Source organism: Kitasatospora sp. NPDC001095 (assembly GCF_053598615.1).
Genome location: NZ_JBSFKQ010000048.1, coordinates 1 through 56,635 on the forward strand (window position 1 = coordinate 1; position 56,635 = coordinate 56,635).

Below are 56,635 nucleotides of genomic sequence, written 5' to 3' on the forward strand. Positions count from 1 at the left end.
TTTTTTTTGTGGTTTTCTTTGTGGTGCCCTGAGGCCGGCCCGCCGTCGGTGTGGGGCGGTCCCCCCGGCCGGGCCCCCCCCCGCTTCCGTGCGCTCCTCAGCGTCCCGGCAGGGAGCAGCTGACCCGCCAGCCCGCGGGCGTGCCCGGGCCGGCGGTCAGCGTTCCGCCGTGGGCGGCGGCGCGGGCGGTGAGTCCGGCCAGGCCGGTGCCACCGGCGCCGGGGCGGCGGCGCAGCAGCGGCTTGCGGGCGGGGCCGCCGTCGTCGGTGACGGTCAGCTCGACGGCACCGTCCTCGCCGAGCGCTACCCGGACGGTGACCTCGGTGGCCTGCGGGGCGTGCCGGCGGATGTTGGTGAGGGCCTCCAGGACGACGGCGTACGCGGTCGCCTCGGCCTCGGCGGAGAGCCGGCCGGCGGTGCCGGGTGCCAGCTCGGCGGTGGCCCGCAGGGCTCCGGTGGCTCCGGTGGCTCCGAAGCGGGCGACCAGCTCGGGGAGGTCGGCCAGGCCCAGCCGGCGCGTGGTCGCCACGGAGGAACGCGCCGCCTGCCCCGGCTCGCCGCCCCGGCCGTCGGGCTCGCGCAGGGCACCGACCATCTCGTCCATCGAGTCCAGTGCCCGCAGCCCGGCCTCCTCCAGTCGGCGCAGCAGCTCGGTGGTCTCCTCCGGTTCCTGGCCGGGGAGTCGGCCGGCCTGGGCCTCCAGCACGATGCCGGTGATCTCGTGCGCGACGAAGTCGTGCAGCCCCCGGGCCACCTCCAGGCGCTGCTCGCGCCGTGCCCGGGCGACGGCACGCTCCCGGCGGGCGTCCAGGACCCGCAGGTAGAGGGCCGCCGCCGCGACACCGAGCAGCGGCAGCAGCGAGAGCAGCACCCCGACCACCGGCCCGGCCGCGCCGCCCTGCGGCGTGCGCAGGGCGAACCGCAGCGGCAGCAGCACGGCCGCGAGCCCGAGCAGCCCGCTGACCGCCCAGACGGATCGGTCGGGCAGCCGGCGGACGGCCCGGAAGAGCAGCCCGAGCAGGGCAAGCCATTCGAAGGGCAGCCAGAACGCGGGCAGCCGGTACGGCCCCGGGTAGACCACGTCGACCAGCAGCGAGGCCCCGGCCACCACCGCGGCGGCCGGACCGAGGGTGATCCGCCCGACCGGCCACGGCAGTAGCGCCGCCACCGCGGCGAGCACCGCCGTCAGGGCGAGCAGCGCGGCCGCTCCCCGGGCACCGGGCTGCGCGAGCAGGACGGGCGGCAGCAGGACGAGCGCGGAGACGGCGGCAAGCGGTCGGCGGATCCCGGCCGGCCGCGACCGCGCGGGGTCGGTGGCCTCGGAGCGGGCGAAGGGAGAGTCGGTGCGCACCCGGCCGAGCCTACGGGCAGCTCTCCGGGGGGAGGCGGGCTCCTCCTCCGGAGGGAGCCGTCCGCCGCCAACTCCCCTCCGCAGCGGGAGGTCCGGCAGGTCGGACGGGAGCAGGATCGGTGGCGTCGGAACAACAGCGCGGGGACCAACCGCGCCGGAACGCCCGCACCGAAGGGGAAACGAACCGCCATGAACCGCCGCCTCGCCACCACCGCCGCCTCGCTGCTCCTCCTGGCTGCGACGGTCGCCACCGCCGCACCGGCCGCCGTCGCCGCGCCGACCCCCGCCGCACCGCCATTGACCGCACAACCGGCCGCCACGGCACCCGACTTCGGGCCGGTCAGCGTGCGCGGCACCGGCAACACCGTCCTCACCGCCTCGTTCCACGGCTTCGAGGGCGACCCGGTGCAGATCTCGGTGGACGCCCGAGCCACCACCAACACCGACCCGCGCAGCACCGCGGGCCACTTCCACGTCCGCCACGTGCACACCGACGGCCGGCTGGTCGCCGACTTCGAGGGCGACATCACCTGCCTGGCCGTCGGCGGTCGGGAGGCGATCGCCACCGGGGTGGTCACCAAGGGCGAGGCTCCGTGGTTCCCGGGCCTGGAGCTGACCGGCCAGAAGGTCGCGCTCTCGGTGGAGGACAACGGACGGCGCGGGGACCGGATGGGCTGGGCCTGGGGCGTGTTCGGCCAGCCGGTCTCGGACTGCCAGGGCACGGTACCGTTCATCCGCACGACCAGTGGCGACTTCTCCGTGCGCGGCTGACACCCGGCCGACCGGGCCTGCCAGGACCTATCGGATCCGACCGGGGCCGACGGGGCCGCGCGCCACCGTCCGAGCACCCGCAGACCTGGAGGCACCGTTGTCCCTCGACCGCCCGACCGCCCCGTCACCCGCGGGAGCGGTTCTCAACGACCGCACAGGGGACGGCCGTTGAGCACCGCTCCCGACCGGCGACCGCCCGAGTACGCCCGACTCGCGGCCGTCGGGCCGTACTTCGCACTGGACACCTCGCCGGACGGACGGCCACCCGAGGGCTTCCGGCCGCTGGCCGAGCTGTACGGTACCGGGCCCGACGCGCCCTTGGCGGCGCGGCTGCCGGTGGTGGCTCGGCGGCTCGGCACGGGCGAACCGCGGGTCGCGGCCTCGATCCTGCACCTGGGGCTGGCCGCCCGCTTCTGGTCGGTGGGGCTGGGCTCGGCCGTGCTGTTGGGAACGGTCCCGACGTTGGAGGACGCCTGGGTACGGATCCCGGACCAGGGCCCGCTCGACCTGTGGATCCCGCCGGAGACCGCCCGGCCCGGCGACGGGCCAGGCAGCGGACCGACCGGCAGACCGGCCGGCGGACCGACCCCCGGGACGCTCGTCGACCAGCTCCACGAGGCCGTTCTTCTCGGCCAGTTGGAGCCGCTGGCGGCGGCCGTCCGGGCCTTCGCCCCGCTCTCCCCGCGCCTGCTGCTCGGCAACGCCGCGTCCGCGCTGGCCGGGACGCTGCGGGTGCTGGACGCCCACGCACCGGTCTCCGCACGGGCGTTGACGGCGGAGCTGCTGGAGCGTCCACCGCTGGCCGGCGCGGGCACCCTGCGCACCGGGCCGCGCGGCACGGCGTTCCGGCGGAACAGCTGCTGCCTCTACTACCGGGTCGGACCGGGCGCCGGGCTCTGCGGGGACTGCTGCTTCAGCACGCCGCCCGGGCGCGGGAAGCGGAACGGCTAATACTTTCACAAATGAAGGTCATATCGGCCCCAGGAGGCCACACCGGTCAGCCCGCACCGGTCGGCACCGGTCGGCACCGGTCGGCACCGGTCGGCACCGGTCAGCCGGTCAGCCGGTTCACCTCAGCCCCGCACCACTGTCCAGTCCACCGCCGCCGACGGCACCGAGGCCCGCTCGGCCGCCGGATCCACCCGCAGCCCGCGCGCCAGCGAACCCACCGGCAGGGCCGGGGTGGTGGCCGCCAGCACCCGTCCCTCGCCGTCGAGCAGCGCGGCCTCACCGGGCAGCGCCCGCAGCGGCGGCACCAGCAGCCGCTCCAGCGCGGCCAGCGGGACGTCCCCGGCCGCCACCCCGACGAAGCCCGCGCCCGGGACGACCACCGGCCGGGCGCAGCACAGCACGTACCGGTCGGCGCAGAGCAGGTCGACCTGCGGCCCGGCCACGGCGGCCCGCCCCTCGTCCCGGGGCCGGGCGAACCAGGGCAGCGCCCGGTAGTCGTAGAACTCGGCGTCCGCCGGGTCGAGCACGAGCCGCAGCCGCCGTTCCCCCGTCCCTCGCGCGCCGCGGTACCACCACTCCACGTGCAGGTCGGCGTCGGCGAGCGCGCCGGGCGCCACGACCGCTCCGCAGCCGAACCAGCGCGATCCTGGACGCGCCAGCAGCTCGCTCACCGCGCCGTGCACCGCGGCGAGTTCGGCGGCCGCGGGCCGGCGCCCCGCGGCGGCCGCCCGGGTCCAGCAGTCGGCCGCGGCCGCCCGCAGGCCGTCCAGTTCGGTGAGTACCGCGTCGACGGCGGCGGCGACCTGCCGGGCGCACCGCCGGACGGCGGCGAGCCCGGCGGCGGGCAGGGTGGTGCTGGACGCGCTGGTCATCGGGGGCTCCGGCGGCGGTGAGGGTTCCGGGACGGCGGTACGGCCCCCGGCTCAGCCGTCGTCCGCCAACTCCAGGTGGCGCCGGACCAGATGGTGCACGCAGGCCACCGCGTGCGCCTCGGCGGCGGCCCGGGCGCCGGCCGCGTCGCCGGCCAGCACGGCGACCAGGATCTCCCGGTGCTGCTCGGCGAACCGCTCCTGGTCCGGCCCGTACGGGGCGGGCAGCCAGAGCAGCGGGCCGAGCTCGGCCTGCAGCCGGACGGCGAGCTGGGTGAGCCGCACCGACTGGGCGGCGACGGCGAGTTCGATGTGGAAGCGGGCGTCGGCCCGGCGCTGCTCGGCAGGCCCGGCGGCGTCCCGCAGGTCGTGCACCAGCCGGGTGAGCCTGGGGCCGAGGTCGGCCGGGGCGCGTTCGGCGGCGAGTCGGGCGGCGGTGCCGAAGACGGCCAGCTCCTCGTCGCCGAGGTCGCGCAGGTCGACGGTGGCGAGGTCGCGCAGCCGGGCGAGCCGGAGGTGCTGGGAGCCCTCGACGGGGGTGCGGACGAAGCTGCCGCCGTTGCGGCCGCGCCGGGTCTCGATCAGTCCGGCCTCGCGGAGCAGCGCGAGGGCCTCGCGGACGGTGCCGTTGGCGACGCCGAGTTGGTCGGCCAGGTCGTTCTCGCTGGGCAGTTGGTCGCCGTCGGCGACCAGCCCGAGGGCGATCGCCTCGGTGATCCGGCGGGCCACCGCGTCGGCGCGCCCGAGGTCGGCGAGCGGCGCGAGGACGGCGCTGAGCAGCGGGGTCGCACTGCCGATGGTCGTCATGCCTGCCCCTCCTCGTTCACCGCCGCCAAGCCGCCGCCAAGCCGCCACCCGGTCGTCCCCGGGCACGTCGCCCGGCTCGCCACCGGGTCGCTGTCGGCTCGCCACCGAGTCGCCGCCGGTTCACCGTCCGACCGGATGTTTCCCGCAGGGTACCTCCCGGTCGAGCGCGCACTCTTGCCGCTAGAAACCCAATCTCGTATGTTTTCCCGCAACCTCGGCCCGCGCAGCACCCCGCACCCCCGCAGCACTCCCCACGCATCACGACACGTTCCCAGGAGCAGGTCATGACCGATGCCCGTGCCCGTGCCACCCTCCACTCCCCCGACCCGGACGCCGAACGGCTGGCCGCCCTCGGCTACACCTCCGAGTTCAAGCGCGACATGAGCCTCTGGGCGAACTTCTCGCTCGGCTTCACCTACCTCTCCCCCGTCGTCGGGGTGTACACACTCTTCGCCTCCTCGCTGCGGACCGCCGGGCCGCCGATGGTCTGGAGCTTCCTGATCGCGGGCCTCGGCCAGCTGCTGGTGGCCCTGGTGTTCAGCGAGGTGGTCGCCCAGTTCCCGGTGGCCGGCGGGGTGTACCCGTGGGCGCGCCGGCTCTGGGGCCGCACCTGGGGCTGGCTGACCGGCTGGGTCTACCTGCTGGCGCTGATGTCCACCATCGCGGCGGTCTCCTACGGCGCCGGCCCCTACGTGGCCGTCCTGCTGGGCGTCGAGCCGAGCACCGCGACGACCGTCTGGTGCGCGCTCGGCCTGCTGGCCCTCGCCACCGTGATCAACCTCAAGGGCACCCGGGTGCTGTCGGCGGCGGCAATGATCGGCTTCGCCGCCGAGCTGCTCGGCGCCCTGGCGGTCGGCGTCTGGCTGCTGCTGACCCACCGCTACCACGGCCTCGGCGTGGTCTTCGACCGCTTCGGCGCGGGCGGCGACGGCGACTACGCCGACGCCTTCCTGGCCGCAGGGCTGATCGCGGTCTTCCTCTTCTTCGGCTTCGAGGCCTGCGGCGACGTCGCCGAGGAGGTGCCCAACCCGGGTCGACAGATCCCCAAGTCGATGCGACGCACCATCTACGTCGGCGGCGCGGCCGCGATCGGCGTCAGCCTGGCCCTGGTGATGTCGATCCGGGACATCGGGGCGGTGGTCTCCGGCGACGACACGGACCCGGTGGCCACGGTGCTGCACGAGGCCTTCGGCGCGGCCGGCGCCCGGGTGGTGATCGGCGTGGTGCTGATCTCCTTCCTGTCCTGCGTGCTGAGCCTCCAGGCGGCGGCGAGCCGGCTCACGTACTCCTTCGCCCGGGACCGGATGATCGTGGGCAGCCGACTGCTGGCCACGGTCTCGGACCGGCTGCGGGTGCCGCCGTACGCGCTGCTGCTCGCCGCGGCGCTGCCGGGCGTGATCATCGTGGGTGCCTCGGCGCTCTCCGAGGGCGCCCTCACGAAGATCATCTCCTTCTCCAGCATCGGCATCTACCTGGCCTTCCAGATGGTGGTGCTGGCCGCCCTGCGGGCCCGGCTGCGCGGCTGGCGCCCGAGCGGGGACTTCCGGCTCGGCCGCTGGGGCCTGGCGGTGAACGTCGGCGCGCTGGTCTACGGCGTCGCCGCGATCGTCAACATCTGCTGGGGCCGCACCCCCGACGCCGCCTGGTACGACAACTACCTGGTGCTGCTCTCGGCGGTGGTGGTGCTCGCGGCCGGCGGCCTCTACCTGCTGCTGGCCCGCCCGCACCTGCGTGGCGACGCCCCCTCGGGCGATGCCACGGCCGCGGACGGCGCGACGGCCACCGCCGGAGCGACCGGGAGCCGGACGTGACCGGGCTCCCGCTGGACGGCGTCCTGGTCGCCGACTTCGGCCGGGTCCTCGCCGCGCCGTACCTGACCATGCTGCTGGCCGACCTCGGCGCCGACGTGGTCAAGGTCGAGCAGCCCGGCACCGGCGACGACACCCGCGCGTGGGGCCCGCCGCACGCCCAGGGCGAGGCCACCTACTTCCTCTCCGTCAACCGCAACAAGCGCTCCCTCGCCCTCGACCTGCGCGACCCGGCCGACCACGCCCGCGCCGTCGAACTCGTCCGCCGCGCCGACGTGCTGGTGGAGAACTTCCGCCCCGGCACGATGGCCCGCCACGGCCTCGGCCCGGAGCGCGCCCAGGCCCTCAACCCGCGCCTGGTCTACTGCTCGATCACCGGCTTCGGCTCCGGCACGGGCGCCGAACTGCCCGGCTACGACCTGCTGGTGCAGGCGGTCGGCGGCCTGATGTCGGTGACCGGGCCGGCCCCCGGCGAGCCGGTGAAGACCGGCGTCGCGATGGTGGACGTGCTGACCGGCCTGCACGCGGCGGTCGGCGTGCTGGCCGCGCTGCGCGAGCGCGAGAGCACCGGCCGGGGCCAGCTGGTGGAGCTGAACCTGCTCTCCACGCTGCTCTCCGGCCTGGTCAACCAGTCCGCCGGCTACACCCTGGCCGGCGCCGTGCCGGGCATCCTCGGCAACCGCCACCCGTCCATCGCCCCGTACGAGGTGTTCACCGCCGCCGACCGCCCGCTGGTCGTCGCGGTCGGCAACGACCGGCAGTTCGCCGCGCTCTGCCAGGGCGTGGGCGCCCCCGAACTGGCCGACGACCCGCGCTTCGCCACCAACTCCGACCGGGTCGCGCACGTGACCGCGCTGGCCCGCGAGCTCACCGCCAGGCTCGAACGCCGCACCGCCGCCGAGTGGTTCGCCGTGCTCACCCCGCTCGGCGTGCCCTGCGGCCCGGTCAACGACCTGGCCGAGGCCTTCGACCTCGCCGACTCACTCGGCCTGCGCCCCCGGGCGCCGCTGCCCGGCCCGGACGGACGGCCGCTGGACCTGGTCGCCAACCCGATCGGCCTCTCCCGCACCCCGCCCCGCTACCAGCTGCCCCCGCCCCGGCTCGGCGAGCACACCGCCGAGCTGACCGCCTGGCTGGACGCCCCGTACGACGGGCCCACGCACGACGGTCCCACGCACAACGAGCCCCCGCACAACGAGCCCCCGCACGACAAGGACCTCGAGGACCGCCCATGAGCACCCCGCACAGCACCGGCACCGCCCTGGCCGACCCGCTCGATCTGATCGACTTCGCCACCCTGTTCACCGACGAGGAGCGCGAGATCCAGGCCACCGTCGCCAGGTTCCTCGCCGACCGGGTCCGCCCGCACCTGCCGGAGTGGTTCGACAACGCCCACTTCGCCCGCGAACTCGCCCCCGAACTGGGCGCGTTGGGCCTGCTCGGGATGCACCTGGAAGGCTACGGCTGCGCCGGCACCAACGCCGTCTCCTACGGCCTGGCCTGCCTCGAACTGGAGGCCGCCGACTCCGGCTTCCGCAGCTTCGTCTCCGTCCAGGGCTCCCTCTCGATGTACTCGATCCACCAGTGGGGCTCGGAGGAGCAGAAGCAGGAGTGGCTGCCCCGGCTCGCCGCCGGCACCGCGATCGGCTGCTTCGGGCTCACCGAGCCGGACTTCGGCAGCAACCCGGCCGGGATGCGGACCCGCGCGGTGCGCGACGGCTCGGACTGGATCCTCGACGGCACCAAGATGTGGATCACCAACGGCGGCATCGCGGACGTCGCCACCGTCTGGGCGAACACCGAGGACGGCGTGCGCGGCTTCCTGGTGCCGCGCGGCACGCCCGGCTTCACCACCCGCGACATCGGGCAGAAGCTGTCGCTGCGGGCCTCCGTCACCTCCGAACTGCACCTGGAGGGCGTCCGACTGCCCGCCGAGGCGCAGCTGCCGGGGGCGAAGGGCCTGCGCGGTCCGCTGTCCTGTCTGAACGAGGCGCGGTTCGGCATCCTGTTCGGCGCGGTCGGCGCGGGCCGGGACTCGCTCCAGGCGGCCCTGCGGTACGCGGACTCGCGGATCCAGTTCGACCGGCCGATCAGCGGCTTCCAGCTGACCCAGCGCAAGTTCGCCGACATGGCGCTCGCGCTCGGCAACTCCGCGCTGCTGGCCGTCCACCTCGGCCGGCTCAAGGACGGCGGGCGGCTGCGGCCCGAGCAGGTCAGCGTCGGCAAGCTCAACAACGTGCGGGAGGCGCTGGCGATCGCCCGCGAGTGCCGGACGGTCCTCGGGGCCAACGGCATCTCGCTGGAGTACTCGCCGATCCGGCACGCCAACAACCTGGAGTCGGTGCTGACCTACGAGGGCACCAGCGAGATCCACACACTGGTGGTCGGCCAGGCGCTCACCGGGCAGGCCGCCTACCGGTAGGACCCGCCCCGCCGGTCGCCGGGTCGGCCGCCCGGTCGACGGGCCCGTCCGGACACGCGCCGAGGCCCGCGTCCGGCTTGTCCAGAGCCGGGCGCGGGCCTTCGATCCCCACCGTCGGTGCCGATGCCCGTGGCACCGGGTGGAGCTCCTCCGAGGAAGCGGGCGCGGTCAGACCGCGACCGCCTCCTCCATCTCCTCCTCGGCCTCCGACGGCGTCTCCACCGGACGGCGCCCGCGGCCCTCGTACATCGCCGCGGCCGCCACGGCCGCCCCGCCGAGCAGCAGCCAGACCAGCAGGGTCACGACGTTCCCGCCGAGGCCCGCGCCGCCGTCGAAGTACAGGACGCTGCGCGCGCCCTCCAGGAAGCCGGCGCCCGTCCAGAAGCCGTGCAGGCCGCCGAAGAACCCGTTCTGCAGCTCGGGCCGGTAGATGCCGCCGGAGGAGGTGAAGTTCAGCATCACGAAGAGCACCATCATGACCAGCGTGGTCCACTTCCGCAGGAAGCTGTGCAGACCGATGCCGATCAGCACGATGCCCGCCGAGTAGAGCCAGCCCAGCGCCCAGACCGCCGCGAGGTCATGGTCGACCACGTGGAAGACCGGCCCGGCGGTGACGATCCCGATCACACTGACCGCCAGCGAGACCGCCAACCCGACCAGCGCCCGGACCTTCATGCTCAGCCCGGCGCCGGCGGCACCGATCACCGCGACGCTGGCGTAGGAGCCTATGCTCAGCGCGACCAGCAGGAAGAACAGGCCCTGTCCGGTCGGGTCGCCCTCGGCCGGGGTGGTCAGGTCGGTGACGTGCAGCGGCACGCCCTGCCGGTCGGTGACGTTGGTGAACACCGCCGTGGCGGCCACCACCGAGGTCTCCGAGTTGCCCTTGGCGACGATCAGTTCGGGGTTCCTGGCGTCCGGCACGAAGGCGCCCACCAGGTCCCGGTCGCGCAGCTGCTGCTCGGCGGCGGCCCGGTCGTCCACGGTGCGGACGTCGAGCGCGTCCCCGGCCTTGCTCTGGATCGCCTGCGCCAGGCCCTGCGCCTGCTGCGTGGTGCCCACCACGGCCACCTCGAGGTGGTGCGGCTCGGGCTGGTGGAAGGCGCCCAGGTAGGCGAGTGCCATGCCCAGGCACATCAGCAGCGGGGTGATCAGGTGGATGGCCAGGTGCTTGAGCGAGTGCCCCAGGGTGGGCGCTGCGGCGGGGTTCCGGGGTGTGCTCATGGCGTTCGTACCGTCCTCCGGTGGTGTCTCTCGATGGCAGAAGGTGGCAAATACAACCAATACAGATGGCCAATGCAACCAACTATCGATGTAGCTTACAACCATCCGGCGGCGATCGGAAGCCGCGCCCCGCACGCCGATCGACGCGGCCCGGCTCCCTCACCCGCACTCAGCCCAGGTCGAACACCCCGTACGAGAACCCGTCCGCCCGCAGCTCGCCGTCCACGAGCCGCACGCCCTGGACGTCCAGCGGCCGGAGGCCCCCCGACCGACCCGACGGGCCCGACAAGCCCGACGGGCCCGACAGCCGCACGGAAGCCGGCTCCCGGCACGGGTTGACCGCCACCAGGTACCGCCCGGCCCGGGTGTACACCAGCGGGTAGCCGGCGTGCCGGACCTCCACCCCGCCGGCCGAGCCCAGCCCCGGGTGCGCCCGGCGCAGCGCGATCAGCCGCCGGACGGTGTGCAGCAGCGAGGTCGGGTCGGCGCGCTGGGAGAGCACGTCCGGGCGGTGCGGGTCCGGGTCCACCGGCAGGTACAGCCGCTCGGGCGGGGCACTGGAGAAGCCGGCGGTGGGGCCGGGCATCCACTGCATCGGGGTGCGTGAGCCGGCCCGGTTGAACCGCGGTCCGAGCACGCTGCCCTCGGTGTCGGGAAGGCCCGGCAGGTAGCGCATGCCGATCTCGTCGCCGTAGTAGACGGCCGGGAGGGTGGGCCAGGTGAGCAGGAACGCGAAGGCGGGAGCGAGTTGCTCCGCGGTGCGCGGGCCGGTGGCCAGGCGGGAGAAGTCGTGGTTGGCGGTGGGCAGCACCACGTGCCCGCTGCCCTCGGTGAGTTCGGCGGCGCAGCGCCAGGCGTCCAGGAAGGGCTGCGGGGTGCCCCGGCCCTCGGCCTCGAAGTAGCAGGCCTCCTGGTGCCAGAACTCCTCGACCGTCCCGCCGTTGTTGTTCCAGAGCGATCGCAGGGGCAGGCCGTCGTCCTCTCCGCCGAAGTGCAGGAAGAAGTCGGCGTGGAAGCCGGCCGCGACGGCGGCGGCCGGGTCGCCCCACTCGGCGAGCAGGACGGCCTGGGGGTGGGCGCGGTCCAGCCAGTCGCGCACCTCGGTCCAGAGCTTGGCGGTCTCGGCCTTGCCCGGGTCGTCCTTGACCAGTGAGTAGGCCATGTCCACCCGGAAGCCGGACACCCCGAGACCGAGCCAGTGCGCCATGATCGCGCGCAACGCCGCCCGGTTGGCGCGCGGGCCGTCCGCGTCCACCGCCTGGCGCCAGGGCTCCTCCGAACTACTGCGCGCGTAGCCGAAGTTGAGCGCGGGCTGGAAGTCGAAGAAGTTCGGCCGGTACCAGCCGGGCCGGCTGCCGGGCGAGGCGACGAAGCCGTCCACCGGGCGGTCGGACCAGATGTACCGGTGGTCGGACGGATCCTCGGCGGAGGCCAGGAACCAGGGGTGGCGGTCGGAGGTGTGCCCGGCCACCAGGTCCAGTAGGACCCGGATGCCCCTGCGGCGGGCGGCCTCGACCAGGGCCGTCAGGTCCTCGCTGCTGCCGTAGCGCGGGGCGGGGGTGAGGTAGTCGGTGACGTCGTACCCGGCGTCGCGGAACGGCGAGGCGAAGCAGGGGTTGAGCCAGACGGTGTCGACGCCGAGCCAGGCGAGGTGGTCCAGGTGCTCGGCGATGCCGGCGAAGTCGCCGATGCCGTCGCCGTCGGAGTCGGCGAAGCTCTGCGGGTAGATCTGGTACAGCACGGCGTCGGCGAGCCAGTCGGGGCCGGGGCGGGTCGAGGTCATGGGCGGTTCCTCCTACCGGGGTCCGGGGGCCCGGGGCCTGGCCGGGCGGGGCTGAGCCGGGACGGGCTCGGCCGGGGCCGAGCCGGGGCGCCCACGATTCTCGTCCAATCCCGGCCGTCCCGACAGCCCGCCTCGCCCCGCCGCAGCCCGCGCCTCGGGGCCCGCACCGCGGCGAGGCCCGCACCGGGCCGTCGCGAGCCCGCCCCCTACGAGAACGCCCCCGCGCAGGCCGCCGTGAACGCCCGGGCCCGCCGGGTGATCTCCGCCCAGTCCCCCGCCGCGACCACGTCCGGCGGCACCACGTCCGTCCCGGCGCAGACCGCGAGCGCGCCGTGCGCCAGGAACTCGGCGGCGTTGCCCGCGTTCACCCCGCCGGAGGCCACCAGCGGCACGTCGGGGTACGGGCCGCGCAGGTCCCTGAAGTAGCCGGGGCCGAACGACCGGGCCGGGAAGATCTTCACGGCGGCGGCGCCGAGGTCCACCGCGTGCGCCACCTCGGTCGGGGTGAGCGCTCCGAGCACCGCCGGCACCCCGGCGACGGCCGCCGCCTCGGCCACCTCGGGGCGGCAGCCCGGGGTGACCAGGAAGGACGCCCCGGCCTCGACCCCGCGCCGGGCCTGCTCGGCGGTCAGCACCGTCCCGACGCCGACCCGCCGGCCCGCCCTCGACGCCCTGAGCAGATGCTCCGTCACATTCGGTGTGGTGTAGGTTAATTCGGTCAGGGTGATGCCGCCTTCGGCGAGGGCGTCGCAGAGGGCGGCGGCGTCCGGGATCCGGGGCGCGCGGACCACCGCGATCACCGGTTCGGCGCGCAGCAGCTCGCGCAGCGACTCGCTCGACGGCTCGCGCAGCGGCGAGGGATCGGTCGGGGCGGAGAGCTCGGTCATATGGCCAGGGTTCCTCGGTCGGTTCGACGCAGGGCGCGCCCCGGCCGGGCGCCGGTGGTGCGACCCTGCCGGACGACGGCGGTGCCGTTGACGTACACGTACTCGATGCCCTCGGCCGGCAGCCGGGGGTGCTCGAAGGTGGCGGCATCCCGGACCCTCCCGGGGTCGAGGAGCACCAGGTCGGCGTGGTGGCCGGGGGCGATCCGGCCGCGCCGGTCCAGCCCCAGCCGGGCGGCGGGGCGTCCGGTCATCCGGACGATCGCCTCCTCCAGTGTCAGTACGCCCAACTCCCGGCTGTAGTGGCCGAGGTAGCGCGGGAAGGTGCCCCAGGCACGCGGGTGCGGCCGGGCGCCGACCAGCAGCCCGTCGCTGCCGACGGTGTGCGCGCGGTGGCGCATGATCGCCCGGACGTTCTCCTCGTGCCCGACGTGCTGGAGGATCGTGGTGGCCAGCTCGTCCCGGCGCAGCAGGTCCAGGAACACCTCGGTGCCGGTCCGCTGCTCCTCCTCGGCCAGTTCGGCGACGGTGCGGCCGACCGCCCCGGCGAGCGAGGCCGCGCGCACGCCGGAGATCTGGATCGTCGTCCAGTCGGTGACCACCCCGTGGCAGCCGTCGCTGCCCTTCTCCTCCACCTCGTACCGGATCTTCGCGCACTGCGCCGGGTCGGTGAGCCGCTCCAGCGTCGCGGCCGGGCCGCCCTCGGTGGCCCAACTCGGCAGCAGCGCGGCCAGGGTGGTGGATCCGGGCAGGTAGGGGTAGCTGTCCAGAGTGAGGTCGACGCCGTCGGCGAGCGCCCGGTCGAGGAGCTCCAGCAGTTCGCCGGCCCGGCCCCGGTTGAGCCCGAAGTTCATCGTGGCGTGGGTCAGGTGCAGCGCGCACCCGCTCTGCCGGGCGATCTCCACCATCTCCGCGTATCCCTCCAACGCCCCTGCACCGTAGGAGCGTTGGTGCGGCGCGTGGAAGCCGCCGTAGGCCGCGACGACGGTGCACAGCTCGACCAGCTCGGCGGTGCCCGCGTACATCCCGGGGGTGTAGCTGAGCCCGCTGGACATGCCGACCGCGCCGTCCAGCAGACTCTTCGCCAACACCTGCCGCATCCGGTCGAGTTCGCCGGAGGTGGGCGGGCGGTTGGCCCAGCCCATGGCGAGCATCCGCAGCGTTCCGTGCGGGACGAGGTAGCAGGCGTTGACGGCGACACCGGTGCGGTCGATCCGGTCCAGGTAGCCGGCGACGTCCCGCCAGTCCCAGTCGAAGCCGTCCGGGTCGCCGTTCCAGCCCGCGAGTTGGCGGCGCAGCGCGGGCAGCGTGGTGTCGTCCGCCGGGGCGTAGGACAGGCCGTCCTGGCCGAGCACCTCGCAGGTGACGCCCTGGGTGACCTTGGCCGGGTGCTCCGGTTCGAGCAGCAGGGCGAGGTCGGAGTGGGCGTGCATGTCGATGAAGCCGGGGGCCAGCACCAGCCCGTCGGCGTCCACCGCCTCGGGGGCGTCGAGGCCCTCGCCGATCTCGGTGATCAGGCCGTCCGCGATCCGGACGTCCGCCCGGTACCGGTCCGCGCCGGTGCCGTCCACGACGGTGGCACCGCGGAAGACCGTCGCTCCCCTGCCGCGCCCCGCGTCCGGGCGGGCCGTTCTCTCCCCGGGCATCAGAAGAACGTCCTGACCAGGCCGGTGACCTTCGGCTCGGCCGCGTCCGCGCAGTCCAGCACCGGAATCGCCGTCCACTTGTCGAAGGCCGTGCACGGGTGGGAGACGCCCAGCCGCAGCACCGCGCCGATCGGCGCGAGGTCGCCCGCGTCGCGGAGGAAGGCGTGCTGGTCGTTGAGCGCGGTGATCCGGGCCGTCGTGCCGGTCAACTCGGCTCCGCCGCGCACCCGTTGCGGCTCGGGCAGACCCTCGTCGAAGGGCAGGTCGCGCTTGCCGGCGTCCAGCAGCGCGAGCTGCGGCTCGGGCCGGGAGACCACCCGGGCCCAGCCGTGCAGCGCGCTGCGGAACGGCGTCCGCCCGCCGCGCCGGGCCAGCGGGGAGATGCCCCGGTAGAAGCCGTCGTCGTGGGCGATGTACGCGCCCGAGCGCAGCACCACGAAGGCCTCGGGCAGCTTCGCCAGCTCCTCGACCACCAGGTCGAAGTAGGCGCTGCCGCCGGCCGAGACCACCGGCCGGGTGTCCTGCGGGTAGGCGTCCGCCAGCCGGCCGTGCAGCTCGCCGAGGTCCCGCAGGTAGCCGCGGACGGTGGCCAGCGCCTCGGCCGAGGCGTCGTGCGCGAGCGCGCCCTCGTACCCCCCGACGCCCGCCAGGCGCAGGGTGCGGGCGCGCAGCACGGCGGCGGCGACCTCGGCGGCGGCGTCCACGCCGCGGGCACCGGTCCGCCCGCCCGGGCCGCCCAGCTCGACCAGCACCTCGACCGGCCGCTCGGCGCCGGCGGCGCGCAGTGCCTCGTCCATCAGCCGCACGCTCTCGGCGGAGTCGACCCAGGAGAGGAGGGCGAAGTCCGGGTCGGCGGCGAGTTCGTCGGCGAGCCAGGCCAGTCCGGCGGGTTCGAGCAGGGCGTTGGCGAGCAGTATGCGCTGCACCCCGAAGGCCCGGGCGATCCGCACCTGGGGCAGGTTGGCGAGGGTGATGCCGTGGCTGCCGGCGTCGAGCTGGGCCTGCCAGAGCGCGGGCGCCATGGTGGTCTTGCCGTGCGGGGCGAGCGCGACGCCCGCGTCGGCGCACCAGTCGGCCATGGTGCGGACGTTGTGGTCGAGGGCGGCGCCGTCGAGGGTGAGCAGCGGGGTGCCGAGCGTGGAGAGGGTGGGGCCGGTGGCGAGCCACTCCCGCGTGGTGCGGCCCCACGACTGCGGCGGAGCGGCTTTGAACCGCCAGTCGAGCGGCTCGTCGGCCAGGGCGGCCACCGCCCCGCGGGCGATGCCCGGCCCGGTGCCGCTGCTTGCGAAGGTCTGCTCCACCGTCTTCCTCCATCCGCCCAAGTTGCAACATGTGCAACGAGGGTTGCACATGCTGGCAACACGGTTCTAGCATCGGCGCCGGATCACGGTCAACGGACCTGACTCCCGGTCAACGGGGTCGACTCACGTCCGGCGCTCACCGACGACACGGCGCCGGCGTGCGACGAGTCGGCCCGGTGGGCCCGCTCTCGACGGAACGGCCGCAGACGAGGAGCCCCGCACATGCCGCGACAGGACACCCAGGGCCCGACCCGCCCCGGTCCTCCCCCGACGGCCGTGTGCGTGGGCGAGTCGATGGCCGTCCTGCTGCCGGACCGCCCGGGCCCACTGGAGTCGGTGGAGAGCTTCCGGCTGTCCGTCGGCGGCGCGGAGTCCAACGTGGCGGGCGCGCTGGCCGCGCACGGCGTGCCGACCGCCTGGATCAGCCGGGTCGGCGACGACGGCTTCGGCCGCCGGCTGCTCGCCGAGGTCGCCGCCCGGGGCGTGGACGTCTCGGCGGTCGCGGTCGACCCGCACCGCCCGACCGGCCTCTACGTCAAGGAGGTCGGCGGCACCACCGGCGACCGCCACGACCTCGGGCCCGGCCGCAGCCGGCTGCACTACCACCGGCGGGGCTCCGCGGCCGCCGCGCTCTCCCCGGACCTGCTCACCGACCCCGCCGCCGCCCCGCTGCTGACCGGCGCCCGACTGCTGCACCTGTCCGGCATCACCGCCGCCCTCTCCGACGGCTGCCTGGCCCTGCTGCGCGGCCTGCTCGCCGAGCGCCGCCCGAACCGGACGGTCAGCTTCGACCTCAACTGGCGTCCCTCGCTCTGGCGCGAGCGCGACCCGGCCGTGCTGCCACCACTGCTGGACGCCGCCGACCTGCTGCTGCTCGGGGCCGACGAGGCCGAGGCCGCCTTCGGCACGGGCGACCCGGCCGCCCTGCGCCGCCGCTTCCCCGGCCCGGCCACCGTCGTGGTCAAGGAGGCCGTCCGGCAGGTGACCGTCCTGGACCGGGACGGGACGGCGGTCACCGAGCCGGCCCTCGCGGTCGAGGTGGTCGAGGCCACCGGCGCGGGCGACGCCTTCGCGGCCGGCTACCTGGCCGGCACCGTCCGGGGCCTGGACCAGCGGCGCCGGCTGCGGCTCGGCCACCTGAGCGCCGCCTGCGCCCTGACCGCCCACGGCGACCAGGCAGAGCTGCCGGACGCCGCCGTGGTGACGGCGCTGCTCGACGCCACCCCCGCCCAGTGGGCCGCCACCCGGGTCACCGCGGCGGGCATCACCGGCCCGGCCCTGCCCACCGGCCACCGGCGCCGGACCGACCGGGCGCCGTCCGCCGAGCGGCCCCAGTCCGCCGACCGGCCCCCGTCCGCCGATCGGGCCCGGGCACAATGAGCAGGAACCCCAGCCCTCGAAGCGGAGCACGATGAGCCAGACCGTCACCCGCGCGCTGCGCATCCTCGCCGAACTCGGCGAGGGCGAGCGCTCCCTCGACCAGCTCGCCGAGGTGCTCGGCGTCCACAAGACGACCGTGCTCCGACTGCTGCAAAGCCTCGAGGAGGAACGATTCGTCTATCGCGACGCGGCCTACCGCTACCACCTGGGCGCCGGCCTCTTCGCGCTCTCCGGTCTGGCCCTGGAGCAGCGCGGCGTGCGCCGGATCGCCGCCCCGCACCTGGCCGAGCTGAACGCCGCCACCGGCCAGACCGTGCACCTGGCCGCGTACGAGGGCGGCGAGGTGGTCTACATCGACAAGTTCGACTCCCGCCACCCGGTCAGGATGTACTCCCGGATCGGCCTGCGCGCCGCCCTGCACAGCGCCGCCGTCTCCAAGGTGCTGCTGGCCGGCCTACCGCTGCCCGAGCGGCGCCGGGTGGTGGCCGGGATCGACTTCACCCCGCACACCGAGCGCACCCTGACCACGCCCGAGGCGCTGCTCGCCGAGCTGGAGAAGGTCGCCGCCCAGGGCTGGGCGCAGGACCACGCCGAGCACGAGGCCTTCATCAACTGCGTGGCCGCGCCCGTCCGGGACGCCAGCGGACGGGTGGTCGCCGCCGCCTCGATCTCCGTCCCGGACATGGTCCTGCCGTACGAGCAGGTGCTGGACCTGCTCCCCCAGCTGCTCGCCACCACCCGCGCCGTCTCGGCCGACTGCGGCCGCCCCGACCACACCTGACGAACCGTCAAGAACAGCAAAGGAACCCGATGTCCTCCGAGCACCCGCAGACCGACGAGCACTCCCGGACCGACGGGAAGGTCGAGATCCGCACCGACGGCGCCCCCGCCCCCGCCTGGATGTTCTCCCAGGGCGTCCGCAAGGGCCCGATCCTCCAGGTCTCCGGCCAGGGCCCGCAGGACCCGACCACCGGCGAGTACCTCCACCACGGCGACGTGAAGGCGCAGACCCGCCGCACGCTGGAGAACGTCAAGGCCATCGTCGAGGCCGGCGGCGCCACCATCGAGGACGTGGTGATGTTCCGCGTGTACCTCACCAAGCGGGCCGACTTCCCGCTGATGAACGAGGTCTACGCCGAGTTCATCGACGAGAACATCAAGCCCGGCGGCGTGAAGCCGTGCCGCACCACCGTCTTCGTCGAGCTTCCGCAGGAGCCGATGCTGGTCGAGATCGACGCCCAGGCCGTGGTCGGCTGACCACCCCCGCCCCCGAAGGGCCCGGACGCCTGCCGCGCGCCCGGGGCCCTTCGACCTGTCCGGCCGACCGCCCACCCGCCACGCCGCCGACCGCCCGCTTGCCACACCTCCAGCCAAATATTAGGTTAGGCTCACCTAACTAACTGGAGGTCCGCCCATGAGCCTGCCCACCGGCGACACCGAGGCCCCCGAGCCCACCACCGCCGAACGGATCCACAGCCTGCTCAGCACGACCTCCTCGCTCACCGTCCGAGCCCTGGGCGAGCAGCACCACCTGGACACCCCGGTCTCCGTCCACGGCTCCCGGCTGCGGCTGCGCACCGCCCTGGACGACCCGCTCACCGCGGCCGCCGCCGGCGCCACCGACGGCCTCGCCGTCGTCCTCGACGTCACCGACGTCTCCCCCGTCGCCGTCCGTGACCGGGTCCGTGCCCGCCTGACCCTGGCCGGCCGACTTCACCTGGCCCACCTCGCCGACGACGGCCTCAGCGTCCACCTGCGGGTGGACGTCGCCCACGCCGTCCTCGCCACCCCGTACGGCACCGGCGCGGTCACCGCCGCGGACCTCGCCGTCGCCGTCCCCGACCCGATGGCCCGGCACGAGGCCGCGATGCTCACCCACCTCGCCGACGACCACGCCGAGGCGCTCGAGGTCCTCACCCGCCTGCTCGACCCGGCCGTGCTGGGCCACGGCCCGGAGGTCCGCCCGCTCGCCCTGGACAGCCACGGCCTGGTGCTGCGCCTGGACCACCCGTACGGCCATCGCGACGTCCGCCTGGTCTTCCCCGAACCCGCCCGGGACACCGAGGAGTTCGGCCACCGGATGCACGAGCTGCTGGCCGCCGCGCAGTACGGCTCGCCGGTCCACCGGCACTGACCCCCCGTCCCGTCACCGCTCGACCGCGTCCTCCAGCACCACCCGCCCGATCCGCACGTACAGTTCCGGCCGCCACCGGCGCACCGCGAGCGCCAGCGCCACCCCGCCCGCGAACACCCCGATCACCAGGTACGGGATCAGCCGGAACAGCAGCGTGTGCGCCGCCGCCCCGGCGGCGGCGTCCTTGTTGAGGACCAGCAGCACCACCACCCCGGCCATCGCCACCCCGCCCACCAGCGGCGCGACCAGCGTCCGGAACCAGTGGGCGGTCTCCGGGTGGCGCCCCCGCACGTGGAAGTACCCGACCACGGCGAAGGAGCAGAGCGTCTGCACGACCAGGATCGCCATCGTCCCGAGCAGCGCCAGCAGCGTGTACAGGTGCGCGTACGGGTCCATCCCGGCCGCCAGGAAGCCCGCCACCAGCCCCACCGCGATCACCGACTGCACCACCGAGGCGACGTGCGGCGAGCCGTGCCGCGGATGGGTGCGGCCGAGCCCCCGGTACAGCAGCCCCTCCCGCCCGATCGCGTACAGGTAGCGGGCCGCGCACTGGTGGAAGGCCATCGCGCAGGCGAACGAGCCGGTGACGACCAGCCATTGGAACACCTTCACCGCCCAGGCCCCCAGGTGCGCACCGAGCGGGTCGAAGAACAGGCTGTTGCCGTCCTTGCCCGGCACCGCGCCGTTCGCCACCGCGATCGCCCGTTCGACCCCGTTGCCGGAGACGATCATCCAGGACACGAAGACGTAGAGCAGCCCGACCCCGATCACCGACACCAGCGTCGCCCGCGGCACCACCCGCTTCGGGTCGCGGGACTCCTCGCCGTACATCGCGGTGGACTCGAACCCCACCCAGGACCAGAACGCGAAGAACAGGCCGAGCCCCGCCGCGGCCGCCGAACTCCCCACCCCCCTCAGCGCGTTCAGCGGGTTCACGGCCGCGAGCACGATCCCGTCCGGGCCGCCGCCGGAGAACAGCACGGCGAACGAGACCGCACTCAGCACCCCGATCTCCAGCACCAGCGCGACGCCGAGCACCTTGGCCGTCAGGTGCAGGTCGAACCAGGCCATCACCCCGATCACCGCCGCCCCGGACAGCGCGTACCAGCCCCAGCCCAGCTCCACCCCCAGCTGCGAACGGACCAGTCCCCGCAGCGAGTACGCGAAGAAGCCGAGGGCCGAGGCCTCGGTGACGACGTACGCGAGCACCGCCAGCAGTCCCGAGGCCATCCCGACCACCCGGCCCAGCCCGTGCGAGACGTAGCCGTAGAACGCGCCGGCCGCGGTGATGTGCCGGGCCATCGCGACGTAGCCGACCGAGAACACCGTCAGCACCACGGTCGCCACGACGTACGCGGCGGGCGCGCCGACGCCGTTGCCCTGCCCGACGATGATCGGCAGGTTGCCCGTCATCGCGGTGATCGGGGCGGCGGTGGCGAGCGCCATGAACACCACGCCGACCAGGCCGACCGAATCGGCCTTCAGCCGGTCGACCCCGTCCTCCCCGGGCCGCTCCCGGCCGGCCGTCCTCCCCGCCACGCCCCCACTGCGGACCGCCATCCGCCCTCCTCGCCTCCGGACCCGCCCGCCCGGCCGGACCGACCGGGCGCTGACCGTTCGCCAGCATGACGTGCCACGGCCACCCGGCGACGCCACCGAACCCCTCCGTGACACCGGAGTTGACGCCGCGTTCGACCCGTCCGAACGAAACCCGGGAACAGCCGGGCGGCACGGAAACGGCAGTGGCCGGCCCGGCCGCACGAGGAGTCCTCGTACGGCCGGGCCGGCCTGGGCGTGTCCCGCGCCCATGTCCGCCGTGCGGCGATCACCCGGTCGAGCGGTCACCCGACATGACCATCCCGGAGGATCGTTTCGCCCCGCAGCGACGGTGGTTCCGGAAACCCTCGGAGCTCAGCCGTGGGTCAGAGCGCGACGCCGTGCGCGCGCAGGTAGGCGACCGGGTTGATGTCCGAGCCGTACTCCGAGCCGTTGCGGACCTCGAAGTGCAGGTGCGGGCCGGTCACGTTGCCAGTGGCACCGGACAGGCCGATCTGCTGGCCGACGGTGACGGCCTGACCGATCCTCACGCCGATCGAGGAGAGGTGCGCGTACTCGGCGTAGTGGCCGTCGGCGAGCTTGATCTCGACCTCGTTGCCGTAGGCGCCGCCGTTGCCGGCCTTGACCACGACACCGTTGGCGATGGCGCGCAGCGGGGTGCCGGTGGAGGCGACGAAGTCCTGGCCGGTGTGGTGGCCGGAGGCCCACATCGAGCCGGCCACACCGTAGGCGGTGCCGAGCCTCGGGTTGGCCAGCGGGGCGACGAAGCCGGAGGTGGCGGCGGCGACCGGAGTGGCGGTCACGGCCTGGGCCGGGGTGGCGACCTGCAGCTGGGTCTGCAGCTGCGTGGCCGGCTTGGCGGCCTCGGTCCGCACCTGGACCCGGTCCTGCGCCTTGGCGGCCTGGGTCGCGGGAGCGACCGACTCGGCCGGGGCGGCGGCCTTCGCCGGAGCGGAGTCGGCCGACGGCGCGACGGCGTGGCCCGGCAGCGCGAGCCGCTGGCCCGCGAAGATCAGGTTCGGGTCGGCACCGACGACCGAGCGGTTCTGCTCGTACAGCGCGTGCCAGCCGCCCTCGACGTTCTTGACCTCGGCGATCTTGGACAGGGTGTCACCGCTGACGACGCGGTAGCTCTCCTGCACTGCCTGGGCGGCCGGAGCAGCGGCCGACTCGGCGCGGGCGGAGGCGGCGGCCTGCGCGACCGGGGCGGCCGGAGCGGTGTGGGCCTGGGCGCTCATCGCGGTGACGAGCGGGAGGGCGAAGGAGACGCCGGTGACGGCGGTGGCGATGCCGATGCGGGCGGCGCGGGGCAGGGCGATACGACGAGCCTGAGCAGGCATGGAAGTTTCCTCTCCGACGCCTGCGAGGTGAGCTGTCGGGTTCGGGCTGGAGTTGCCCGGCCGCATGCGCGGCTTCACCCCTAGCCGGTCCTGGACGCCCGCGCCCTGAGGCGCGAACTCCGGTCCGGCGACTTACCTGTGGGTCCCCCGCTCCTGCCGTACAGAGTTCGTTTCGAACCACCGGGCAGCGGCAGGACTCGGCGTTCCACCCGGCGGATCCGTCCGGACTGGCCGGGCGGTCGCTGAACTAAAACCCATCCGTTCGGGTGAAGCAATGTCGATCTTTGAAAGCGCAACCATTCCCCCTTCCCCGGTGACCCTCCGCAGGCCGGAGCACACGTTCCGTACACAATCCATTCACCCCCCGCCACTGATCCACGACCCTGCGCCGAGATCCGCGACGCTGCGCAGCCGCCCACTCACACCCCGCCCACCGTCAACACACCCACCGGTGACCCTTGTCACGTGCGCCCCGGCAGCGCAGGATTCGCCCGTGGCCACCTCAGAGGCCGGCACCCTGCGCCTGAGCACCGCGCAGGGCCGCTGGGTACTACTGGCGACGGTGCTCGGCTCCAGCATGGCGATGCTCGACGGCACCGTGGTGAACGTCGCCCTGCCCCGGATCGGCGCCGACCTCGGCGCCTCCCTCGCGTCCCTGCAATGGACCCTGAACGCCTATCTGCTCACCCTGGCGGGCCTGATCCTGCTCGGCGGCGCGCTGGGCGACCGGTACGGACGGCGCAAGGTCTTCCTGATCGGCGTGGTCTGGTTCGCCATCGCCTCCGCCGCCTGCGCCGCCGCACCGAACATCCACGTGCTGATCGCCGCCCGCGCCGTCCAGGGCATCGGCGGGGCACTGCTCACCCCCGGCTCGCTCGCCATGCTCCAGGCCGTCTTCCACCCTGACGACCGCTCGGCGGCGGTCGGCCTCTGGTCCGGCCTGGGCGGGGTGTCGGCGGCGGTCGGCCCGTTCCTAGGCGGCTGGCTGGTGGACGGCCCCGGCTGGCGCTGGATCTTCCTGCTGAACCTGCCGCTCGCCGCCGCCGTGATCGCCGTCGCCACCCGGTCGGTGCCGGAGAGCCGGGACAAGGACGCCTCCGGCCGCTTCGACGTGCTCGGCGCCGTGCTCGCCGCCCTCGCCCTCGGCGCGATCACCTACGCGCTGACCGCGGCCGGCGAGGGCCTGTCCCCCGCCGTCTGGGTCAGCGGGGTGATCGGGGTGGTGCTCGGCGTCGCCTTCGTGGCCGTCGAGCGCCGCGCGCCCGAACCGATGCTGCCGCTCGGCCTCTTCTCCTCCCGGCTGTTCACCGCGGTGAACCTGGTCACCCTGTGCGTGTACGCGGCGTTCAGCGGCGTCTTCTTCCTGCTGGTGGTGCAGCTCCAGATCGTGTCCGGGTTCTCGCCGCTGGTCTCGGGCTTCGCCCTGGTGCCGATCACCGTGCTGATGCTGCTGCTGTCCGCCCGTGCCGGACGCCTCGGCAAGCGGATCGGCCCGCGCATCCCGCTCACCGTCGGCCCGATGCTGTGCGCCGCCGGGGTGCTGTTGATGCTGCGCATCGGCCCGGACTCCTCGTACTGGGTGGACGTGCTGCCCGCCGTCACGGTGATGGGCTGCGGCATGACGCTGCTGGTCGCACCGCTGACGGCGACCGTGCTGGCCGCCGTCGAGGTCCGCCACGCGGGCATCGCCAGCGGGGTCAACAACGCCGCCGCCCGCGCGGCCGGCCTGCTCGCGGTGGCCGCCCTGCCGGCGCTGGCCGGGCTGAGCGGCGACGCCTACCGGGTACCCTCCTCGGTCGACGCCGCCTTCCACACCGCCATGCTGATCTGCGCGGGCCTGCTGGTCGCCGGCGGGCTGATCGCCTCCGCGACCGTACGGGGCAACGTGCTCGCCCCCGAGGAGCAGCCGGTGGCCGAGCCGAACTGCGACTGGCCGTGCGGGCCCACCGCCCCGCCGCTCGACCCGGGCCACGTCCCCGTGACGCGCGAGGGCCCCGCCACCGGTCCGGCGGCGGGGCCCTCACCCAAGGGCTGACGCTACGTCAGAAGGCGCTTCCCGTCAGGGAATGCCGCCCGTCAGAGAATGTCGCCGGGCGCGTACTCGGCGGCCTCCGGGTAGGCGGCCGCGACGGCCTCCACCTGGCGGACGACCTCGGCGACCTGGGCGCCGGCCGCGCCGGTGAAGGACAGCTTGTCGGCCAGCAGCGCGTCCAGGGCGGCCCGGTCCAGCGGGATCCGCTCGTCGGCGGCCAGCCGGTCCAGCAGCTCGTTCTCCCGGGCGCCGGCCCGCATCGCCAGCGCGGAGGCGACGGCGTGCTCCTTGATGACCTCGTGCCCGGTCTCCCGGCCGACGCCCGCGCGCACCGCGCCCATCAGCACCTTGGTGGTGGCGAGGAACGGCAGGTAGCGGTCCAGCTCGGCCTCGATCACGGCGGGGAAGGCGCCGAACTCGTCGAGGACGGTCAGGAAGGTCTCCAGCAGGCCATCGAAGGCGAAGAACGCGTCCGGCAGCGCGACCCGGCGCACCACCGAGCAGGAGACGTCGCCCTCGTTCCACTGGTCGCCGGCCAGCTCGCCGGTCATCGAGGCGTAGCCGCGCAGGATGACGGCCAGGCCGTTGACGCGCTCGCAGGAGCGGGTGTTCATCTTGTGGGGCATCGCGGAGGAGCCGACCTGGCCCTCCTTGAAGCCCTCCGTCACCAGCTCGTGGCCGGCCATCAGGCGGATGGTCTTGGCCAGGCTGGACGGCGCGGCGGCCAGCTGGACGAGGGCGGTGAGCACCTCGAAGTCCAGCGAGCGCGGGTAGACCTGGCCGACGCTGGTCAGCACGTGGTCGAAGCCGAGGTGCCCGGCGACCCGGCGCTCCAGCTCGGCGAGCTTCTCGGTGTCCCCACCGAGGAGGTCCAGCATGTCCTGGGCGGTGCCGACCGGGCCCTTGATCCCGCGCAGCGGGTAGCGGGCGATCAGCTCCTCCAGGCGGCGGAAGGCGACCAGCAGCTCGTCGGTGATCGAGGCGAACCGCTTGCCCAGGGTGGTGGCCTGAGCGGCCACGTTGTGCGAGCGGCCGGCCATGACCAGCTCGGAGTGCTGGGCGGACAGCTTGGCCAGACGCACCAGCACGGCCACCGTGCGGTCCCGCACGTGCTCCAGGGACTGGCGGATCTGGAGCTGCTCGACGTTCTCGGTCAGGTCCCGGGACGTCATGCCCTTGTGGATCTGCTCGTGCCCGGCGAGCTCGCTGAACTCCTCGATGCGGGCCTTCACGTCGTGGCGGGTGATCCGCTCACGGGCGGCGATCGAGCCGAGGTCGACCTGGTCGATCACCCGCTCGTAGTCGGCGACGGCCGTCGCCGGCACCTCGACGCCGAGGTCCTGCTGGGCCTTCAGGACGGCCAGCCACAGGTGGCGCTCGAGGACCACCTTGTGCTCGGGGGACCACAGCTGGGCCAGGGTCGCCGAGGCGTACCGGGAGGCCAGGACATTGGGGATCTGGGGCTTCGCGCTCACGCTTCGCAAGGGTAACAGCCGAGGTCACGCCGGACGTCGGCGGATGGGGTAGGCTGGGTCAATTGAGCGCCATTCAGATGACACTCCAAAGCCTCCTCACCGCAAGGATATCACATCGATGAGCCAAGCACCAGCGGCCACGGGGAACCCCGGCGATGCCCTCGCCGCGGCCCTGCGCACCGAGCAGGCCCACCTCACCCGGCTCTACGCCCGGCTGGACGCCGTCCGCGAACGCGCCCGCCGCACCGCCGACGGCGCCCACGACCAGGCCGCACCCGGCGGCACCCACCAGGCCCGACTGGAACGCGAGGTGCGCGCCCGCGGGGCCGCCCGTCACGCCGCCCGGCTGGACGCGGTCGAGCGCGGCCTGTGTTTCGGCCGGCTCGACGAGCGCGACGGCACCGTCCACTACGTCGGCCGCACCGGCCTGACCGACGAGGCGTACGAACCGCTGCTGCTCGACTGGCGAACCCCGGCCGCCCGTCCCTTCTACACCGCGACCCCCGCCCACCCCGGCCCCGTGGTCCGCCGCCGCCACCTGCACACCCGGGGCCGCACCCTCACCGGGCTGGACGACGAGGCGCTCGACCTCGCCGGACTGGACGAATCCGACCGGCGCGGCCTGGTCGGCGAGGCCGCCCTGCTCGCCGCCCTCGACCGCGAACGCACCGGCCGGATGGGCACCGCCGTCGCCACCATCCAGGCCGAGCAGGACCGGGTGATCCGCTCCCCGCTGCCCGGCGCCCTGGTGGTCCAGGGCGGCCCCGGCACCGGCAAGACGCTGGCCGCCCTGCACCGCACCGCCTACCTGCTGTTCACCCACCGCGCCGCGCTGGAGCGCCGCGGCGTGCTGGTGATCGGCCCCAACCCCGGCTTCCTGCGGTACATCGACGAGGTGCTGCCCGCCCTCGGCGAGACCGAGGTGGTGCTGCGCACCGTCGGCGAACTCCTCCCCGGCGTCACCGCCACCGGCACCGACGCCCCCGCCACCGCCTTCGCCAAGGGCGGCCCCTGGATGGCCGGGGTGCTCCGGCGCGCCCTGGCCGCCCACCAGACGGCCCCGGCCGACGGCCTGGACCTCGGCGAGGGGCTGAAGGTCTCCGCCCGGGCCTGCGCCGAGGCCCGCGACGCCGCCCGCGGCCTGCGGCTGCCCCACAACCGGGCCCGCGGCTTCTTCCTCGGCACCCTGCTCGACGCCCTCGCCATCGCCCAGGCGCTCACCCTCGGCCGCCCCTACGACGACGAGGAGGCGCACTACGCCCCGCGCGAGCTGTGGGAGCGGACGGACGTCCGCGCCGCCCTCGACCCGCTCTGGCCCCGGCTCACCCCGCAACAACTCCTCGAAAGGCTTCTCACCGACCGGGAGTTGCTCACCACGGCGGCCCCCGAACACGCGGCCGCCCTGCTCCGTCCGCCCGGCTCCGGGTGGACGGTCGAGGACGTCCCGCTGCTCGACGAGGCCGCCGAACTTCTCGGCACGGCAAGGGAATCCGCCGCTGCCGACCAGGATCCGGACGAACTGGCCTTCGCCCAGGGCGTGTTGACCATCACCGGGCAGACCGGCGACGCCCTGCTGGACTCCGCCGCGCTGGCCGGGCGATTCCGCGACGACGGCCCGTACCGCTCCACCGCCGAACGCGCCGCCGCCGACCGCACCTGGGCCTACGGCCACGTCGTCGTGGACGAGGCCCAGGAGCTGTCCGCGATGGCCTGGCGCGCCGTCCTGCGACGTGTCCCGACCAACTCGCTCACCATCGTCGGCGACCTCGCCCAGACCGGATCGCCCGCCGGCGCCCGCAGTTGGGCCGAGATGCTCGACCCGCACCTGCCCGGCCGCTGGCGCGAGGAGCGGCTGACCGTCAACTACCGTACGCCGCAACCCTTCATGGCCATCGCCTCCGCCGTGCTGCGCGCCGCCGTACCCGGCCACCGGCCGCCCGACTCCATCCGCCCCGGCACCGAGCGGCCCCGCGCCGTCCACGTGCCCGAGGGCGACTTCGCCGCCGCGCTCGCCCGGCTGCCCGCCGGCCCCGGCACCCTGGGCGTGATCGCACCGGACGCCCTGACCGCGGAACTGGACGCGCTCACCGTGGCGGACGCCAAGGGGCTGGAGTTCGACGCGGTCGTGGTGGTCGAGCCGGCCGGACTCGCACCGCGCGACCTCTACGTCGCCCTGACCCGGGCCACCCGCTCGCTCACCCTGCTCCACCACCGGCCGCTGCCGCCGGAGCTCGCCGGGCTGCTCTGACCGGCGCGACCGACGGGCGGCCCGACCGGCACCGGCGGCACGAGTGGCGCGGGCGGCGCGGGGTCCTACTGCGCGCCGCCCGTACGGGCCAGCACCGGCAGCACCTGGGAGCAGATCGAGTGCAGCGCGATCCGCTGCTCGTCGGTCATCGCCTCGAAGGCCTGGTGGGTCCGGGCCATCTCGCCCCGGATGCGGTTCAGGATCTCCCGGCCCTCGGCCGTGATCACCACGATCTTCACCCGGCGGTCACCGGCCGCCGCCTCCCGGTTGGCCAGGCGCAGCGACTCCAGCCGGTCCACGATCCCGGTCACGTTCGACGCGTCGCAGCCCAGCCGCCCGGCCAGCGCCCGCATCGGCACCGGCTCCTGCACCGCGCCCAGCGCCTTGGCCTGCGAGGAGGAGAGGCCGTGCCGGGCGGCGGCCGCCGCGAAGTCCTGGAAGTACGCGGCACCGACGGCGGCCAACACCTCCATCAATTCGGCGTTGGTCGGTACGGTCGTCGTCGCTGTCGAACCCATGGGGTCAGCGTACGACCAGGTGCTTCAGTAACTCAAGCTTTGACCACGGCAACCGTCGGCGAGCCGCCTCACACCGCCCCGGGGTCAGAGCACCAGCTGGTCGAACAGCCGCCGCAGCTCCGCCTCCGGGTCCGCGGTCAGCCCGGTGTGCACGGGCCCCGGCTGGACGATCGCGCTGCGCGGCGCGGTCAGCCAGCGGAACCGCTGCCCGGGGCTGTCCCCCGCCGCCGGACCGGCCTGCGGGCCGCCCTGACAGACCGCCTCGATCCCGTGCAGCGCCCGTCGCACGCCATGGACGTCCGCGACCGGGTCCAGTGCCAGCAGCCGGGCCTGGTCCAGGTGGGTCCGGGCGGCCAGGTGCGAGCTCTGCCTGCAGTACAGCAGCACCCCGACGTTGACGCACTCGCCGCGCTCGACCCTCGGCACCGCGCGGATCACGGCGTACTCGTAGTCGTGCAGCTCTACGGCGACCGGCAGCATGGACAGCACGGGCTCGGTCATGCGGGCACCTCCGGCAGCCAGTCGCGCGGACCGGCCAGTCGTCGGGTCAACTGGGCGCGGTACGCGGCGCGCACCTCGTCGGGCGAGTCGAAGCCGAACTCGTCCGCCAGCCAGACCTCGGGGATCTGCGCCACCGCGCCCTCGATCGCCGCCTCGGCGAGCGGCGCGAGCGCCTTGTCGGCTGCCGCCAGGTCCGGCCGGGCGCGCAGCAGCGCATGGTCGGAGGCGTCGTACGGACGGCGGATCCAGGCGGCGGCGCCGGACCAGTTGTGGTGGAAGATCAGGCTCGCGCCGTGGTCGATCAGCCGCAGCCCGCCGGTCGCCACCAGCAGGTTGGGGTTGCGCCAGGAGCGGTCGACGTTGCCGATCAGCGCGTCGAACCAGAGCACCTGCCCGGCCAGCTCGGGGTCCACCTCGAAGCAGAGCGGGTCGAAGTTGAGCGCGCCGCTGACGAAGGCCATCCCCAGGTTGGTCCCGCCGCTGGCCCGCATCTGGTCCTGGATCTGGTGGTCCGGCTCGCTGCGCGCGAGCACCGGGTCCAGGTCGACCGTCACCAGCTCCGGCACCGGCAGCCCGAGCCGCCGGCCGAGCTCCCCGGCCAGCACCTCCGCGACCAACGCCTTGCGGCCCTGCGCCGCACCGACCCATTTCAGCGCGTACAGCCGCCGATCGTCGGCCTCGACCAGGCCCGGCATCGAGCCGCCTTCTCGCAGTGGCGTCACGTACCGGATCGCCGTCACCTCGGGTAGCACGGCCGACAGCCTATCGGTGTCTGCGCCCCTTCCTCTCCCTTCACCTCCGCACCTCCCCCCGGCATCTCCCTCCCCTCCCCCACGCCCCCGCCCCGGTGGCAGCCCCCGCCTCCCCCCGGCACCACCCTTCCCTCCCCACTCCATAGCCCCGCCCCGGTGGCAGCCCCCGCTGCTCCGTGCGAGTGTGGCGGACAGTAAGTGGGGACCTTCACGGCAAAGGGATGAGCGATGGAACGACCTCGGATCCTGATCGTGGGCGGTGGCTTCGCCGGTCTGGAGTGCGCCCGCCGCCTCGAACACAAGTTGTCACCGTCGGAGGCCGAGATCTCGCTGGTCACGCCGTTCAGCTACCAGCTCTACCTACCCCTGCTCCCCCACGTCGCGGCCGGCGTCCTCACCCCGCAGTCCGTGGCCGTCTCGCTGCGCCGCACGCTGCGCCGCACCCACATCGTCCCGGGCGGCGCCATCGGCGTGGACCCGACCTCCAAGGTGTGCGTCGTCCGCAAGATCACCGACGAGGTGGTCGCGCTGAGGTACGACGTCCTGGTGCTCGCCCCGGGCAGCGTCACCCGCACCTTCGACATCCCCGGCCTCACCGACTACGCCCGCGGCATGAAGACGCTCGCCGAGGCGGCCTACGTCCGCGACCACGTGATCGCCCAACTCGACCTCGCCTCCACCACCCTGGACCAGAAGGAGCGCGAGTCCCGGCTCCAGTTCGTGGTGGTCGGCGGCGGCTACGCGGGCACCGAGACGGCCGCCTGCCTCCAGCGGCTGACCACCGCCGCCGCCCATCGCTACCCGCGCCTGGACGCCCGGCAGATCAAGTGGCACCTGATCGACATCGCCCCGAAGCTGATGCCGGAACTCGGCGACCCGCTCGGCGAGTCCGCCCTGGAGGTGCTGCGCGACCGCGGCATCGAGGTGTCGCTGGGCGTCTCGGTCGCCGAAGTCGGCGCCGAGACCGTCAAGTTCACCGACGGCCGGGTGCTCCCCTGCCGCACCCTGATCTGGACGGCCGGCGTGGCCGCGAGCCCGCTGATCGGCACGCTGGACGCCGAGACGGTCCGCGGCCGGCTCGCCGTGACGGCGGAGATGCGGGTGCCGCAGTTCGAGAGCGTGTTCGCGCTCGGCGACGCCGCCGCCGTCCCCGACCTCGCCAAGGGCGACGGCGCGGTCTGCCCGCCGACCGCCCAGCACTCCGCCCGCCAGGGCCGCGCGGTCGCGAACAACGTGATCGCCTCGCTCCGCAACCAGCCCCTGGAGCCGTACTACCACAAGGACTTGGGCCTGGTGGTCGACCTCGGCGGCAAGGACGCGGTCTCCAAGCCGCTCGGCGTGGAACTCCGCGGCGTGCCCGCGCAGCTGGTGGCGCGCGGCTACCACCTGATGGCGATGCGCACCAACGTGGCCAAGTTCCGGGTGGGCACCAACTGGCTGCTCAACGCGACCGCCGGCGACGAGTTCGTCCGCATCGGATTCCTCGCCCGCCAACCCGCCCGACTGCGGGACTTCGAGTACACCGACGCCTATCTGACGAGGGATCAGGTACGCGCGCACGCCCAGTCGCTGCTCGCCAAGGGCTGAGCACGGCAGACCGACGCAACGGCGCCCCCGCCGGAACCGGCCGCGAGGGCGCCGAACCGCGCCGTCACCGCGATCACCGCGCGGTCAGGTACATCCCGCTCGCGTCCTGCCCGGCCGCGTCGCGGCACGCGTAGTCACCGCTCGGGCGCGCCCACAGCAGCGTCAGGCACGGCCCGACCTCCTGCCGGCCGTAGTGGTCGGGGTGCATCGACTCCCGCAGCGCGCCCTGCGTGGAGTCGAGCCCGCCGTCCAGGAAGCGCGCCCACTCGCCCGTGGTCGCGGACGAGCCGGAGTTCGCGGTCGGCTGCCTGGTAGCCGTCGCGCAGACCTCGCGGCCCTGCAGCATGTCCGACAGGTCCAGGAACTGCGCACCCTTGGCGGCGGCGACGCCCGCCGGCGCCCCGGAGATCTGCGGCACCATCGAGTCTCGGGCCCAGTCGGCGTCCCCCTCCCAGAACGGGCGGCCGCCGGTGTCGGAGCGGGTCCAGCCGCTCTCCGGGGAGCGCATCTCGGCGCTGTGCAGGCCCCGCTCCCGACGCCCGCCCCGGACTCACACCAGCCCCGGACTCACACCAGCCGCGACCCGCCCCCGCCCGCCCCCAGCACCGCCGCCAGGTCCTCCGCCAGCTCCCGCGCCTGCGCCGCCTCCAGCCGCGCCGTGGTGAACCGCAGCCCGGGCGGCGACTGGATCCGGTACCGCGCGCCCGGCGCCGCGACCCAGCCGCGCTGCACCAGCGCCGCCAGCACCGAGGTCTCGTCCGGCACCGGCACCCAGACGTTCAGCCCGCTCCGCCCGTGCGCGGCGATCCCACGGGCCGCCAGCTCGCCCAGCAGGGCGTCCCGCCGGGCCCGGTAGACGGCGGCCACCCGGTCGGCCGGCGCGGCGTCACCGGCCCACAGCTCCGCGACGGTGCGCTGCAGCAGGTGGCTGACCCAGCCGGCCCCCAGCCGCAGCCGGCCCGCCACCCGTCCGATCGTCTCGTGGTCGCCGACCGCCACCGAGACCCGCAGGTCCGGCCCGTACGCCTTGGCCGCCGAGCGCACCACCGCCCAGTGCCGGGTGTCGGCGCCGACCAGCGAGTGGTACGGCTGGTCGACCATGCCGTGCCCGTGGTCGTCCTCGATCAGCAGCACCCCGGGGTGCTCGGCCAGTACGGCCTTCAGCGCCTCGGCCCGCCGTGCGGTGAGCGCCGCCCCGGTCGGGTTCTGCGCCCGGCTGGTGACCACCACGGCCCGCGCGCCCTCGGCCAGCGCCGCGGCCAGCGCGTGCGGCAGCGGACCCTCGTCGTCCAGCCGGACGGGCGCGTGCTTCAGCCCCAGCGCGGGCAGCAGGTCGAGCAGGCTGCCCCAGCCCGGATCCTCGACTGCCACCGCGTCGCCGGGGCGCAGCCGGGCGCCGAGAATGCGTTCGACGGTGTCCAGCGAGCCGGAGGCGACGGCGATCGGGCCGCCGGGCAGGCGGTCGGCCTCGAAGGACGCTCGGGCGAGCGCGAGCAGCAGCGGGTCGACGGCGGCGTGCCCGTACAGCACCGGGTCGGTGCGCGCGGCCTCGGCGGCGGCCGCGAGGGCCGGGGCGAGGTCGGGCAGCAGGGCCGGGTCGGGGTTGCCGGTGGACAGGTCGCGGGCGTGCGGCGGGACGGGGATGCGGATCTGGTCGCGCGGGGTGAGGGCGGGCCTGGGCAGGATGCGGCTGCCCTTGCGGCCGGCGGTCTCGATCACGCCGCGGTCACGCAGCAGCCGGTAGGCGGCGGCGACGGTGTTGGGGTTGACGCCCAGTTCGGCGGCGAGGTCGCGCAGCGGGGGCAGCGCGGTTCCGGGGGCGAGCTGCCCGCTGCTCACGCCCTGCTCGATGTGGGCCGCGATTTCGCTGGCGCGTCGCCCTTTCAGCGGATAGCCTCCTAGCACAAAGCAAATTATGCACTAGTACATAGAGGATGTCATGTCAGCCACCGCGGAAGGTTCGCCCAGCTACTCCCGCACCCCGAGGACCACCCCCACCCGCTACCGGGACCGGGCCACCTGGGAGCAGGAGGCGATCCACGCCATCCTCGACAGCGCCTACATCTGCCACCTCGGCTTCGTCGTCGACGGCGCCCCCGTGGTCCTGCCGACGATCTTCGCCCGGGTCGGCAGCCGGCTCTACGTCCACGGCTCCACCGGCAGCCGCCCGATGCGCAACGCCTCCGGCGAGCAGGGCATGCCGGTCTGCGTCACCGTCACCCAGGTCGACGCGCTGGTGCTGACCAAGTCCGCGTTCAACCACTCGGTGAACTTCCGCTCGGTGGTCGCCCACGGGACCGCGCACCAGGTCACCGACCCCGAGGAGCTGGACGTCGCGCTCGCCGCCCTGGTCGACCACGCGGTTCCGGGGCGCTCCGCCGAGGTCCGTCCGGCCAACGCCAAGGAGCTCGCCGCCACCGCCGTCCTCCGGCTGGAGCTGGACGAGGTCTCGGCCAAGACCCGCGAGGACGGCGCCGACGACGACCCCGAGGACGCCGACCTGCCGCACTGGTCCGGTCTGATCCCGGTCACCACCGTGCACGGCACCCCCGAGCCGCACCCCGGCACCGCCGTCCCGCTCCCCGCGCACCTGCGCGGCTACCCGCGCTGACGGGAGGACCACCCGTGCTGATCAGATCCTGGGACCGCGGCGACGAGCAGGAGTGGCGCGCCTGGCTGGCCGAGGGCCGCGACTTCGGCCTGCTCGCCGCCAACGGCGGCCCCGGCGAGGGGCCGGTGCTCGTCCCGACGCACTTCCTGCTGGACGCCGAACGCGGCGAGATCCTGCTCCACCTCGCCGCGCCCAACCCACTGCTGGCCGCCGTCCGGGCCGACCCCCAGGTCACCCTCGCGGTCACCGACGGCTACGCGTTCGCCCCCGGCCACTGGCGCGGCGAACCGGGCACGCCCACCAGCTTCTACGCCTCGGTCCACTTCCACTGCACCGCCGAGGTGGTGGAGGCCGCAGCCGACAAGGCGGAGATCCTCAACCGCCAGCTGGCGCACTTCCAGCCCGAGACACCGGAGGTCCGGGTGGTGCCCGGCGACGGCGCCTTGGCCCGGCAGCTGCCCGGGCTGCGCGGGCTCCGGCTGACGGTGAACGAGGTGCGGGCCAAGTTCAAGTACGACGACAAGAAGCCCGCCGAGGTGCAGTACGCCATCGCCGACCGGCTCGCCGAGCGCGCAGACGGCCCTGGGCGCGGCCACGACCAGTACGCCGCCGCCCGTACCCAGCTGCTCCGCCGTCACCGACGGCGCACGGCCTAGCCGGGCACCGCGAACGCCGCGGGGCACCGACGCCCCCCGGGCCACGCCCCGCGCGTCGACCACTCGCGCAGCGGCCGGCCGGCGCGCCGTCGGCTGACTCCGGGTCACCCGGTCGGCCGCCAATCGGCCGCCAACTCGGGCAGGTCGGCCGCGGCGCTGCTCGAATGTGAGACGAGCCCTGCCCACTCACCGTCAGAGCGGGTCCGTCCACTCCCGGGAGCGCGTGTGTCCTCAGTCAACAGCCAACGGGCGTCCGGCGAGGCCCACCTCGGCCACGTGGTGTTCATCTCGGCGGCCGCCGCCATGGGCGGTTTCCTGTTCGGCTACGACAGCGCGGTGATCAACGGTGCCGTGACGGGCATCCAGAAGCACTTCGCGGTCGGCCACGGCACCACCGCGTTCGTGGTGGCCATCGCGCTGCTCGGCTCGGCGGTGGGCGCGGTGCTCGCCGGCCGGCTCGCCGACCACCTCGGCCGGGTCCGCACGATGCTGCTGGCCGCCGCACTGTTCGCGGCCAGCGGCATCGGCTCGATGTTCCCGCCGAACATCGAGACCCTCGCCGTCTGGCGCGTGATCGGCGGCATCGCGATCGGCATCGCCTCGGTGATCGCCCCCACGTACATCGCCGAGGTCGCCCCGACCGCCTACCGCGGCCGGCTCGCCTCCTTCCAGCAGATGGCGATCGTGCTCGGCATCACCGTCTCCCAGCTGGCCAACTGGGCGATCAACCAGGCCGCCGGCGGCGAGTCCACCAACCACCTCGGCGGCATCCAGGCCTGGCAGTGGATGCTCGGCGTCGAGGCCATCCCGGCCCTGGTGTACGGGCTGATGGCGCTCGCCATCCCGGAGTCGCCGCGCTACCTGATCGCCGACCACCGCGAGGAGCAGGCCCGCAGGGTGCTGGTCGAGGTCGAGGGCGAGGGCGTGGACCTGGACGCCCGGGTGGCGGAGATCCGCTCGGTGCTGGAGTCCGCCCGCAAGCCCCGGGCGAAGGACCTGATGGGCGGCCGGTTCGGCCTGCTGCCGATCGTCTGGGTCGGCATCGGCGCCTCGGTGTTCCAGCAGTTCGTCGGCATCAACGTGATCTTCTACTACTCGTCCTTCCTGTGGCAGTCGGTCGGCATCAACGAGGCCAACTCCCTGCTGATCAGCCTCTCCACCTCGATCATCAACGTGATCGGCACGGTGATCGCGATGGTCCTGGTTGACCGGATCGGCCGCAAGCCGCTGGCCCTGGCCGGCTCGATCGGCATGGCGGCCGCGCTCGGCACCGCCGCCTGGGCGTTCTCCTACCGGGAGGGCACCGGCGACACCGCCACCCTGGACAACACCCACGCCACCGTCGCCCTGGTCGCCGCGCACGTCTTCGTGCTCTGCTTCGCCTTCTCCTGGGGCGTGGTGGTCTGGGTGCTGCTCGGCGAGATGTTCCCCAACCGGATCCGCGCGCTGGCGCTGTCCGTCGCCGCCTCGGCACAGTGGATCGCCAACTGGGCGATCACCGTCAGCTTCCCGGACCTCGCCGACTGGAACCTCTCCGCGACGTACGTCATCTACGCGGCCTTCGCGCTGCTCTCCATCCCGTTCGTGGCCTTCTGCATCAAGGAGACCAAGGGCCGCGCCCTGGAGGAGATGGGCTGACCCGGCCCCGTCCACCGCCCCCGCCGCAGACGGCCCGCACCGCCGACCCCCCGCCGCTCGCGGCCCGACCCACCGAGAGGAAGCCATGCCTGACCAGGGCGGCTCCCGGCAGAACGTCACCTTCCCGAGCCACGGCCGCACCGCGCACGGCTACCTGGCCCGGCCGCCGCAGGGCGTCGGGCCCGGCCTGGTGGTGGTCCAGGAGTGGTGGGGGCTCACCTCGCACATCGCCGACATGGCCGACCGCTTCGCCGCCGAGGGCTTCACCGTCCTCGCCCCCGACCTGTTCGGCGGCGCCACCACCCACGACCGCGCCGAGGCGGCCCGGTTCATGCGCGAGCTCCCGGTCGAGCGGGCGGTGGAGGACCTGGCCGGGGCCGTCGACCACCTGCTCTCACTGGACGCCGTGGTCGGCGACGCCGTCGGGGTGGTCGGCTTCTGCATGGGCGGCGGCTTCGCCCTGCTGCTGGCCGCCCGGGCCGGCGACAAGGTGGCCGCCGTGGTCCCGTTCTACGGCCTGCCGACCGATCCGGACTTCGACTACCGCGGCCTGACCGCCCACGTGCTCGGCCACTTCGGCGAGTTGGACGGCTCGATCCCGATGGCCGCCGTGGACGAGGCGGCGATCCGGATCGGCGAGGCCACCGACGTCCGCCCGGAGATCCACTTCTACCCGGCCGGGCACGCCTTCATGAACGACGAGAACCTGATCGGCACCTACGACCCGCTCCAGGCCCGGATCGCCTGGCGCCGGACCCTCACCTTCCTCTGGGGCCACCTCGGCTGACTCCCCTCCCACCCCGGGCTCCGGTGTGAAAACGGGATGGACACCTGTACGACCTTTCGGCATAGTCTCCGGGTGCCGACCCCACCTCCGCGCCGCTTCGCCTGGGCGAGCCGCAACTTCCGCATCCAGACCGCCGCCACCGTGATCAGCGGCCTCGGCAACGCCGGCGCCCCCATCGCCACCGCCTTCGCCGTGTTCGGCACCGGCGGCACCACCGCCGAGGTCGGCTACGTCACCGCCGCCCGACTGGTGCCCACCGTGCTGCTCCTGGTGGTCGGCGGCACCCTCGCCGACCGGCTGCCGCGCCACCTGATCATGGTCGCCGCCAATGTGTTCAGCGGGGTCTCCCAGGCCGTCCTGGCGGCCCTGGTGCTGACCGGGGACGTACGGCTCTGGCAGATGCTGGCGCTCTCCGCGGCCGGCGGAGCCGGCTACGCGCTCTACACTCCGGCCTCCGGCGGCATGATCATGCAGGCCGTCCCCCAGGAGCACGCCGCCCGCGCCTTCGCGGTCTTCCGGATGGGCCTCAACGCCTCCCAGATCGGCGGCGCCGCCCTCGGCGGCGCGCTCACCGCCGTCGTCGGCCCCGGCTGGGTGCTCGCCCTGGACGCCCTGTGCTTCCTGGTCGCCGCCGCCCTCCGCTTCTTCCTCGAGCCGGAGCAGGCCCCCGCGCCCTCCGGCGCCAGCATGCTGCGCGACCTGCGCGAGGGCTGGCGGGAGTTCGCCTCCCGCCGCTGGCTCTGGGTGATCGTGCTCCAGTTCTCCGTCCTGGTCGCCTGCATCAACGCGGTCGAGTCGGTGTACGGGCCGACGGCCGCCGAGGAACGGCTCGGCGGCGCGGGCGCCTGGGGCCTGGCGATGTCCGCCTACGGGGTCGGCCTGGTGGCCACCGGCGTGCTGATGACGCGGTGGCGGCCGCGCCGGATCCTGCTGGTCGGCAACTGGGGGGTCTTCCTGTTCGGCGTGCCCGCCCTGGCCCTCGCCGCCGAGGTGCCGCTGCCGCTGCTGGTCGTCGCGATGTTCCTGTCCGGCGTCGGCGTCACCGTCTTCGGCGTCAACTGGATGGTCGCGCTCCAGCAGGAGATACCCGCGGAGATGTTCTCCCGGGTCACCGCGTACGACGAACTCGGCTCCTACTCGCTGGCCCCGGTCGGCACCGCCCTGGCCGGCCCCGCCGCCGTGGCGCTCGGCCTGTCCGGCGCGCTCTGGACGTGCGCCGCCGCCTGCCTGGTGCTCAGCGCGGTCGTCCTGCTGGACCCCCAGGTGCGCCGGCTGAGCCGTCGGAGCACGGCGGACGCACCGGTGCCCGCCGGTGAGCCCGCACCCACCCCGTGAGCGCCGCGCGCGCCCGGCGTGCGCCCGTCCGGGAGCAACCGGAGGTGCGCGAGTGTCGTCCGGACAGTCGGGAAACACCACGAGTCTCTGGGGGCCACCGGTGCCGAAGCCACTGCTGTTCCTGGACGTCGACGGCGTCCTGAACCCGGTCCGTCCGCACCCGGACACCGGGTTCGACTCGCACACCCTGTTCGGCTACACCGTCCTGCTGTCCACCCGGCACGGCAGCTGGCTGCGCGAGCTCGCCGGAACGTACGACCTGGTCTGGGCCACCACCTGGGAGGAGAACGCCAACACCCACATCGCCCCGGCGATCGGCCTGGACCCGCTGCCGGTGGTCGCCCTCGCCGGCTACACCCCGCAGCCCGGCGACCCGCGCGTCCCGCTGATGGAACTGTTCTCCGCCGCCAAGTGGGCCCCACTGCTGCGCTACGCCGGGGGCCGGCCCTTCGCCTGGGTGGACGACGTCATCCCGCCGCGCCTGGTCCGCCGCTCCCTGTGGCGCCGGGACCGCCTGCTGCTGCCCGTCGATCCGGGCCAGGGCCTGGAGCGCCGGCACGTCGACCGGCTGCTCGCCCGTCCGCCGCGCGGCCGGGCGCCATTGGTCAGGGGGTCGGCAGCCAGCTGACGTGCCCGGCCAGCAGCGCGTACCCGACGAAGGCCACCGTGTCGATCAGGGCGTGCGCCGCCACCAGCGGCATCACCCGCCCCCAGCGCCGGTACAGCAGGCAGAACACCACGCCCATCACCATGTTACCGACCATCCCGCCGACCCCCTGGTACAGGTGGTACGAGCCGCGCAGCACCGAGCTCGCCGCCACCGCCGCCGGCCAGGACCACCCCGACTGCTCCACCCGGCGCAGCAGGTAGCCCAGGACGACGACCTCCTCCAGGACGGCGTTCTGGCAGGCCGACAGCACCAGCACCGGCACCCGCCACCACACGTCCGGCAGCCCTGACGGCGCCACCGTCAGGTTGTACCCGGCCGCCTGCGAGGCCAGGTAGAGCGCCAGCCCCGACCCGCCGATCGCGGCCGCGACGGCGGCGCCCCGCCCCAGGTCGCGCAGCTTCTGCCCGAGGTCGAAGCCCAGCACCCGCAGCGCGAAGCCCTCGCGCACCAGCAGGTAGCCGACCAGCACCACCGGCATCAGCCCGCGCCCGATGTAGTACAGCTGCCACACCAGGTCCAGCCAGGGCCGTCCGGGTGCGCGCGAACCGTTCAGGGTGGCGACCTGCTGGCCGAGCTTGAGCGGTTCGGTGAGCGAACCGGTGAAGCTGATCAGCGCGCCGATCCCGCTGGCCCCGAGCGAGAGGCCGAGGACGATCAGCAGTTCCACGCCGAGCAGCCGACGGGTGGGCTTCGCGGTCTCCGGCGCGGTCGGGACGGTGGTCACGGGGGCTCCAGCGGACGGGGCGGTCGCTCCGGCCGTCGGCCGACCGCCGGAGCGATCATCCTGACACAGCCGCGCGGCCGCCCCGGAGGGGAGGTCTCAGCCCACCGGCCAGGTGTGCACCGGCTCGCCGCCGCGCATGAGTTCGGCGTAGCGCCTGGTCATCGCCGCGAGCGCGGCCGGCCGGTCCATCCCGTACTGCTCGCGCAGCCGGTGGAAGGTCGCGGTCTGCCAGGACGCTCCGTTGGTGCGGCGCAGGCAGCGCTGCTCGATGATGCCCAGGTAGCGGTCCCGGTCGGCGGGCTCCACGCCCCACTCGTCGAGGCCCTGGTAGGCCATCGGCAGCAGCTCGTTCAGCACCAGGTCGACCGCGGACACGGTCTGCAGCCCGCCGCCGCGCCCGGCCCGCCCCGAGCGCGGCCACTGGAACACCGCGTCGATGCCGTACCGGGCGCCCTGCTGGAAGTTCTCGTCCGCCCGCTCGAACGGCAGCCGGGTCCAGATCGGCCGGGGCTGCGCGGCCAGCACCCGCACCAGTCCGTAGTAGAAGGCGGCGTTGGCCAGCGTGTCGGCCACCGTCGGCCCGGCCGGCAGCGCCCGGTTCTCCACCCGCAGGTGCGCCACCCCGCCCGCGACGTCGTACACCGGGCGGTTCCACCGGTAGATGGTGCCGTTGTGCAGCCGCATCTCGGCGAGCCTGGGCGCACCGCCGGAGGCCAGCACCTTCAGCGGGTCCTCGTCGTCGCAGATCGGCAGCAGCGCGGGGAAGTACCGCAGGTTCTCCTCGAACAGGTCGTACGCGGAGTCCACCCAGCGCTCGCCGAACCAGGTGATCGGGCGCACCCCCTGGGCCTTGAGCTCCGCCGTCCGGGTGTCGCAGGCCTGCTGGAAGAGCACCGGACGGGTCTCCCGCCACAGCTCCCGCCCGAACAGGAACGGCGAGTTGGCGCCGAGCGCGAGCTGCGGCCCGCAGATCGCCTGGGCGGCGTTCCAGACCGAGGAGAACCGTTCCGGGGTCACCTGGAGGTGCAGCTGGAGCGAGGTGGCGGCGGCCTCGGCCACCATGGTGATCGACTCCAGCTGGAGGTGCTCGACCCCCTCGATGTCCAGCGCGATGTCCTCCCCGCGGGCGGCCAGGATCTGGTCGCTGAGCAGGCTGTACCGCTGGTTGTGGCTCATCGCGTCCAGCCCGGTGTGGGCGTGCTCCAGGGTCGGCAGGATGCCCACCATGACGATCCTGGCGCCCGCCTCGGCGGCCCGCCGGTCGGCGTAGCGCAGCCCGGTGTCGATCTCCTCGCGCAGCTCCTCGAAGACGTGCCCGCAGAGCCGGTGGGGCGTGATGTTGACCTCGATGTTGAACCGGCCCAGTTCGGTCTGGAAGTCGCTGGAGCCGATCGCGCTCAGCACCTGCGCGTTGTTCATGGCCGGCAGGCCCTGCTCGTCGGCCAGGTTGAGCTCGATCTCCAGGCCCATCACCGCCCGCGGACGGTCGAAGCGGTCCTCCCGGATCATCCGTCCGAGTGTTTCGAGACACGTGTGGAGCTTGCGCCGGTACTGCTGCCGGTCCGCCAGTTCCGCCCGAGTAGCCACGACCTTCTCGCCCACGGTCCCCTCCTCCAGAGCCACCCCGTCGAGCACCCGGTCGACCGACCGTGCAAGCATCATGCCCACCTCGAAGATCGATACCCGAACACGTGTACTGGCTTGCATTGCAAGGCATCTGACGGAAAATCAGACGAACTGTGGACTTGCCCGGCACCACAGCCTGTGATAAACAGATCACCCTGCGCACCTGTTCGAATTGGCACAGCGCTCCGGCCGGTCCGCCCCGCCCAGAAGCCCTCGTCGACGGCGGCGACCGTGCCGGCTCCGCGATCCTGCACAACCGGACACGGCCGGGCCCCGTCACCGAAGACGCGTCGCCTCGCCACGCCGGTATGACGCACTCGCACGCCGATCTCGCTTGGAGAGGCGGACCCGCCATGACTCTGCAAACCCCCCAGCCCCCGCCGAGCGCGCTGCGCGCGGTCCTGGGCGCGCTCGACTCGGAGACCGCGCTGCGCCAGCCCGCCGCCGCAGCACTGCGCCATCCGACCGGCCCACTGCTCCCCGCCCACCCGCTCGCGGTGCACGTCCTGAACGGCCCGCGCCCGGAACTCCCGGCCGCCCGCCGCACCGGCTGGCGCTTCCTGATCAAGGACGGGCCCGAGGTGGCCGCCGCCGCCGAGGTGGTGCAGAGCGCCGAGGGCCACAGCTTCTCCCACTTCACCGCGGGCCCCTACCTCGACTCGACGGTCCGGGCACTGCGCGAGGCCTGGCAGCTCGCCCAGAACTCCCGGACCCGCCGGCAGCCCCGGCTGCTGACCTTCCCCGGCCAGTACGCCACGGCGCTCTGGCTGCACAGCCCCGACGGCGACCCGGCCGCCGATCTGCTGATCCCCCTCGCCCCGGCCCCGCTCGGCGTCACCGCGCACCGCGCCCGCCCGGCCGCCGAACTGCTGCCACTGCTCGCCCGCACCCCGCTCGCCAGGCCGCTGCTGCTCGGCTCCTCCTGACCCGGCCGGTGCCCCACGGGCCGCCGGGCCCACCCGCCCCGGCGGCCCCCACCCGTGCCCGCGCCCGTGCGCCCGCGGGCCCTCACCCGAACGGCGACCACCCGTCCGGACCATCCGGCATGGCCCCATCGGGTCATGCCCCGGCTGACCCACCGGTGTGCTCTTTCCCGTCGGCCCCACCTGAACGGGTGATCTCTACCCGGGAGTTGTGGCGCATGTCACGAAATCCCTGCGCGCGGGTCCCAGGATGCCGACACTGGGAACCAGCGTGGAAGGACCCCCTGTCCTACCCACTTGAGCGCCGGTCCACACTTGGCCGGCGTGCGGACAGGATCCGACCACCGCAGCGGTCCCGGACGGCACCACCTCCGGCGACCGCATCACGGGGAGGATCGCAGAGCGAAGCGAGGGTACGCGTATGTGCCAGCACCGTCCTGAGTGCCCGTCGGCCGAGTCCGAGGACCGCGAGGCGGCCGTCTCGGTGGCCCGCCACCCGGAGCAGGGCTGGAGCCTGCTCTGCAACGGCGTCGTCCTGTTCGAGGACACCGGAGAACTGCTGCCCGACGGCCGGGTGATCGCCCCGCGCCGTCCCGTCGCCCACGCGGCCTGACCGAACGGTCCGGCCGGTCCGGCCGGACGGCGGGGGCAGCCGCCGACTCGGCCGGCGAAACGGGCAGGGCCCCGGCGGAAGACTCCGCCGGGACCCTGCCGTCCGATCGGGCCTGCGGGCCCGGTCCGGTCAGACGCCGTACTCGTCCAGCGGCGGGCAGGAGCAGACCAGGTTGCGGTCGCCGTACGCGCCGTCGATCCGGCTGACCGGCGGCCAGTACTTGTCCGCCGGGTTCACGCCCGCCGGGAAGACGGCCTCCTGCCGCGAGTAGCCGTGCGCCCAGTCGCCGGCCAGCGTGGCGGCGGTGTGCGGGGCGTTGCGCAGCGGGTTGTCGTCGGCCGCCCACTCGCCCGAGCCGACCTTGTCGATCTCGGCGCGGATGGTGATCATCGCGTCGCAGAACCGGTCGATCTCGTGCAGGTCCTCGGACTCGGTCGGCTCGATCATCAGCGTGCCGGCCACCGGGAAGGACATCGTCGGCGCGTGGAAGCCGTAGTCGATCAGGCGCTTGGCGATGTCGTCCACCGTCACGCCCGTCTCCTTGGTCAGCGGACGCAGGTCGATGATGCACTCGTGCGCGACCAGCCCGCCCGGGCCGGTGTAGAGCACCGGGAAGTGCGGCGCCAGACGCTTGGCGATGTAGTTGGCGTTCAGCACCGCGACCTGGGTCGCGTGCTTGAGGCCCTCGCCGCCCATAAGCCGGACGTACGCCCAGGAGATCGGCAGGATGGCCGCCGAGCCCCACGGCGCGGCCGAGACCGGGCCGACGCCGGTGGCCGGGCCGGCCTCCGCCTGCAGCGGGTGGTTCGGCAGGTACGGCGCCAGGTGGGCGCGCACCGCGACCGGGCCGACGCCCGGGCCGCCGCCGCCGTGCGGGATGCAGAAGGTCTTGTGCAGGTTCAGGTGCGAGACGTCCGCGCCGAACTTGCCCGGCTTGGCCAGGCCGACCAGGGCGTTCAGGTTGGCGCCGTCCACGTAGACCTGGCCGCCGGCCTCGTGCACCAGGGCGCAGATGTCGGTGATCTGGGTCTCGTACACGCCGTGGGTGGACGGGTAGGTGACCATCAGCACGGCGAGGTTGTCGCGGTGCTGCTCGATCTTGGCCTTCAGGTCCTCGACGTCCACGTCGCCGTCGGCCAGGGTCTTCACCACGACCACGCGCATGCCGGCCATCACCGCGGAGGCCGCGTTGGTGCCGTGCGCCGAGGACGGGATCAGGCAGACGTCGCGCTGGGTGTCGCCGTTGGCGTGGTGGTAGGCGCGCACGGCCAGCAGACCGGCGAACTCGCCCTGGGAACCCGCGTTCGGCTGGATCGACACGGCGTCGTAGCCGGTCACCTCGACCAGCTGCTGCTCCAGCTGGCGGATCAGGGTCAGGAAGCCCTGGGCCTGGTCGATCGGCGCGAAGGGGTGCAGCTGGCCGAACTCCGGCCAGGTCACCGCCTCCATCTCGGTGGTCGCGTTGAGCTTCATGGTGCAGGAGCCCAGCGGGATCATGCCGCGGTCCAGCGCGTAGTCCCGGTCCGACAGGCGGCGCAGGTAGCGCAGCATGGCGGTCTCCGAGCGGTGGCTGTGGAAGACCGGGTGGGTCAGGTACTCGTCCTCGCGCAGCAGCGCGGCGGGCAGCGTCTCGGCGCCCTCGGCGACCTCGCCGGCGGGAACGCCGAACGCGGCCCAGACGCCGGCCAGGTGCTCGCGGGTGGTGGTCTCGTCGGTGGAGACGGAGATCCGGTCCTCGCCGTCCTGGTACACGTTGATGCCGTTGGCGCGGGCGGCGGCGGCGATCTCGGCGGCGCGGCCCGGGACGACGGCGGTGACGGTGTCGAAGAACTCGCCGTGCAGCAGCTCGACGCCGCCGGCCCGCAGGCCCTCGGCGAGGGCGGCGGCGTAGCGGTGGGTGCGGCGGGCGATGTCGGCCAGGCCGTCCGGGCCGTGGTAGACGGCGTACATCGAGGCCATCACGGCGAGCAGCACCTGGGCGGTGCAGATGTTGCTGGTGGCCTTCTCGCGGCGGATGTGCTGCTCGCGGGTCTGCAGCGCCAGGCGGTAGGCGCGGTTGCCGTCGGCGTCGACGGAGACGCCGACCAGGCGGCCGGGCAGCGAGCGGGCGTACTCGGTACGCACCGACAGGTAGCCGGCGTGCGGGCCGCCGAAGCCCATCGGCACGCCGAAGCGCTGCGTGGTGCCGCAGGCGATGTCGGCGCCCAGCGAGCCCGGGGACTTGAGCAGGGTCAGCGCCAGCAGGTCGGCGGCGACGGCGACGATCGCGCCCAGGCCGTGCGCCTGCTCGATCACCGGGGCGAGGTCGCGGACCACACCGGTGGCACCCGGGTACTGGAGCAGCACGCCGAAGACGCCGCGCTCGGCGATCTCGGCGGGGATGCCCTCGGACAGGTCGGCGACGACGACCTCGACACCGGTCGGCACGGCGCGGGTGTTGATCACCGCGAGGGTCTGCGGCAGGGTCTCGGCGTCGACCAGGAAGACACCGCCCTTGACCTTGGTGACGCGGCGGGCGAGCGCCATCGCCTCGGCGGCCGCGGTGCCCTCGTCCAGCAGCGAGGCGCCGGAGGTCGACAGGCCGGTCAGGTCGGAGACCAGGGTCTGGAAGTTGAGCAGCGCCTCCAGGCGGCCCTGCGAGATCTCCGGCTGGTACGGGGTGTAGGCGGTGTACCAGGCCGGGTTCTCCATGACGTTGCGCAGGATCACCGGCGGGGTGAAGGTGCCGTAGTAGCCCAGGCCGATCATCGGCTGGAGCACCTGGTTGCGGCCGGCCAGCTCGCGCAGCTCGGCGAGGACCTGGGCCTCGGTCCGGCCCGCGGGCAGGTCCAGGGCGGTGATGGAACGGATCGCCTCGGGCACCGCGGTGGCGGCGAGCTCGTCCAGCGAGCCGTAGCCGACGGACGCCAGCATCTTCTCCTGCGCGGCGGCGTCGGGGCCGATGTGGCGGTTCTCGAAGGGACTGGCCAGCTCAAGCTCGGTGAGGGTCGAGGCGCCGGTGGGGCGTCCCGCGTTCGGCTGGGCGTTCATGGTGGTCGAGGCCTCCTGGTCACGGACCGGCGGGGGTACGCACGCCGGCCGGCCTCGCCGCTGCGGGCGGCGGACAAGCCTGGGCGGGCGGACCCGACAGGCCTCCCCCTCTGTCATCGGGACCTGAGAGCTTCACCCGCACGGGGCGCTGTGGGCGCTCCGCCGGCTTGCACCGTCGGTGAGGGTGGTGATCGCCGGCTTCCGTGCCGACGCTCCTGCCCTGCTTTCCAGAGTGACCTACCCCACACGGTACGGATGCCTGAGAGATTCCGGGGAGGAGTTGCTCCTTCGGCGCCCCGACCAGCGGTTTTCGTTGTCGGAGACTCTCCCGAGCGGGCTCTGCGGTCGCCGCCCAGGGTACCAGCGGGAGGCCGCCCGATCACGGGTGCGTCGGGTCACTCGAGGTCTACGCGCGTCCCCCGGACGGTCGATCGCGCGCCCCCGTCCGGCGCACCCCGCTCGCGCCCGTCCGATTCATGGCATTTGGTGTGAAGTGGCGGACGTGACAGGTGCTCCGGCCGCCCTGCTGCGGGAGTTCCGCAGGCCCACCGCGCGGGAGGAAAGAAGTGCAGACCGACATCGACCCCCGGGACCTCATCGGTCACAAGGCCGTCGACCGCAACGGAGACAAGATCGGCACGGTCGACGAGGTCTACCTGGACGACGCCACCGGCCGGCCCGAGTGGGCCGCGGTCCGGACCGGCATCTTCGGCCGGGACGCCTTCGTCCCGCTGACCACCAGCGAGTTCGCGGGCGACGAACTGCGGGTGCCGTACGACAAGTCGCTGGTGAAGGAGTCACCGGACTTCGGCGTCGGCCAGCACCTGTCCCCCGCCCAGGAGCTGCAGCTCTACCGCTACTACGGGCTCGACACCCCGATGGACAGCCGTCCGAACGGCGAGAACGGGAACCGGACCAAGCAGCCCGACCTCGACTTCGGCACCACGGCGGCCACTGCCGCCGCCACGACGACCGCCGCGGCCCCCGCCAAGCCGCTCACCTTCCACAGCTCCGAGCGCTCCCCCGGGCACGCCCCGGCGAGGACCCCCGCTGCCGCCGCCGCGCCCGTCACCCCCGCCAGCACCAGGACCGCCCCGGAGGCCGACACCCGGATCCCCGGCACCCCCGCGGCCACCACCCCGCCGGCGGCGGCGCCCGCCCCCACCGCGCCCCCCACGGAACCGAAGCAGTCGCAGCCCGCCCCCGCCCCCGCCCCCACGCCCGCCCCGGCGGCGGCCACCAGGACCACCACCGCGCATTCGGGCACCCCCACGGCCGCCCCGAGCAGCCCGGTCGAGATCACCTGCCGCGAGGAGCGGCTGGACGTCACCACCGAGTGGCGCGTCCTCGGCACCGCGAAGCTGCGCAAGTACGTGACGACCGAACAGGTCGAGCGCCGCGTTCCGGTGGTCCGCGAGCGCGTCCGGGTCGAGCGGACGCCGATCAGCGAGGCCGAGCGCGCCACGCTCACCGACAAGGAGATCGCCGAGACCGTCGAGGAGGTCACTCTCCGTGAGGAACGCGCGGTGGCCCGCAAGTACCTCGCGCCCGTCGAGCGGATCCGCCTGGTCGTCGAGCGGTACACGACCGAGGAGGTGATCCGGGAGGAACTCCGCCGCGAGCACGTCGAGGTCCACGACACCACGACCCCCCACACCCCGCCGTCCACCCTCACTCCCGACGCGCCCCGCCCGGCCCCAGCACGCCCACTCGCCTGACCGCCCCCACCAGCCCGACCGGCCCCCACCAGCAAGGGCCCCGGACACCGTCCGGGGCCCTTGTCGCGCACCCGACCCTTCGACTTTGCCAAAGCTTAACCGCTCGATATTTGACACTCTGAAGTATCTCCTTGCACGATTACTTCAGTTCATTCACTATGTACGGGAGGAAGCAACCGTGAGTGAGGCACCACAGCCCACCACCGCGGCCGAGAAGCAGAGCAGCGCCCGGGTCCTGCCGGCCCTCATCCTGGCGATGCTGTCGTTCAGCGTGGTGCAGACCGCGGTCGTCCCGATCCTGCCCTCGCTGGCCAAGGAACTGAACGTCTCCGCCTCCAGCATCACCTGGCTGATGACCGCCAACCTGCTCTCCGCAGCCGTGCTGACTCCCCTCCTGGGCCGTTTCGGCGACCTCCGGGGCCGCAAGCCGATGCTGCTGATCTCGCTGGCCGGCCTGGTCGCCGGTTCGGCGCTGGCGGTCAGCACCCACTCCTTCACCTGGCTGGTCGTCGCCCGTGTCCTCCAGGGCGCCGGCGGCGGTGTCCTGCCGCTGGCGATCAGCATCGTCCGTGACGAGCTGCCCAAGCAGAAGGTGACCGGCGGCGTCGCCGCCATCAGCGCCTCGATGGGCGTCGGCTCCGGCCTCGGCCTGGTCGCCACCGGTCTCCTGCTGGAGCACTGGGACTACAAGTCGATCTTCTGGATGGGCCTGGTCTTCGGCCTGATCGCCGTCGCCCTGGTCGCCTTCCGCGTGCCGACCGACCCGGTCACCGACAAGGAGGGCGGCGCCGACCCGCTGGGCGCCCTCACCCTGGCCGGCTGGCTCTCCGCGCTGCTGGTCGCGGTCAGCCAGGGCAACCACTGGGGCTGGACCTCCAACAAGACGCTCGGCCTCTTCGCCGTCGCCGCCGTGGTCGCCCTGGTCTGGGGGATCATCGAGACCAAGGTCGCGCACCCCCTGGTGGACATGAAGATGATGGCCCGTCCGGCCGTCGCCTTCACCAACGTGGCCGGCCTGCTCATCGGCTTCGGCATGTACGGCTCCTTCATGGTCATCAGCAACTTCGCCCAGACCCCGGAGAAGTTGACCCACTACGGCTTCACCGCCACCGTGCTGCACGCCGGCATCATGCTGCTGCCGTCCGCGATCGGCTCGATGGTCGCCGCCCCGGTCGGCGCCCTGCTGATCGCCCGGCGCGGCCCGCGCCTGCCGCTGGTCCTCGGTGGCGTCCTCGGCGCCGTCGCGATGGCCTACCTCGCCGTGCGCCACGGCCGCGAGGGCGACATCTACACCGCCTCGGCGATCTTCGGTCTCGGCGTCGGCCTCGCCTTCGCCGCGATGCCGGCCTACATCAACGGCGCCGTCCCGGCCGAGCAGAGCGGCATCGCCAACGGCATGAACTCCGTGCTGCGCACGGTCGGCGGCGCGATCGGCACCGCCGTCATGGCCGCCATCCTGACCGGCGACACCATGAAGCTGCCGCCGCAGATCCCGCTCTCCCTGCCCACCCTGGACGCCTACAAGCACGCGTTCTGGACCGCGGCCGTCGTCTGCATCGTCGCCGGCGTCGTCCCCTTCCTGATCCGCGGCGCCAAGTCGGCCGCCACCCCGACCGCCCTCGGCGGCTCGGCCCAGCAGGACTCCAGCCCCGCGCTGGTCAAGACCGACGCCTGACGAGGCGTCCGGCCCCCGCGCCCAGGGACAGGGCGCGGGGCCCCGGTCCCCGTACGTCGCGAGGGCATCACGAACGTACGGGGTCCGGCACGGTGATCGGCCCCACCCGGTACTCCCCCACCGGGTGGGGCCGCTTCGCGTTCCGGGCCCGCTCCGCGGGCCCGCCTCCCCATCCGCTCAGCCGCCCCCGTCCGACGCGCCGTCCCCGCCCTCGTCCCCGCCCTCCTCCCGGCGCAGCGGCAGCGGCCGGGAGGGTTCGAGCGCCGGGTCGTCCACCGCGAAGGTCCGCACCCGCCCCGGCCCGCTCCACGGCGTCTCGAACCGCACGGTGACCCGCCCGACGCCACTGCCCTGCACCCAGCCCGGCCCGAACTCCTCGTGCCGGACGTCCTGTCCGGGCATCCAGCGCCGCACCACGACGACCTCGGGCTCCTCCTCGGCCTGCTGCGCCGCGGCCGCCACCTCGGCGTGCTCGGCGGCCTCCTCCCGCAGCGCCTGGGCGAACAGGTCCTCCTGGGTGTAGTCGGCGAGCTGGGCGACGCCCACGCCGAGCAGCCGGACCCCGCCGGTGATGTCCACCTGCTCGGCCAGCCGGCGCGCGGTCGCGGTGATCACCGCCTCGTCGTCGGTGGGCCCGCCGAGCGTCTCCGAGCGGGTCAGCGTCGAGAAGTCGAACCGCCGGACCTTGAGCACCACCGTCCGCCCCGAGCGCCCGGCCGCCCGCAGCCGCCGCACGCACCGGCCGGCCAGCGCCTCGACCTCGCGCAGCACCCGCTCCCGGTCGGCCAGGTCGACCTCGTAGGTGTCCTCCACCGACACCGACTTGGCGTCCTGGTCGGCGATCACCGGCCGGTCGTCCACGCCTGTGGACATCTGGAAGATCCCGGCCCCGTGCGCCCGTCCGACCAGCTGCACCAGCTCCGCCTCCCCCGCCTCCGCGAGGTCGGCCACCGTGTTCAGCCCGGCCCGGCGCAGCACCTGCTCGGTGGCCGGCCCGATCCCGGGCAGCGCCCGCACCGGCATCGGCCCCAGCACGGCCCGCTCCTGCCCGGGCTCGATCATGACCAGCCCGTCCGGCTTGGCCCGCTCGGAGGCGATCTTGGCCATCAGCTTGGACCCGGCCGCCCCGACCGAGCCGGTCAGCCCGGTCAGCCGCCGGATGTCCGCCCGCAGGTCCTCGGCCAGCGCCAGGACCAGCCGCTCGCCGGTCTCGTGGTCCGCCTCCAGCAGCGCGGGGCCGTACGCACCTGCCTCCAGGTCCACGAAGGCCTCGTCCAGGCTCAGCGGCTGCACCAGCGGGGACAGCTGCCGCAGCAACCCCATCACGATCTCGCTGTTCTGCCGGTAGGCCTCGAACCGCCCCGACAGGAAGGCGGCGTTCGGGCAGAGCCGGCGCGCCTGCGCCATCGGCATCGCCGAGTGCACCCCGAACCTCCGCGCCTCGTACGAGGCCGTGGAGACCACCCCGCGCCCGCCGAGCCCGCCGACGACGACCGGCTTGCCGCGCAGGCTCGGCTTGGCCGCCTGCTCCACCGCCGCGAAGAAGGCGTCCATGTCGAGGTGGATGATGCTCGGCAGAGATCGCACCCGCCGATCATCGCGCACGGGTCCGACAGTGCGTACGACCCGGGCCGGACGGCCCGCGACGGGCCACCGGCGGCACGGGGACGTGCGCTACTTCCCCGCCGCCTCCGCCAGCGCCTTCGGAATGCCGTCCTCCTTGGGCCCGAGGAACAACGGGTCCGGCCGCAGCCAGGCGTTGGCCGCCGCCTTGCCCGCCCCGGCGACCTCCCGCAGCCCGCCGTACAGCCAGGTCGCGTCGTGCCACTCCGGCACCCCGACCGCGTACGAGCGGATGCCCGCCGCCTCGCACAGCGCCAGCGCCCTGCGGACGTGGAAGTCCTGGCTGACCAGCACCGCGTGGTCCACCCCGAAGATCCGGCGCGCCCGGGTGCAGGAGTCCCAGGTGTCGAAGCCGGCGTAGTCCCGGACCACCCGGTCCTCGGGCACCCCGTGCCGGGTCAGGTACGTGTACATCGCGTCGGGCTCGTCGTACTCGACCCGCCCGTTGTCCCCGGTCACCAGGATCGCCTGCACCTTCCCCTCCCGGTACAGGTCCAGCGCCGCGACCAGCCGGTGCTCCAGGTACGGCGAGGGCTTGCCCTCGTCCAGCCCGGCGCCGAACACCACCGCGACCGGCGCCGCGGGCGCGCTCTCCACCGTGCCCACCCGGTCGCCCGCGGAGAACCACACCCAGGCGCTCGGCGCCAGCGCGAGCGAGCAGAGCACCGTCCCGAGCTGGAACACCCTGCGCTGCGTCCGCCGCTGCCGCAGCCGCGCCCCCAGCAGCCCGGCCCTGCGCCGCAGCAGCCCCGATATCCCGGTGCCGTCTCCCACGTGCCCTCCCTCGATCACGCCAGTTCAGGGAACACGACGGGGCCGCGGGTCCGAACGGTTCCCCGTCCGGGCCCGCGGCCCCGTCGAACTCCTGCTCAGACCGCCCGGTTGCGCCGCTGCGCCAACTCGTCGGCCGGGTCGTGCCCGACCAGCGTCTCGCCGGTGTCGGTGCGCTCCGCGTGCAGCCTCCCGAGGGTGAGCTCCAGCTCCTGCCAGACCGCTCCGACCGCGATGCCGAAGATCCCCTGACCACCCTTCAGCAGGTCCACCACCTGCTGCGGCGTGGTGCACTCGTACACCGTCGCGCCGTCGCACATCAGCGTCATCCCGGCCAGGTCGGCCTGGGCGGCGGCCTGCAGGTGGGCGACCGCCACCCGGATGTTCTGCAGCGAGACACCCGCGTCGAGCAGCCGCTTCACGATCTTCAGCAGCAGGATGTCGCGGAAGCTGTAGAGCCGCTGGCTGGTCGACGGGTACGCCGTGCGGACGCTGGGCTCCAGCAGTCCGGTGCGGGCCCAGTAGTCCAGCTGGCGGTAGGTGATGCCGGCCGCCGCGCAGGCGGTCGGGCCGCGGAAGCCGAGCAGCTCGGACGTCGGTGCAAGCCGTTCGATGCTCGGCTGGCCCGGCTGTACGGCCGGGAACCTGCCCATCCGCGGGATATCCGTGACGGTGCGAGCGGTGCGCGGCATGTGCACGGCGCACCGGCCTCCCACGGCCGCGTCATCGCCGGTGCTGCTCATGCCTGCCTCCGTCCACTTGTGCTGCGGGCAACCCGACTACGGGCATCGGCCACCCGGACAGCCACTCCTGACGGTAGGCAGTCCCCTATGACCCGTCAACGATCGCCACGCCGGACCGGACAAACCACATCACTCAGGAGAGTGGTTTTTCGTGCCCCTAGTGTGGGTAGATGGACGGTTTTTGGCAAAACGGAAGGCCAAACGGCCGTGCGCCCGGCCCCCGCTACTGCGGGCCGCTGCCCCCGAAGTCCTCGGGCGAGACCTGGTCGAGGAACTCGCGGAACTTCTCGACCTCGTCCTCCTGCTCGTCCGGGATCGCGATGCCCGCCTCGGCGAGCACCTCCTCGCTCCCGTAGATCGGCGTGCCGGTGCGCAGCGCCAGCGCTATGGCGTCGGACGGCCGGGCGCTCACCTCGACCCCGCCGGCGAACACCAGCTCGGCGTAGAACACGCCCTCCCGCAGGTCGGTGATCCGGACCTCGGTGAGCTGCTGGCCGAGCGCCTCCAGGACGTCCTTGAACAGGTCGTGCGTCAGCGGGCGCACCGGGGTCATGCCCTGCTGGGCGAAGGCGATCGCGGTCGCCTCGCCGGGGCCGATCCAGATCGGCAGGTAGCGATCTCCCCCGACCTCCCGCAGCAGCACGATCGGCTGGTTGGAAGGCATCTCCACTCGGACACCCACGACGTCGAGCTCATTCACACAGGCAACCCTATGGCTCCGCTCCCGGATATGAAAGCGCAGAGCCGACGCCGCTGGTCAGCGAGGTGCGGCCGGTGCCGCAGGGCGTGTCGGACGCGCCCCGCCGCGTCGGGAGGCCGCTATCCCCGGGCCCGCAGGCCGGCCTGGACCATCGCCGCGTGCAGCCGTACGGACAGCGTCGCGAGCTCCCGGGCGGTGGCCTCCGCGTGCGCCCTGGTCTGTGGGTTCCGGTGCCGGCGCAGCGGCGCCACCACCTGCTCCACCAGCGCGATCTCGCGGTCCGCCGCGGCCTTCATGGCCCGCAGGTGGCGGGGCTCAAGCCCGTACCGCCCGAGTTCCGCGACCAACCGGGCCACCTGGAGCGCCTCGCCGTCGTAGCCGCCGTCCGGGCCCGGGGCGACCAGCCCGTAGGACTCCCACTCCGCCAGCTCCGACTCCCCGGCCTCGGCCGCCGCCAGCAACTCGGCGCGCCCCAGCCGGACGCCGGAGGGCACCTCGCCGGCGGCCACCAGCTCCCGGTCCGCCTCCTCCAGCGGTCCGGGCCGGGTGTCGGCGGCGGAGGGCAGCGCGGGCGGGTTCTCGCCGCGCTCGATGGCGTCCAGGTGCTCCCGGATCACCCGCAGCGGCAGGTAGTGGTCCCGCTGCATGCGCAGGACGTAGGCCAGCCGCTCGACGTCGGCCGGGCTGAACTTGCGGTACCCCGAGGGCGTGCGCTGCGGCTCGACCAGTCCCTCCGTCTCCAGGAAGCGGATCTTGGAGATGGTGACCTCGGGGAAGTCGTCGCGCAGGAAGGCCAGCACCGCGCCGATGCTCAGCAGCTCGTCACCGCCGCGCCGGCGGCCGACGGGCCGTTCGGCCCGGACCGGCTGCCGCGGGCCCGCGACCAGCCCGCGCCCGCCGCGGTCCGCCTGCGGACCGGACGGGGTTGGGGTGGCCGCCCCGAGAGAAGAGGAAGGGGTATTCGTATTCACTCGGGCTCCCGCCGACGTCGTTTTCAGTACCCCCGGTGGTGGCCGGCGAAGAACACCAGCCGGTACTTCCCGATCTGCACCTCGTCGCCGTTGTTCAGCGACACCTCGTCGATCCGCTCCCGGTTCACGTAGGTGCCGTTGAGGCTGCCCACGTCCGCGACACTGAAGCCGGCCGGGGTGCGGCGGAACTCCACGTGCCGGCGCGAGACCGTGACGTCGTCCAGGAAGATGTCACCCTGCGGGTGACGACCCGCCGTGGTGATGTCCGAGTCCAGCAGGAAGCGGCTGCCGGAGTTCGGGCCGCGCTGCACGATCAGCAGGGCCGAGCCCGGCGGCAGCGCGTCGATCGCCGACAGCACCTCGGCCGACAGGGCCGGCGTGGCGCCGGTGCCGGTCGTGGCGCTGGGGTCGTACGACTCCAGGCCGGAGATGGAGATGGTCGACGTGGTCTCCGCTGCCCCCTCCGGGAGCAGGCCGCCGCGCAGCGCCGTGCCGCAGTTTGAACAGAACCGGGCCGAGGCCGGGTTCTGGTTGCCGCACCTGGGGCACGGAGTGGGGCCAGCCATGTTCACAGCCTCCTGGCGGGGCACACCTGACGGGTTGTGCCCGGCGTACGGATCCGGGGCAAACCCTCCACCGGAGGTTGAGGGTCCTGACGGGAAACCTATGCGCGGCTCGCCGGAGGGGTCAACCGACGCGCCGTGGCCCGCCGGATTGGCCGCAAACTGGGCGGCGCCGCCGTCCCGGTAGAGCTGCTGGCCGTACGGCGCGGCCTCGGGGGCCGGACGCATGCCCGGCACCGCGGGCTCGTCCTCCGGCCGGCGGTGACGCGCGGTGGGCGCCTCGACGGCGGCCGCGTCACGGCCCTTGTTGCGACCGAACAACTTCGAGAAGAAACTCACGGGCGAATCCCCTTGCGTGTGACAGACCCGCCCGCGGGGCAGGGTGAGAACCTCGGACATGCTGCGAGCCCGATCCTTGCGGCTCGCCGGAGTGGTACTTCGTCGGTTGGTGCTGCGGTTGTTGCTCCGGAGCGTACTGGTGCGAACCAGTCTCGCCCATGTGACGGCGGCACCCCGCAGCGGGTGCCGCCCGCCCTTGACGGGCCGTTCGTCGGGCGCCCCGTCACTTCGAAGCCGGCTTGGCGTACTGCGGCGACTTCGGGTCCACGAGGGCGTCGACGACCACCTTCTGCTGCTGGGCGATCGTCGCCCGCGCCTGGTGGCTCTCCAGCGTGCGGACGACACCTCCCGGGATGTTCAGCGCGGGTGTCAGGTCCTGCGGGTTCCCCACGACCGTGAAGCGGTAGGGCTGCGAGACCTTCTTCCCGTCGATCTGCACCCCACCGGCCGACAGGTCGGTGAAGTAGGTGTTGACCACCACGCGCACATCGTTGATCTGAATCGCCTCCGCCCCCGCCGCTCGAAGTTCTTGCAGGGTGTCCAGCAGCATATCCGCCTTCACCTGCCCTTGGGGATCATCGACCGTGAGTACGATGCCCGGACCAGTGGCTTTGGCGGTGCCGGCGAGCACACCGAGCTCCGTCATCTTCTTCCTGGTCTGCTCCTGGGCCTCCTTGGCCTGGTTGGAGCTGTTCTCCAACTTCGCCAGGGACTGCTCCAGCTCCGCCTTCTCCTGCTGGAGACGCTGCTGCCGGCTGTCCAGTTCGTCGAGGATCCGCACCAAGTCCTCCTGTCGGGCCCCGCGCAGCTGACTGTGGTGGTCGTTGGTCGACCGCACCTGGATCGCCAGCCCCAGACCGAGCGAGAACAGCAGCAGCGCCACCACCAGCTGCCCGCGCGACAGCCGCGGCGGCCAGATCGCCGCCTTCAGCCGCCGTCGGCCGGCGTTCCGGTCCGCGGCGGGGTCGGGCTCGACTGCCGCTTCCGGCTCCGGCTCCGACTCCGACTCCGACGATGCTTCCGGCTTGTGCTCGGGCTCGGCGGCAGGCACGGGTGCCGGCGCGGACTTCGCCGCGGGCTCGGCCACGGACTCGGCGTCCGGCTCGGCCTCGGGCGCCGGCTCGGCGGGCTTCGTGAGCCGCAGCGTCGGCTCGGGCCCCGCACCGGCGTCAGGCTCGGCCTCGGTGTCGGGCTTCCCCTCCGACGCCTCCCCTGACTCCTCGGACTCGGCGGCCTCCCCGGCCGTCCCGACAGCCTCGTCCGCCGCCCCGGACCCCGCGTCCGGCTCCGGCTCGGGTCCGTTCGCGGCCTTCTCGACAGACTTCTCGACGGCCTGCTCGACAGGCTTCTCGACCGACTCCTCGCGCGGCTTTCCGGCGGTCGGCTCCGCCGCCACCGCCTCCCGCTTCTCCTCCGCCGCCCCGCGGCCCGGCTCAGGCGCGGAAGACATGGCGCCGGATCGCGGCCGCGTTGGAGAAGATGCGGATGCCGAGGACGACGACCACGCCGGTGGACAGCTGCGAGCCGACCCCCAGCTGGTCGCCGAGGAAGACGATCAGTGCCGCGACCACCACGTTCGAC

Annotated in this window: 49 protein-coding genes and 3 riboswitches (1 of these 52 cut by a window edge); of the genes, 22 read left to right on the forward strand and 27 right to left on the reverse strand. The window is 73.9% G+C overall.

Going from position 1 to position 56,635, the window contains the following annotated elements:
- Nucleotides 1–97 precede the first annotated feature (97 nt).
- Nucleotides 98–1,351 carry a sensor histidine kinase gene (locus ACWDBB_RS29075; protein WP_449792423.1) on the reverse strand — a complete coding sequence of 418 codons (1,254 nt, stop codon included), beginning with the start codon at nt 1,349–1,351 and terminating at the stop codon, nt 98–100.
- A 189-nt stretch (nt 1,352–1,540) separates the two neighbouring features.
- On the opposite strand from ACWDBB_RS29075, the gene ACWDBB_RS29080 reads away from it, so the two are divergent.
- Together ACWDBB_RS29080 and ACWDBB_RS29085 are read left to right on the forward strand one after the other, a co-directional pair.
- Nucleotides 1,541–2,122, forward strand: coding sequence for a hypothetical protein (locus tag ACWDBB_RS29080; protein ID WP_449792424.1), 582 nt, complete (start codon nt 1,541–1,543; stop codon nt 2,120–2,122).
- 168 nt (nt 2,123–2,290) lie between these two features.
- Nucleotides 2,291–3,073 (forward strand): (2Fe-2S)-binding protein, encoded by a 783-nt coding sequence (locus tag ACWDBB_RS29085; protein ID WP_449792425.1) that lies wholly within the window; start codon nt 2,291–2,293, stop codon nt 3,071–3,073.
- A gap of 122 nt (nt 3,074–3,195) precedes the next feature.
- Here the strand turns inward: ACWDBB_RS29085 and ACWDBB_RS29090 are convergent, their stop codons facing one another.
- Entirely contained in the window at nt 3,196–3,945 is a 750-nt protein-coding gene (locus ACWDBB_RS29090) for a cache domain-containing protein (protein WP_449792426.1), read from the reverse strand.
- A gap of 51 nt (nt 3,946–3,996) precedes the next feature.
- Complete coding sequence (locus ACWDBB_RS29095; protein ID WP_449792427.1) at nt 3,997–4,749, reverse strand: FadR/GntR family transcriptional regulator; 753 nt, start codon at nt 4,747–4,749, stop codon at nt 3,997–3,999.
- 284 nt (nt 4,750–5,033) lie between these two features.
- On the opposite strand from ACWDBB_RS29095, the gene ACWDBB_RS29100 reads away from it, so the two are divergent.
- The 3 genes from ACWDBB_RS29100 to ACWDBB_RS29110 all read left to right on the forward strand — a co-directional run bounded on the left by ACWDBB_RS29100 (nt 5,034) and on the right by ACWDBB_RS29110 (nt 8,979).
- A complete protein-coding gene (locus tag ACWDBB_RS29100; RefSeq protein ID WP_449792428.1) occupies nt 5,034–6,560 on the forward strand; it encodes an APC family permease in 1,527 nt (508 codons plus the stop codon).
- A gap of 68 nt (nt 6,561–6,628) precedes the next feature.
- On the forward strand, nt 6,629–7,792 hold the full coding sequence (locus ACWDBB_RS29105) for a CaiB/BaiF CoA transferase family protein (protein WP_449792468.1): 1,164 nt from the start codon (nt 6,629–6,631) through the stop codon (nt 7,790–7,792).
- Nucleotides 7,789–8,979 (forward strand): acyl-CoA dehydrogenase family protein, encoded by a 1,191-nt coding sequence (locus ACWDBB_RS29110; protein ID WP_449792429.1) that lies wholly within the window; start codon nt 7,789–7,791, stop codon nt 8,977–8,979. The genes ACWDBB_RS29105 and ACWDBB_RS29110 overlap by 4 nt, the downstream gene beginning before the upstream one ends.
- Nucleotides 8,980–9,147: 168 nt before the next feature.
- Here the strand turns inward: ACWDBB_RS29110 and ACWDBB_RS29115 are convergent, their stop codons facing one another.
- The 5 genes from ACWDBB_RS29115 to ACWDBB_RS29135 form a co-directional block, all read right to left on the reverse strand.
- Nucleotides 9,148–10,200 (reverse strand): hypothetical protein, encoded by a 1,053-nt coding sequence (locus ACWDBB_RS29115; RefSeq protein ID WP_449792430.1) that lies wholly within the window; start codon nt 10,198–10,200, stop codon nt 9,148–9,150.
- A gap of 169 nt (nt 10,201–10,369) precedes the next feature.
- Nucleotides 10,370–11,983, reverse strand: coding sequence for an alpha-amylase family glycosyl hydrolase (locus tag ACWDBB_RS29120; protein WP_449792431.1), 1,614 nt, complete (start codon nt 11,981–11,983; stop codon nt 10,370–10,372).
- A 206-nt stretch (nt 11,984–12,189) separates the two neighbouring features.
- The gene (locus tag ACWDBB_RS29125) at nt 12,190–12,870 is read right to left on the reverse strand and encodes a bifunctional 4-hydroxy-2-oxoglutarate aldolase/2-dehydro-3-deoxy-phosphogluconate aldolase (RefSeq protein ID WP_449792432.1); all 681 of its coding nucleotides are present in this window, start codon (nt 12,868–12,870) and stop codon (nt 12,190–12,192) included.
- A complete protein-coding gene (locus tag ACWDBB_RS29130; RefSeq protein WP_449792433.1) occupies nt 12,867–14,513 on the reverse strand; it encodes an N-acyl-D-amino-acid deacylase family protein in 1,647 nt (548 codons plus the stop codon). The genes ACWDBB_RS29125 and ACWDBB_RS29130 overlap by 4 nt, the downstream gene beginning before the upstream one ends.
- Nucleotides 14,513–15,814: an amino acid deaminase gene (locus ACWDBB_RS29135; RefSeq protein WP_449792434.1), complete on the reverse strand. Its 1,302-nt coding sequence runs from the start codon at nt 15,812–15,814 to the stop codon at nt 14,513–14,515. The genes ACWDBB_RS29130 and ACWDBB_RS29135 overlap by 1 nt, the downstream gene beginning before the upstream one ends.
- 222 nt (nt 15,815–16,036) lie before the next feature.
- Between ACWDBB_RS29135 and ACWDBB_RS29140 the strand changes: the two genes are divergently transcribed.
- The 4 genes from ACWDBB_RS29140 (at nt 16,037) to ACWDBB_RS29155 (ending at nt 19,328) form a co-directional block, all read left to right on the forward strand.
- On the forward strand, nt 16,037–17,194 hold the full coding sequence (locus ACWDBB_RS29140; protein WP_449792435.1) for a sugar kinase: 1,158 nt from the start codon (nt 16,037–16,039) through the stop codon (nt 17,192–17,194).
- 31 nt (nt 17,195–17,225) lie between these two features.
- Complete coding sequence (locus tag ACWDBB_RS29145; RefSeq protein ID WP_449792436.1) at nt 17,226–17,975, forward strand: IclR family transcriptional regulator; 750 nt, start codon at nt 17,226–17,228, stop codon at nt 17,973–17,975.
- A 29-nt stretch (nt 17,976–18,004) separates the two neighbouring features.
- Entirely contained in the window at nt 18,005–18,451 is a 447-nt protein-coding gene (locus ACWDBB_RS29150) for a RidA family protein (RefSeq protein ID WP_449792437.1), read from the forward strand.
- Between the two features lie 157 nt (nt 18,452–18,608).
- Nucleotides 18,609–19,328: a DUF2470 domain-containing protein gene (locus ACWDBB_RS29155; protein ID WP_449792438.1), complete on the forward strand. Its 720-nt coding sequence runs from the start codon at nt 18,609–18,611 to the stop codon at nt 19,326–19,328.
- Between the two features lie 12 nt (nt 19,329–19,340).
- Here the strand turns inward: ACWDBB_RS29155 and ACWDBB_RS29160 are convergent, their stop codons facing one another.
- Nucleotides 19,341–20,888 carry an APC family permease gene (locus ACWDBB_RS29160; RefSeq protein ID WP_449792439.1) on the reverse strand — a complete coding sequence of 516 codons (1,548 nt, stop codon included), beginning with the start codon at nt 20,886–20,888 and terminating at the stop codon, nt 19,341–19,343.
- A gap of 362 nt (nt 20,889–21,250) precedes the next feature.
- Nucleotides 21,251–22,225, reverse strand: coding sequence for a M23 family metallopeptidase (locus ACWDBB_RS29165; RefSeq protein WP_449792440.1), 975 nt, complete (start codon nt 22,223–22,225; stop codon nt 21,251–21,253).
- 2 nt (nt 22,226–22,227) lie between these two features.
- Nucleotides 22,228–22,365, reverse strand: a riboswitch (cyclic di-AMP (ydaO/yuaA leader).
- A 353-nt stretch (nt 22,366–22,718) separates the two neighbouring features.
- On the opposite strand from ACWDBB_RS29165, the gene ACWDBB_RS29170 reads away from it, so the two are divergent.
- Nucleotides 22,719–24,260 carry an MFS transporter gene (locus ACWDBB_RS29170; RefSeq protein WP_449792441.1) on the forward strand — a complete coding sequence of 514 codons (1,542 nt, stop codon included), beginning with the start codon at nt 22,719–22,721 and terminating at the stop codon, nt 24,258–24,260.
- A gap of 41 nt (nt 24,261–24,301) precedes the next feature.
- Here ACWDBB_RS29170 and purB read toward each other — a convergent pair whose 3' ends face one another.
- Nucleotides 24,302–25,732, reverse strand: coding sequence for an adenylosuccinate lyase (gene purB / locus ACWDBB_RS29175; protein WP_449792442.1), 1,431 nt, complete (start codon nt 25,730–25,732; stop codon nt 24,302–24,304).
- Nucleotides 25,733–25,850: 118 nt separating this feature from the next.
- Between purB and ACWDBB_RS29180 the strand changes: the two genes are divergently transcribed.
- Nucleotides 25,851–27,980, forward strand: coding sequence for a HelD family protein (locus ACWDBB_RS29180; protein ID WP_449792443.1), 2,130 nt, complete (start codon nt 25,851–25,853; stop codon nt 27,978–27,980).
- A gap of 65 nt (nt 27,981–28,045) precedes the next feature.
- On the opposite strand, the gene ACWDBB_RS29185 is transcribed toward ACWDBB_RS29180, so the two are convergent.
- The 3 genes from ACWDBB_RS29185 to ACWDBB_RS29195 all read right to left on the reverse strand — a co-directional run bounded on the left by ACWDBB_RS29185 (nt 28,046) and on the right by ACWDBB_RS29195 (nt 29,751).
- The gene (locus ACWDBB_RS29185) at nt 28,046–28,498 is read right to left on the reverse strand and encodes a MarR family winged helix-turn-helix transcriptional regulator (RefSeq protein ID WP_392870217.1); all 453 of its coding nucleotides are present in this window, start codon (nt 28,496–28,498) and stop codon (nt 28,046–28,048) included.
- Between the two features lie 84 nt (nt 28,499–28,582).
- Entirely contained in the window at nt 28,583–28,999 is a 417-nt protein-coding gene (locus tag ACWDBB_RS29190; protein ID WP_449792444.1) for a DUF3037 domain-containing protein, read from the reverse strand.
- Nucleotides 28,996–29,751 (reverse strand): HipA family kinase, encoded by a 756-nt coding sequence (locus ACWDBB_RS29195; protein WP_449792445.1) that lies wholly within the window; start codon nt 29,749–29,751, stop codon nt 28,996–28,998. Before ACWDBB_RS29195 ends, ACWDBB_RS29190 begins: the two co-directional genes overlap by 4 nt.
- Before the next feature lie 228 nt (nt 29,752–29,979).
- Between ACWDBB_RS29195 and ACWDBB_RS29200 the strand changes: the two genes are divergently transcribed.
- On the forward strand, nt 29,980–31,338 hold the full coding sequence (locus tag ACWDBB_RS29200) for an NAD(P)/FAD-dependent oxidoreductase (protein WP_449792446.1): 1,359 nt from the start codon (nt 29,980–29,982) through the stop codon (nt 31,336–31,338).
- Nucleotides 31,339–31,411: 73 nt separating this feature from the next.
- Here the strand turns inward: ACWDBB_RS29200 and ACWDBB_RS29205 are convergent, their stop codons facing one another.
- Together ACWDBB_RS29205 and ACWDBB_RS29210 are read right to left on the reverse strand one after the other, a co-directional pair.
- Nucleotides 31,412–31,846 (reverse strand): hypothetical protein, encoded by a 435-nt coding sequence (locus tag ACWDBB_RS29205; RefSeq protein ID WP_449792447.1) that lies wholly within the window; start codon nt 31,844–31,846, stop codon nt 31,412–31,414.
- 59 nt (nt 31,847–31,905) lie between these two features.
- Nucleotides 31,906–33,243, reverse strand: coding sequence for an aminotransferase class I/II-fold pyridoxal phosphate-dependent enzyme (locus ACWDBB_RS29210; protein WP_449792448.1), 1,338 nt, complete (start codon nt 33,241–33,243; stop codon nt 31,906–31,908).
- Between the two features lie 34 nt (nt 33,244–33,277).
- Between ACWDBB_RS29210 and ACWDBB_RS29215 the strand changes: the two genes are divergently transcribed.
- The 6 genes from ACWDBB_RS29215 (at nt 33,278) to ACWDBB_RS29240 (ending at nt 38,993) form a co-directional block, all read left to right on the forward strand.
- Nucleotides 33,278–33,949 carry a pyridoxamine 5'-phosphate oxidase family protein gene (locus ACWDBB_RS29215; RefSeq protein ID WP_449792449.1) on the forward strand — a complete coding sequence of 224 codons (672 nt, stop codon included), beginning with the start codon at nt 33,278–33,280 and terminating at the stop codon, nt 33,947–33,949.
- Nucleotides 33,950–33,963: 14 nt separating this feature from the next.
- Complete coding sequence (locus ACWDBB_RS29220) at nt 33,964–34,605, forward strand: FMN-binding negative transcriptional regulator (RefSeq protein ID WP_449792450.1); 642 nt, start codon at nt 33,964–33,966, stop codon at nt 34,603–34,605.
- A gap of 225 nt (nt 34,606–34,830) precedes the next feature.
- The gene (locus tag ACWDBB_RS29225; RefSeq protein WP_449792451.1) at nt 34,831–36,243 is read left to right on the forward strand and encodes a sugar porter family MFS transporter; all 1,413 of its coding nucleotides are present in this window, start codon (nt 34,831–34,833) and stop codon (nt 36,241–36,243) included.
- A gap of 85 nt (nt 36,244–36,328) precedes the next feature.
- Entirely contained in the window at nt 36,329–37,030 is a 702-nt protein-coding gene (locus ACWDBB_RS29230) for a dienelactone hydrolase family protein (RefSeq protein WP_449792452.1), read from the forward strand.
- A 72-nt stretch (nt 37,031–37,102) separates the two neighbouring features.
- Nucleotides 37,103–38,365 (forward strand): MFS transporter, encoded by a 1,263-nt coding sequence (locus tag ACWDBB_RS29235; protein WP_449792453.1) that lies wholly within the window; start codon nt 37,103–37,105, stop codon nt 38,363–38,365.
- A 100-nt stretch (nt 38,366–38,465) separates the two neighbouring features.
- On the forward strand, nt 38,466–38,993 hold the full coding sequence (locus ACWDBB_RS29240) for an HAD domain-containing protein (RefSeq protein ID WP_449792454.1): 528 nt from the start codon (nt 38,466–38,468) through the stop codon (nt 38,991–38,993).
- Here the strand turns inward: ACWDBB_RS29240 and ACWDBB_RS29245 are convergent.
- Both ACWDBB_RS29245 and ACWDBB_RS29250 read right to left on the reverse strand, forming a co-directional pair.
- Nucleotides 38,971–39,759 carry a CPBP family intramembrane glutamic endopeptidase gene (locus ACWDBB_RS29245; RefSeq protein ID WP_449792455.1) on the reverse strand — a complete coding sequence of 263 codons (789 nt, stop codon included), beginning with the start codon at nt 39,757–39,759 and terminating at the stop codon, nt 38,971–38,973. The two genes, ACWDBB_RS29240 and ACWDBB_RS29245, sit on opposite strands and share 23 nt — an antisense overlap.
- Nucleotides 39,760–39,855: 96 nt before the next feature.
- Nucleotides 39,856–41,361: a glutamate--cysteine ligase gene (locus ACWDBB_RS29250; RefSeq protein WP_449792469.1), complete on the reverse strand. Its 1,506-nt coding sequence runs from the start codon at nt 41,359–41,361 to the stop codon at nt 39,856–39,858.
- A 377-nt stretch (nt 41,362–41,738) separates the two neighbouring features.
- Here ACWDBB_RS29250 and ACWDBB_RS29255 point away from each other — a divergent pair, with 377 nt between their 5' ends.
- Both ACWDBB_RS29255 and ACWDBB_RS29260 read left to right on the forward strand, forming a co-directional pair.
- Nucleotides 41,739–42,311, forward strand: a complete 573-nt coding sequence (locus ACWDBB_RS29255; protein ID WP_449792456.1) for a hypothetical protein — start codon at nt 41,739–41,741, stop codon at nt 42,309–42,311.
- A gap of 418 nt (nt 42,312–42,729) precedes the next feature.
- A complete protein-coding gene (locus ACWDBB_RS29260) occupies nt 42,730–42,921 on the forward strand; it encodes a DUF5999 family protein (RefSeq protein ID WP_097235094.1) in 192 nt (63 codons plus the stop codon).
- 129 nt (nt 42,922–43,050) lie between these two features.
- Here ACWDBB_RS29260 and gcvP read toward each other — a convergent pair whose 3' ends face one another.
- A complete protein-coding gene (gene gcvP, locus ACWDBB_RS29265) occupies nt 43,051–45,951 on the reverse strand; it encodes an aminomethyl-transferring glycine dehydrogenase (RefSeq protein ID WP_449792457.1) in 2,901 nt (966 codons plus the stop codon).
- Nucleotides 45,952–46,054: 103 nt separating this feature from the next.
- A riboswitch (glycine riboswitch) is annotated at nt 46,055–46,187 on the reverse strand.
- A gap of 1 nt (nt 46,188) precedes the next feature.
- A riboswitch (glycine riboswitch) is annotated at nt 46,189–46,292 on the reverse strand.
- A gap of 225 nt (nt 46,293–46,517) precedes the next feature.
- Here gcvP and ACWDBB_RS29270 point away from each other — a divergent pair.
- Both ACWDBB_RS29270 and ACWDBB_RS29275 read left to right on the forward strand, forming a co-directional pair.
- Nucleotides 46,518–47,669: a PRC and DUF2382 domain-containing protein gene (locus ACWDBB_RS29270; protein ID WP_449792458.1), complete on the forward strand. Its 1,152-nt coding sequence runs from the start codon at nt 46,518–46,520 to the stop codon at nt 47,667–47,669.
- Between the two features lie 178 nt (nt 47,670–47,847).
- Nucleotides 47,848–49,344 carry an MFS transporter gene (locus ACWDBB_RS29275; protein WP_449792459.1) on the forward strand — a complete coding sequence of 499 codons (1,497 nt, stop codon included), beginning with the start codon at nt 47,848–47,850 and terminating at the stop codon, nt 49,342–49,344.
- A 177-nt stretch (nt 49,345–49,521) separates the two neighbouring features.
- On the opposite strand, the gene ACWDBB_RS29280 is transcribed toward ACWDBB_RS29275, so the two are convergent.
- From ACWDBB_RS29280 to ACWDBB_RS29315, 8 genes are all read right to left on the reverse strand, one after another.
- Nucleotides 49,522–50,931, reverse strand: coding sequence for a DNA polymerase IV (locus ACWDBB_RS29280; RefSeq protein ID WP_449792460.1), 1,410 nt, complete (start codon nt 50,929–50,931; stop codon nt 49,522–49,524).
- An 87-nt stretch (nt 50,932–51,018) separates the two neighbouring features.
- Entirely contained in the window at nt 51,019–51,741 is a 723-nt protein-coding gene (locus ACWDBB_RS29285) for a SanA/YdcF family protein (RefSeq protein WP_449792461.1), read from the reverse strand.
- A gap of 95 nt (nt 51,742–51,836) precedes the next feature.
- Nucleotides 51,837–52,481 carry a MerR family transcriptional regulator gene (locus ACWDBB_RS29290; protein WP_449792462.1) on the reverse strand — a complete coding sequence of 215 codons (645 nt, stop codon included), beginning with the start codon at nt 52,479–52,481 and terminating at the stop codon, nt 51,837–51,839.
- A gap of 223 nt (nt 52,482–52,704) precedes the next feature.
- Nucleotides 52,705–53,181 carry a bifunctional nuclease family protein gene (locus ACWDBB_RS29295; RefSeq protein WP_030303568.1) on the reverse strand — a complete coding sequence of 159 codons (477 nt, stop codon included), beginning with the start codon at nt 53,179–53,181 and terminating at the stop codon, nt 52,705–52,707.
- A 119-nt stretch (nt 53,182–53,300) separates the two neighbouring features.
- Nucleotides 53,301–53,996, reverse strand: a complete 696-nt coding sequence (gene ftsR / locus ACWDBB_RS29300; protein ID WP_449792470.1) for a transcriptional regulator FtsR — start codon at nt 53,994–53,996, stop codon at nt 53,301–53,303.
- Nucleotides 53,997–54,175: 179 nt separating this feature from the next.
- Nucleotides 54,176–55,054, reverse strand: a complete 879-nt coding sequence (locus ACWDBB_RS29305; protein WP_449792463.1) for an FHA domain-containing protein — start codon at nt 55,052–55,054, stop codon at nt 54,176–54,178.
- A gap of 223 nt (nt 55,055–55,277) precedes the next feature.
- The gene (locus ACWDBB_RS29310; RefSeq protein ID WP_449792464.1) at nt 55,278–56,504 is read right to left on the reverse strand and encodes a DUF881 domain-containing protein; all 1,227 of its coding nucleotides are present in this window, start codon (nt 56,502–56,504) and stop codon (nt 55,278–55,280) included.
- A protein-coding gene (locus ACWDBB_RS29315; RefSeq protein ID WP_030062488.1) for a small basic family protein crosses the window boundary here: on the reverse strand, nt 56,488–56,635 show its 3' portion. 185 nt of this gene lie beyond the right edge of the window; only the last 148 of its 333 coding nucleotides appear in the window; its start codon lies off the right edge, out of view; it ends in the stop codon at nt 56,488–56,490. Before ACWDBB_RS29315 ends, ACWDBB_RS29310 begins: the two co-directional genes overlap by 17 nt.

What these genes read in the sequence shown, in the direction of transcription:
- gcvP (WP_449792457.1), bottom strand. Translation starts at nt 45,951, where the DNA reads ATGAACGCCCAGCCGAACGCGGGACGCCCCACCGGCGCCTCGACCCTC.
- ACWDBB_RS29095 (WP_449792427.1), bottom strand. Translation starts at nt 4,749, where the DNA reads ATGACGACCATCGGCAGTGCGACCCCGCTGCTCAGCGCCGTCCTCGCG.
- ACWDBB_RS29200 (WP_449792446.1), top strand. Translation starts at nt 29,980, where the DNA reads ATGGAACGACCTCGGATCCTGATCGTGGGCGGTGGCTTCGCCGGTCTG.
- ACWDBB_RS29310 (WP_449792464.1), bottom strand. Translation starts at nt 56,504, where the DNA reads ATGTCTTCCGCGCCTGAGCCGGGCCGCGGGGCGGCGGAGGAGAAGCGG.
- ACWDBB_RS29230 (WP_449792452.1), top strand. Translation starts at nt 36,329, where the DNA reads ATGCCTGACCAGGGCGGCTCCCGGCAGAACGTCACCTTCCCGAGCCAC.
- ACWDBB_RS29145 (WP_449792436.1), top strand. Translation starts at nt 17,226, where the DNA reads ATGAGCCAGACCGTCACCCGCGCGCTGCGCATCCTCGCCGAACTCGGC.
- ACWDBB_RS29105 (WP_449792468.1), top strand. Translation starts at nt 6,629, where the DNA reads ATGCTGCTGGCCGACCTCGGCGCCGACGTGGTCAAGGTCGAGCAGCCC.
- ACWDBB_RS29110 (WP_449792429.1), top strand. Translation starts at nt 7,789, where the DNA reads ATGAGCACCCCGCACAGCACCGGCACCGCCCTGGCCGACCCGCTCGAT.
- ACWDBB_RS29140 (WP_449792435.1), top strand. Translation starts at nt 16,037, where the DNA reads ATGCCGCGACAGGACACCCAGGGCCCGACCCGCCCCGGTCCTCCCCCG.
- ACWDBB_RS29260 (WP_097235094.1), top strand. Translation starts at nt 42,730, where the DNA reads ATGTGCCAGCACCGTCCTGAGTGCCCGTCGGCCGAGTCCGAGGACCGC.
- ACWDBB_RS29215 (WP_449792449.1), top strand. Translation starts at nt 33,278, where the DNA reads ATGTCAGCCACCGCGGAAGGTTCGCCCAGCTACTCCCGCACCCCGAGG.
- ACWDBB_RS29080 (WP_449792424.1), top strand. Translation starts at nt 1,541, where the DNA reads ATGAACCGCCGCCTCGCCACCACCGCCGCCTCGCTGCTCCTCCTGGCT.
- ACWDBB_RS29115 (WP_449792430.1), bottom strand. Translation starts at nt 10,200, where the DNA reads ATGAGCACACCCCGGAACCCCGCCGCAGCGCCCACCCTGGGGCACTCG.
- ACWDBB_RS29165 (WP_449792440.1), bottom strand. Translation starts at nt 22,225, where the DNA reads ATGCCTGCTCAGGCTCGTCGTATCGCCCTGCCCCGCGCCGCCCGCATC.
- ACWDBB_RS29100 (WP_449792428.1), top strand. Translation starts at nt 5,034, where the DNA reads ATGACCGATGCCCGTGCCCGTGCCACCCTCCACTCCCCCGACCCGGAC.
- ACWDBB_RS29160 (WP_449792439.1), bottom strand. Translation starts at nt 20,888, where the DNA reads ATGGCGGTCCGCAGTGGGGGCGTGGCGGGGAGGACGGCCGGCCGGGAG.
- ACWDBB_RS29130 (WP_449792433.1), bottom strand. Translation starts at nt 14,513, where the DNA reads ATGCCCGGGGAGAGAACGGCCCGCCCGGACGCGGGGCGCGGCAGGGGA.
- ACWDBB_RS29090 (WP_449792426.1), bottom strand. Translation starts at nt 3,945, where the DNA reads ATGACCAGCGCGTCCAGCACCACCCTGCCCGCCGCCGGGCTCGCCGCC.
- ACWDBB_RS29205 (WP_449792447.1), bottom strand. Translation starts at nt 31,846, where the DNA reads ATGCGCTCCCCGGAGAGCGGCTGGACCCGCTCCGACACCGGCGGCCGC.
- ACWDBB_RS29120 (WP_449792431.1), bottom strand. Translation starts at nt 11,983, where the DNA reads ATGACCTCGACCCGCCCCGGCCCCGACTGGCTCGCCGACGCCGTGCTG.
- ACWDBB_RS29255 (WP_449792456.1), top strand. Translation starts at nt 41,739, where the DNA reads ATGACTCTGCAAACCCCCCAGCCCCCGCCGAGCGCGCTGCGCGCGGTC.
- ACWDBB_RS29290 (WP_449792462.1), bottom strand. Translation starts at nt 52,481, where the DNA reads ATGAGCAGCACCGGCGATGACGCGGCCGTGGGAGGCCGGTGCGCCGTG.
- ACWDBB_RS29125 (WP_449792432.1), bottom strand. Translation starts at nt 12,870, where the DNA reads ATGACCGAGCTCTCCGCCCCGACCGATCCCTCGCCGCTGCGCGAGCCG.
- ACWDBB_RS29180 (WP_449792443.1), top strand. Translation starts at nt 25,851, where the DNA reads ATGAGCCAAGCACCAGCGGCCACGGGGAACCCCGGCGATGCCCTCGCC.
- ACWDBB_RS29155 (WP_449792438.1), top strand. Translation starts at nt 18,609, where the DNA reads ATGAGCCTGCCCACCGGCGACACCGAGGCCCCCGAGCCCACCACCGCC.
- ACWDBB_RS29185 (WP_392870217.1), bottom strand. Translation starts at nt 28,498, where the DNA reads ATGGGTTCGACAGCGACGACGACCGTACCGACCAACGCCGAATTGATG.
- ACWDBB_RS29190 (WP_449792444.1), bottom strand. Translation starts at nt 28,999, where the DNA reads ATGACCGAGCCCGTGCTGTCCATGCTGCCGGTCGCCGTAGAGCTGCAC.
- ACWDBB_RS29150 (WP_449792437.1), top strand. Translation starts at nt 18,005, where the DNA reads ATGTCCTCCGAGCACCCGCAGACCGACGAGCACTCCCGGACCGACGGG.